The organism is Flammeovirga sp. OC4, from assembly GCF_000812565.1.
Taxonomy (GTDB): Bacteria; Bacteroidota; Bacteroidia; order Cytophagales; family Flammeovirgaceae; genus Flammeovirga.
This window is the reverse complement of record NZ_JTAM01000025.1, coordinates 1-57671: the sequence shown is the minus strand read 5'-3', so window position 1 is coordinate 57671 and position 57671 is coordinate 1. Positions and strand designations below refer to the sequence as shown.

Annotated in this window: 37 protein-coding genes (1 of these 37 running past the window's edge); 21 read left to right on the top strand and 16 right to left on the bottom strand. The window is 33.9% G+C overall.

The features are described 5' to 3' along the window. Positions 1-3857, bottom strand: the 5' portion of a protein-coding gene (locus tag PL77_RS15585; RefSeq protein WP_044207181.1) for a two-component regulator propeller domain-containing protein. The gene continues 334 nt to the left of window position 1, outside the view; only the first 3857 of its 4191 coding nucleotides appear in the window; its start codon is at positions 3855-3857; its stop codon lies beyond the left edge, outside the window. A 757-nt stretch (positions 3858-4614) separates the two neighbouring features. Between PL77_RS15585 and PL77_RS15580 the strand changes: the two genes are divergently transcribed. From PL77_RS15580 to PL77_RS15560, 5 genes are all read left to right on the top strand, one after another. Beyond that, positions 4615-6216: an alpha-L-fucosidase gene (locus PL77_RS15580; protein WP_216595908.1), complete on the top strand. Its 1602-nt coding sequence runs from the start codon at positions 4615-4617 to the stop codon at positions 6214-6216. Positions 6217-6391: 175 nt separating this feature from the next. Continuing rightward, positions 6392-7852 carry an alpha-L-fucosidase gene (locus PL77_RS15575; RefSeq protein WP_044207173.1) on the top strand — a complete coding sequence of 487 codons (1461 nt, stop codon included), beginning with the start codon at positions 6392-6394 and terminating at the stop codon, positions 7850-7852. A 15-nt stretch (positions 7853-7867) separates the two neighbouring features. Continuing rightward, entirely contained in the window at positions 7868-8989 is a 1122-nt protein-coding gene (locus PL77_RS15570) for an aldose epimerase family protein (protein ID WP_044207171.1), read from the top strand. Between the two features lie 198 nt (positions 8990-9187). Then, positions 9188-10330: a hypothetical protein gene (locus PL77_RS15565; RefSeq protein ID WP_044207166.1), complete on the top strand. Its 1143-nt coding sequence runs from the start codon at positions 9188-9190 to the stop codon at positions 10328-10330. After that, positions 10324-12555 carry an immunoglobulin-like domain-containing protein gene (locus PL77_RS15560; RefSeq protein ID WP_044207164.1) on the top strand — a complete coding sequence of 744 codons (2232 nt, stop codon included), beginning with the start codon at positions 10324-10326 and terminating at the stop codon, positions 12553-12555. Before PL77_RS15565 ends, PL77_RS15560 begins: the two co-directional genes overlap by 7 nt. Positions 12556-13153: 598 nt before the next feature. Here the strand turns inward: PL77_RS15560 and PL77_RS15555 are convergent. Continuing rightward, on the bottom strand, positions 13154-15646 hold the full coding sequence (locus PL77_RS15555) for a glycoside hydrolase family 2 TIM barrel-domain containing protein (RefSeq protein ID WP_082026570.1): 2493 nt from the start codon (positions 15644-15646) through the stop codon (positions 13154-13156). 352 nt (positions 15647-15998) lie between these two features. Here PL77_RS15555 and PL77_RS15550 point away from each other — a divergent pair, with 352 nt between their 5' ends. Then, entirely contained in the window at positions 15999-17510 is a 1512-nt protein-coding gene (locus tag PL77_RS15550; RefSeq protein WP_082026569.1) for a sulfatase, read from the top strand. Positions 17511-18416: 906 nt separating this feature from the next. Beyond that, positions 18417-18956, top strand: coding sequence for a molybdopterin adenylyltransferase (gene mog / locus PL77_RS15545; protein ID WP_044207162.1), 540 nt, complete (start codon positions 18417-18419; stop codon positions 18954-18956). A 66-nt stretch (positions 18957-19022) separates the two neighbouring features. On the opposite strand, the gene PL77_RS15540 is transcribed toward mog, so the two are convergent. The 4 genes from PL77_RS15540 to PL77_RS15525 form a co-directional block, all read right to left on the bottom strand. Further along, a complete protein-coding gene (locus PL77_RS15540; RefSeq protein ID WP_044207161.1) occupies positions 19023-20243 on the bottom strand; it encodes a pyridoxal-dependent decarboxylase in 1221 nt (406 codons plus the stop codon). A gap of 144 nt (positions 20244-20387) precedes the next feature. After that, the gene (locus tag PL77_RS15535) at positions 20388-22847 is read right to left on the bottom strand and encodes a GH36-type glycosyl hydrolase domain-containing protein (RefSeq protein WP_044207160.1); all 2460 of its coding nucleotides are present in this window, start codon (positions 22845-22847) and stop codon (positions 20388-20390) included. A gap of 14 nt (positions 22848-22861) precedes the next feature. Further along, positions 22862-24514, bottom strand: coding sequence for an MFS transporter (locus PL77_RS15530; protein ID WP_044207158.1), 1653 nt, complete (start codon positions 24512-24514; stop codon positions 22862-22864). Positions 24515-24528: 14 nt separating this feature from the next. Then, a complete protein-coding gene (locus tag PL77_RS15525; protein ID WP_044207157.1) occupies positions 24529-26835 on the bottom strand; it encodes a glycoside hydrolase family 3 N-terminal domain-containing protein in 2307 nt (768 codons plus the stop codon). A 340-nt stretch (positions 26836-27175) separates the two neighbouring features. On the opposite strand from PL77_RS15525, the gene PL77_RS15520 reads away from it, so the two are divergent. From PL77_RS15520 to gshAB, 7 genes are all read left to right on the top strand, one after another. After that, a complete protein-coding gene (locus PL77_RS15520) occupies positions 27176-27592 on the top strand; it encodes a PH domain-containing protein (RefSeq protein WP_052444468.1) in 417 nt (138 codons plus the stop codon). A 417-nt stretch (positions 27593-28009) separates the two neighbouring features. After that, positions 28010-28693 carry a hypothetical protein gene (locus PL77_RS15515; RefSeq protein ID WP_156152386.1) on the top strand — a complete coding sequence of 228 codons (684 nt, stop codon included), beginning with the start codon at positions 28010-28012 and terminating at the stop codon, positions 28691-28693. Positions 28694-28723: 30 nt separating this feature from the next. Next, the gene (locus PL77_RS15510; protein ID WP_156152385.1) at positions 28724-30331 is read left to right on the top strand and encodes a hypothetical protein; all 1608 of its coding nucleotides are present in this window, start codon (positions 28724-28726) and stop codon (positions 30329-30331) included. 173 nt (positions 30332-30504) lie between these two features. Further along, entirely contained in the window at positions 30505-34176 is a 3672-nt protein-coding gene (locus PL77_RS15505; protein ID WP_044207153.1) for an SbcC/MukB-like Walker B domain-containing protein, read from the top strand. Positions 34177-34282: 106 nt separating this feature from the next. Beyond that, positions 34283-34693 (top strand): hypothetical protein, encoded by a 411-nt coding sequence (locus tag PL77_RS15500; protein ID WP_044207152.1) that lies wholly within the window; start codon positions 34283-34285, stop codon positions 34691-34693. 205 nt (positions 34694-34898) lie between these two features. Next, positions 34899-36227 (top strand): MATE family efflux transporter, encoded by a 1329-nt coding sequence (locus tag PL77_RS15495; RefSeq protein WP_044207151.1) that lies wholly within the window; start codon positions 34899-34901, stop codon positions 36225-36227. An 8-nt stretch (positions 36228-36235) separates the two neighbouring features. Beyond that, positions 36236-38524 (top strand): bifunctional glutamate--cysteine ligase GshA/glutathione synthetase GshB, encoded by a 2289-nt coding sequence (gene gshAB, locus PL77_RS15490; RefSeq protein WP_044207150.1) that lies wholly within the window; start codon positions 36236-36238, stop codon positions 38522-38524. A gap of 208 nt (positions 38525-38732) precedes the next feature. Here the strand turns inward: gshAB and PL77_RS15485 are convergent, their stop codons facing one another. The 3 genes from PL77_RS15485 to PL77_RS15475 form a co-directional block, all read right to left on the bottom strand. After that, the gene (locus PL77_RS15485) at positions 38733-39653 is read right to left on the bottom strand and encodes an Rpn family recombination-promoting nuclease/putative transposase (RefSeq protein WP_044207149.1); all 921 of its coding nucleotides are present in this window, start codon (positions 39651-39653) and stop codon (positions 38733-38735) included. Between the two features lie 346 nt (positions 39654-39999). Further along, the gene (locus PL77_RS15480) at positions 40000-40254 is read right to left on the bottom strand and encodes a DUF2492 family protein (protein ID WP_044207148.1); all 255 of its coding nucleotides are present in this window, start codon (positions 40252-40254) and stop codon (positions 40000-40002) included. Positions 40255-40427: 173 nt separating this feature from the next. Beyond that, positions 40428-43463, bottom strand: a complete 3036-nt coding sequence (locus PL77_RS15475) for a caspase family protein (RefSeq protein ID WP_082026568.1) — start codon at positions 43461-43463, stop codon at positions 40428-40430. Positions 43464-43759: 296 nt separating this feature from the next. Between PL77_RS15475 and PL77_RS15470 the strand changes: the two genes are divergently transcribed. The 6 genes from PL77_RS15470 (at position 43760) to PL77_RS15445 (ending at position 49315) form a co-directional block, all read left to right on the top strand. Continuing rightward, complete coding sequence (locus PL77_RS15470) at positions 43760-44554, top strand: YihY/virulence factor BrkB family protein (protein WP_172665874.1); 795 nt, start codon at positions 43760-43762, stop codon at positions 44552-44554. Beyond that, positions 44547-45005, top strand: coding sequence for an N-acetyltransferase (locus tag PL77_RS15465; protein ID WP_044207145.1), 459 nt, complete (start codon positions 44547-44549; stop codon positions 45003-45005). The genes PL77_RS15470 and PL77_RS15465 overlap by 8 nt, the downstream gene beginning before the upstream one ends. A gap of 122 nt (positions 45006-45127) precedes the next feature. Continuing rightward, positions 45128-47146 (top strand): putative porin, encoded by a 2019-nt coding sequence (locus PL77_RS15460; protein ID WP_044207144.1) that lies wholly within the window; start codon positions 45128-45130, stop codon positions 47144-47146. 16 nt (positions 47147-47162) lie between these two features. After that, positions 47163-47654, top strand: a complete 492-nt coding sequence (locus PL77_RS15455) for a hypothetical protein (protein WP_044207143.1) — start codon at positions 47163-47165, stop codon at positions 47652-47654. Positions 47655-47795: 141 nt separating this feature from the next. After that, positions 47796-48797 carry a hypothetical protein gene (locus PL77_RS15450; RefSeq protein ID WP_156152384.1) on the top strand — a complete coding sequence of 334 codons (1002 nt, stop codon included), beginning with the start codon at positions 47796-47798 and terminating at the stop codon, positions 48795-48797. Then, positions 48797-49315 carry an NUDIX domain-containing protein gene (locus tag PL77_RS15445; protein WP_044207140.1) on the top strand — a complete coding sequence of 173 codons (519 nt, stop codon included), beginning with the start codon at positions 48797-48799 and terminating at the stop codon, positions 49313-49315. The genes PL77_RS15450 and PL77_RS15445 overlap by 1 nt, the downstream gene beginning before the upstream one ends. A gap of 3 nt (positions 49316-49318) precedes the next feature. On the opposite strand, the gene pflA is transcribed toward PL77_RS15445, so the two are convergent. The 7 genes from pflA to PL77_RS15410 form a co-directional block, all read right to left on the bottom strand. Then, positions 49319-50098 carry a pyruvate formate-lyase-activating protein gene (pflA, locus tag PL77_RS15440; protein ID WP_044207138.1) on the bottom strand — a complete coding sequence of 260 codons (780 nt, stop codon included), beginning with the start codon at positions 50096-50098 and terminating at the stop codon, positions 49319-49321. Between the two features lie 42 nt (positions 50099-50140). Then, positions 50141-50941, bottom strand: coding sequence for an ABC transporter substrate-binding protein (locus PL77_RS15435; protein WP_044207136.1), 801 nt, complete (start codon positions 50939-50941; stop codon positions 50141-50143). Positions 50942-50959: 18 nt separating this feature from the next. After that, complete coding sequence (locus PL77_RS15430) at positions 50960-53152, bottom strand: 7TM diverse intracellular signaling domain-containing protein (protein ID WP_044207133.1); 2193 nt, start codon at positions 53150-53152, stop codon at positions 50960-50962. A 140-nt stretch (positions 53153-53292) separates the two neighbouring features. Then, a complete protein-coding gene (locus tag PL77_RS30675; RefSeq protein ID WP_052444467.1) occupies positions 53293-53808 on the bottom strand; it encodes a DUF3347 domain-containing protein in 516 nt (171 codons plus the stop codon). A gap of 14 nt (positions 53809-53822) precedes the next feature. Next, positions 53823-54701: a cysteine synthase CysM gene (gene cysM / locus PL77_RS15420; protein ID WP_044207130.1), complete on the bottom strand. Its 879-nt coding sequence runs from the start codon at positions 54699-54701 to the stop codon at positions 53823-53825. A 298-nt stretch (positions 54702-54999) separates the two neighbouring features. After that, positions 55000-55491: a PleD family two-component system response regulator gene (locus tag PL77_RS15415; RefSeq protein WP_082026565.1), complete on the bottom strand. Its 492-nt coding sequence runs from the start codon at positions 55489-55491 to the stop codon at positions 55000-55002. A gap of 101 nt (positions 55492-55592) precedes the next feature. After that, positions 55593-56036, bottom strand: a complete 444-nt coding sequence (locus tag PL77_RS15410; RefSeq protein WP_172665873.1) for a response regulator — start codon at positions 56034-56036, stop codon at positions 55593-55595. Between the two features lie 175 nt (positions 56037-56211). On the opposite strand from PL77_RS15410, the gene PL77_RS32520 reads away from it, so the two are divergent. Next, positions 56212-57414 carry a sugar transferase gene (locus PL77_RS32520; RefSeq protein WP_156152383.1) on the top strand — a complete coding sequence of 401 codons (1203 nt, stop codon included), beginning with the start codon at positions 56212-56214 and terminating at the stop codon, positions 57412-57414. Positions 57415-57671 lie beyond the last annotated feature (257 nt).

Sequence of the window (57671 nt, the reverse complement as noted above, 5' to 3'; positions counted from 1 at the left end):
ACCAAACGATTTAAGAATCGCTCATCAATAGAAGTAAAGGTCACTTCACTTGGTTGCGTATCAATGTTTGTTCTAAAATTCTTTTGCAAACGTCTTCTATTTTCTACCAACGTATTGATTCGTGCCAATAATACTTCAGTATTAAAAGGTTTAGTGACATAGGCATCCACGCCATATTCATACCCTTTTAGTTTACTATCATTAGAGTTCTTTGCCGTTAATAAAATGATAGGTAAGTGACAAACCTGAGCATCCTCACGAATTTTCTTTGTCAATTCATAACCATCCATCACTGGCATCATGATGTCAGAAAGAATAAGGTTTGGCATCACTTCTTTGGCCAATTGGAATGCTTTTTCTCCATCTTCAGCCTTATAAACTTTAAAAGTATCTTTTAATAATTCATGTAAAAGGTCAAGAATAGCAGGGTTGTCGTCTGCAATCACAATTTTCGGTTTGGTAGTCAAACTTAATTCCTCTTCCTGAGCCGTTAACTCTTCTTCTTCCTCGCTTTCAACCATAATAGTCTCTTCAGGAAGAGCTTCTATCTTCACGTCATTTTCATAAGCCACTTCATTAAGAGGGAATTTAATTTTGAAAGTTGAACCTGTATTTTTCTCACTTTCTACCTCTATTGTTCCATGGTGCAATTCCACTAAACTTTTGGTAAATGATAGCCCAATACCTGTACCTTCACTTTTTCCTTTTGACTTAGAGTTTTCCACTTGATAGAAAGGCTCAAATAAATACTTCAAGTGATCTTCAGAAATACCAAAACCTGTATCTTTTACTTCAATCACTACATCCCCATGCTCTTGCTGAATCGTTAATTTCACCTGTCCAGCATAAGTAAACTTAAAGGCATTGGATAATAAATTGTTCAGTATTTTTTTGAGTTTATCTTGATCAAAATATCCTTGTATAGTTTGCGTCTTGATGTCCAATGTAAAATCAACACGCTCATGATTGGCAAACTCTTTAAAAGAATGATAAATCTGTTCAGTAAAAACTACCCAATCGCCTTCTTTTACTTGGAGGGCAGTATGCCCTTGTTCCATTTTTCTAAAATCTAGCAGTTGGTTTACAAGATTCATCAAGTGATTGACATTTTTATGAATCAACTTATAATACTTTTCTTTTTCCAAAGAAGAATAAGCACTCCCTTTACTAATAAGTTGTTCAATTGGTGTATGGATCAATGTTAAAGGCGTACGCAATTCATGAGAAATATTAGTGAAGAATTGCAACTTCATTTGACTCAAATGCTCTAGTTTTTCTCTTTCAAACTTTTCTAATTCCAATTGATGTCTCTTTTGGACAGTAATCAATGAGAACCTAGAAAAGAGATAAACAAAGAAAATAATAGCTACAGCATAAAGGATTTTGGCCCAAACAGTAGCCCACCAAGGGGAAGTAATTTCTATATCTAAGAATAATGATTTTGGATTCCAGATGTTGTCACCATTAGAGGCTTTCACTTCCAAAGTATAACTTCCTGGAGATAGATTGGTATATTTTGCAATTCTAAAATCAGCATCTGTAGTAATCCAATCTTCATCAAAACCATTCAATTTGTACTTGTATTTGTTTTTATAAGGAGACCCAAAATGCAAACCAGCAAACTGTACTGCAAAGCTATTCTGATCATGGTTCAATTTAATGCTTTGGGTATACTGAATATTTTTGGTTAAAATCTTATTACCATCCAGCGTGTCATTGACATGGATTGTTTTGTTCAATACACTCAATTCAGTAAAGACAAGATCTCCCACTAAATAATCATCTACAATTTCATGAGGAGTGAAGTAATTAATGCCATTTACACCGCCAAACATCAAATCACCATTCTTTAATTTACATGAAGCCATATCACTGAATTCATTATCCTGAAGGCCGTCACTGATATTGTAGTTTTTAATTTCTCTTGAATCTAAATTGATTTTGGTGATACCATGATTACTACTGATCCAAAGGTTTTGATAGTCGTCTTCCAAAATTGATTTGATGATATTACTCGGAAGTCCATCTTTAATTTTGATATGTTCAAAAATAATTTCCTCATCCTTTACATTTTCTGGGTTGAAAATATTTAATCCACCACCCATTGTTCCAATCCAAATTTCACCGTTTGAGGCTTCAAAAACGGGTAAGACGTAATTATATGAAAGGCTGTTATTCTGATCCGGTTGATTTTTATAGAGTTCAAATTCAGGTTTTTCTTTCAACTTTTGATCCTTAGGAATAAAAACCAAACCTTGTGAAGACCCCACCCAAAGATTACCATAGCTATCAATCAAAATACTGCGAATTTGTTTCACCCTCTCATTTTTCAAATCTTTTTGATTCGTAATGTTCGTCCATTCAATTTTATTCCCTTTTCTAATACCTCTGATCAACCCATCACCATAAGAACCCAGCCATATCACATCATCACCATCACTTTTAACCGAAAAGGCAGGGGCATCCTCATTAACGGCTAATAGGTTTTGAGCGGTCAAGCCAGTATTCTGTTCAAGATCCGTATCAATATCAAGTTGATACACTTTGCCTTTTTTTCGAATGCCAAAAATAAGTTGATCATTCCATTCGGTGATATCGAAAATGGTATTCGATTTTATTTTTTCAAACGTGAGGTCTTTATAACCGTGGTCCAATCCTTCATTCGAATTTTCCAGTACATTTAACGCTCCTCCTTGCGTTCCAATCCATAATCTTCCTTTGCTGTCTTCGTATATAGACCTTATTTTGTTGTAAGAAATGCTTGTTTTATCATTGGTTTTATAGATGTCTTTAAAACGTTTGCCATTAGGGTTATATTTGATAATACCACCTCCTTTAGTGCCAATCCAAATTACACCTAACTTATCCTTAAATACTTCAGTGATAATGTTGATTTTTAATGCATCAAAGTTCTCACTATGAATATGCTTTTTCTTAATATAAGTACCACTAATTTCATCATATTCCATAAAAATCAACCCTTTTCGAGTACCACCTAGTAAGTGTTTGTTAGGGTCAATGCAAAGTGTATTAAAACGCCCCGTAGAAACTTTTCGAAGTGTAGACTTTTCTTCATTAAAAAGATGAACCCCGTGTGGACCGCAGAAATAAACACCTTCTTCAGATTCCTTGATATCTTTAACAGGGGGGAGTTTGGTATTGGAGATTTCTTTGAAGGTATAAGAAGGTTGATTATTGGATGGTTTAATTGCGATTTGTAAACCTTTTTTGGTTCCAACCCATAAATTTCCATTTCTATCATTAAAAAGTTTGGTAACTTGATTAGATAAAATGCTTTTGGAATTATGGTGATTGGCGTAATATTTTTTTGCCTTGAATGTATCTTTGGTCAACTCCTCGGTTGGTATACAGTTTAATCCTTTCGTAGTTCCAATCCACAAGTTTCCGTCCTCATCCAATGCCAGTGAAAAAACGTTGTTTGAACTTAAAATTTTTGATCCATTAGTATTTCGAAAAGAAGTCATTTCACCTGTTTCTAAATTCAAACGGCAGATTCCAGAATTCAGCAAACCGATCCATAGATTATGGTATTGATCTTCTTGAAAGCAACTAATAATATTAGAGGTCAATTGATGTGTATCCATGCTATAGTTAGTGAAACTATAACCATCAAATTTACTGATGCCCGCATTTGTACCGAACCACATCAAACCCTTACTGTCTTGATAAATGCTTGTGATATCATTTTGTATTAAGCCGTTTTTAGTAGCATATAATTCTATATCAAAAACGATCTCATTTTCTTGTGCAAATAATGAATGCGCGAAAAATGAAAACAGTAATAGGGTAATTTTAGCGATTATTTTCCTGTTGATTATGGAGTAGTTGTTTTTCATAAATTCATTTCATTAATGTGGATAGTGTATCAAAAAAGTCTTATCAAAAGCACTGTTTATAGCCCTTTCGATGTGTTAGTGAACGAAGCACTCATTCATGTGGTGTAATTATTTACAAGGGTGAAATTAGTATTATTTATCCCTATTTTTCGCCCAATAGGGTACTTTTTCAAAATAACACCCGCTAATCAGCACTAAAATCAAGTGGTTCTATTTTCAAGGTTAGTCGTATTTAGTCTAAAAAATGATTCTTACACAAAAATAAGGTTTATGTATTAATATTATCTATTGATGTAATGAATCGGCAGCTTGTTAAAAGATAATATTTATTAAAAATGACCATCGCGTGGGCTGATATTTTCAAAAAGGTCAATCTCTCATTAAAACCACTTGTTTTTCGATCGATGGATTATTCCCCCTATTGATTTACTAAAATTCTCTAGCCTTCCCATTGTATCAATCTACATTTGTTTCAAGCAAAACGGGAAATACTTTTCTGTTTGCTTTTTGAAATCAAATCTAAGAGTCGTGGACTTAAGTACTAGGACAAAAGTAAAGGGACAAAATATCGTGCACCATGACTGAAGTCATGGGCAGGTGATATTGACTTCACCAATACTGAAGTGTTGCTTACGTTTCCAACTTTCAAGACTTCAGTCTTGATTAGGTGGGACTATCACCTGCCCATAGTTTTAACTATGGTGCACGAAACATTCGTTTGTTTTTGCCTTAGTGCTCCTTTAAAAAATAAGAGAGTATGAAAGTAATGAAAACAATTTCGCTGTCTGTTATGTGCGCATTGGGTGCTTGCCAAATGCAACCAAAACAGCAGGAGCTAAAATCAACAGAAAAATTTACGGAAGATTGGGAGTCCTTAGCCAAGGTGAACAAATCACCAGACTGGTTTAGAGATGCCAAGTTTGGAATATACACCCACTGGGGACCAATTTCTGGTGCATTTGTTAATATGAAGCCAAAGCAAAAATTAGCAGGATGGCACGGTATGATGATGTATGGTAAAAATGGTATTCCTAATTGGAAGACCGGTAAATTGCCCAATCGAAAGGACGGTACAGTCAACGATAGTCCTACAACAAACTATTTACACCATGTGGAGCAATTTGGTGATCCAGCCGAGTTCGGTTACAAGTATCTGATTGAAAATTTCAAACCAACAGGTTTTGATCCACAAAAATGGGCTGAATTATTTGAAAAGTCAGGAGCGAAATATGCAGGTCCAGTAGCAATGCACCATGACAACTTTGCGATGTGGGATAGTAAAGCCACTCGTTGGAACTCTGTCAATTATGGAGGAATAGATGTATCTAAAGAACTAAAATCTGAAGTAGAGAAAAGAGGAATGAAGTTTATCGCTTCTTTCCACCATGCCTTTACTTGGAAATATTTCGCACCAGCCCATGAATACGGTGGTGTAGATCCAGAAGATTATGATTTATACACTGATCCACACGATTTCTATAACAATGAGCCTACAGAAAGATTCTACAAAGAATGGTGGGCCAAGTTAAAAGAATATATCGACAACTATCAACCTGATATCATTTGGTTTGACTGGTGGTTGGAAAACATGAACGAAGAGAGCAGAAAGAAATTCTTGGCGTATTACTACAACAAAGGTGAAGAGTGGAACAAAGAAGTAGCGGTGCTTTTCAAAGAAGAAACTTTCCCTGAAATTTCAGCAATTCGTGATTACGAAAGAGGTAGACCAAATCAACCAAAACAAGATGCTTGGATTACGGATACATCTCCAGGTACGTGGTTCTACAGATCAAATGCAAAATTCGTTTCATCAGATGAACTTGTTGATATTTTGATTGATATCGTAGCCAAAAATGGTAACATGTTATTGAACGTGCCTCCAAACCCTGACGGTACAATACCTGTTGAAATGGAAAACCTTTTAGTAGACATGGGCGAATGGTTAGCGGTAAATGGTGACGCTATCTACGGTACAAGACCTTGGACTATTTTCGGTGAAGGTCCTACAAGACTTCCTGCTGGCGGTCATAAGATCGAAAGAAAGAAAATTAGATATAAAGAAAATGATATCCGTTTCACGAAGAAAAGTAACAGTGAATTCTATGCTTTAGTGATGGATACCCCAAAAGGTGACATCAAGATCAAATCATTAAGTACTGCCATTGGTCTATTGAATAACAAGATCGAAAAGGTGACACTTTTAGGTAGTAATGAAGAATTGAAGTGGGAAAGAACAGACGAAGGACTAGTGATCAAACGACCAAAGTCATTCCCAACAAAATTCGCTCATGCATTCAGAATCTTATGCGAAGGCTACAAAGAAACTGAATTGGGAGGAGAATTCGAGCAAACGTTGTAATTGTCCGTACGTAGGGGTAGACCTATGTGTCTACCCATCACGCTCCACCAACAAATCAAATGTGGGTAGACATATAGGTCTACCCCTACATCATTAAATATGCTATGAAATGAAAATAAAAATGATCAAGGCTCTAGCAGTATGCTTAACATTTTTCGCCATTTATAGTTTTTCGATGATTAGAACCCATTCCGAAAAACCACAACATTATGCCTACGATACCAATTGGGAATCGGTTCAAAGCTATAAAGTACCCCAATGGTTCAAAGATGCAAAGTTAGGAGTTTTTGTAGAATGGGGTATTTTTAATGTACCAAAAATCAAAACTCCTTTTTATGCGAGATGGATGGATTTTGATAGTGTACAATACAATGCTAATGGTAAAGTAATCAATAGAGTGCCACACCCGTTGCATGATTTTCATAAAGCAAATTATGGAACTAGTGTAAGATATGAGGATTTTATACCACAATATACCGCCGAATCTTTTAATGCAGATGAATGGGCCAGTTTATTCAAAGAATCGGGTGCTCAGTATATAATTTCAATTGCAGAACATCATGATGGTTTTGCAATGTACAATTCAAACCACACTACTTTTAACAGTGTCAATCAAGGTCCAAAAAGAGACCTTACAAAAGAATTAATGCAAGCCTCTAAAAAGCAGCACTTAAAAGTGGGCTTGTCTTCGCACTTTGCTTACAATTGGAATTTTTACAGCTCAAAGTCAGACCTTCAAAAGGCCAACAGAATATTGGATTTGGCTTCTCAATTTCCAACACAACCTGTAAGTCAGACTTTCATTGATCATTGGTGGAATAGAACCACTGATATTATAGATCAATATGAGCCTGATTTGATGTGGTTTGATTTCTTTATGAATAAAAATGAATTCAAGCCTTATCATGAAAGGTTAGCTTTGTATTATTATAACAAAGGGATTGATTGGGATAAAGGGGTGGTGTTACAGACTCAAAGTAAATATACAAATGCACTTCCTAAAGGTACTAACGTGATGAATTTTAATCACTCCAAAGTAAGAGAGATTAAAGACGAAACGTGGCAAGCGAACATTCAGTTGGCAAAATATACAAATTATTCTACTGGTGAATTAAAGAACAAGAAAACAAGAAGAGTTATTGAAGACTTTATTGATATCATCAGTAAAAATGGAAATGTACTATTGCACATTTCCCCCAATGCTGATGGTACTATTCCTGAAGCTCAAAAAGAGATATTAAAAGGAATAGGTGCATGGATTGACATTAATGAGGATGCAATTTTTGGTGCAACACCTTGGGTTACATATGGAAAGGGATCATTGACCAGTTATAAAGGTTCTTTTTCAAAGCAATTCAAACTCAATTATTCCACACAAGATAGTTACCGCTTCACCAAAAATAATGGCAAGTTGTATGTCTTTTTGATGAGTAATTCAGAGGATGGTGAATTGGAAATACCTGAATTGTCTAATGTAGATTCTCAGTTTAATATCAGACATATCAGGTTGTTAGGTAGTGAAGAGAAAGTAGAATGGAAGCAAACAGATGGAGGACTTTCCGTTTTTCTATCTAAAGATAGACCTAGTAAATATGCACGTTCTTTTGAAATTGAATTTCAAAACAAATTACTATAAAAACGACTAATCGAAATGAAATTACGCTTTATTACTTTACTTTTTCTGTTCATTACTCAGATTAGTCTTGCTCAGAAAAAACGTTTTTCTCTTTCGCAAAAAGAGTGGGGAAAAGACGGTACAGAAAAGATATTTTTATTGGATATTAAAAATCCAAAAGGCATGCATATTCAGCTTACCAACTATGGTGCTATTTTAGTAAAAGCTGAAGTGCCTGATCGAAATCAAAAAATGGAAGATGTAGTATTGGGTTTTGATAATCTAGCCCAATACCAAAAGCCGAACCCTCTTTTTGGAGCGACTGTCGGTCGTTTTGCCAATCGAATTAGAAATGGTGAATTTGAAATTGAGGGTGTGAAATACCAATTGAATACCAAAGGAGGAAAACACGCTATTCATGGTGGCGGAGAGTTTAGTAGTGCCGTATGGAAAGTGGAGAAGACTTTTAAAGATAAACATCAAGCTGGGGTTATTTTTTCATATTTTTCAAAAGATGGATCCAATGGATTTCCTGGTAATGTACAATCCAAGGTGACCTATACATTGACTGACAAAAATGAAATTAGAATTGATTTTGAAGCTACCACTGACAAAGACACACACATCAGTATGACCAATCATTCTTATTTTAATTTAAATGGAATGAAGAATACAATTCTAGATCAAAAAATTAAAATTGATGCCAATTCAATCACTGCAATAGATCAAGATATTGTACCTACAGGACAATTAGAAGACATCAGAAATACAGAAAAGGATTTGACTGTTCAAAAAGCTATAGGTGAAAATATTTTTAAGCTAAATAATAACGGTTATCATTTCTGTTATGTTTTCAATAAAGAAAATGGAAAATTAAAGAAGGTCATCGAGATTGTAGATCCAGCTTCAGGAAGAACTTTAAATGTGCTCACCACTCAACCTTCAGTACAATTTTATACGGGTAACTCATTAGATGGAAAGTTTGTTGGAAAACAAGGTAAAGCTTATGGAAAACATATCGCTTTCTGTTTGGAAACACAACATCTACCCGATACACCAAATCACCCTAATTTCCCATCTTCATTAGTGAAAGCGGGTGAAACCTACAAGGAAACCGTGATCTATCAGTTCGGCATAGATCAAAAATTGAATAATTAATGATTGAGATGATGGATTCATTTTTTTAATCAGTATTTTAGACTTCCTAACGAAAAGACTTACAGGGTATTTTTACTAAGAATTAGGGGTAAATAACAATTATTGGTTCCTATTCAATGTCTACTAATTACATGATAAAGAAGTGAATAGATAATTTTGATCATTCTCAAACATGAAATGAATGTATACTTATTAAGCATGAAATTTAAAACTACTTTTTTATTAGCAAGCGTACTCATGATTTGCATTTCATCTGTATTTGCAAACATAAATGCTCCACTTTTATCACTTTCTTCTGCTAGCAATTTAGTTCCTAATCACCAATTCAAAGACGGTGATGGAAACCCTTCTTTAGAAGAATGGTCGAATACAGTGGCTTCGGCTCCTAATTCAATTACAGCAGTAGCAGGAACAGGAGACAATCATCAAATTTTAATTTCCAAGACTGATGTTTCTGGGAATTGGAATACCCTTAAAATGGGTATAACTTGGCAAGATATTGATCTTAGTACTCAAGAAGGAAATGTCAATTTCATTTTATCTGGAAAATTAAAAGCATCAAATGATGATGGTGTAAAGTTCAGATTTTACTTCCGTTATAGAACAAAAGACGGAGATGATCAAATTGTCAACAATAACGTTTATTCAGATGTTTTTGAACTTACGAGTTCAGAACAAGAGTTTATTGTTCCTATTGAAGTTCCTAATGACGCTTTCCAATGGAATCTTGATATTCAATTTGGCGGTAGTAAAAGTGGTGCTGTTGGCGATATCTATTTTTACGAGCCTTCATTGACGTTAGATACTGATGAGGAAGATAAGCCACAAGAACCAAGTGATCCGGATAATCTTATTCCAGATGATAAGTTTGCAGATGCTTTAGGAAACCCAACATTGGCAATTTGGTCCAATACATTAGCTACAGCACCTAACACTATTCAAGCTATTGAAGGTACTACCAACTATAACAAAGTGCTTATCAATAAAGTAGATGCTATAACAGGAAACTGGAGTACATTGGTGATGGCCTTGCCTTGGCAAAATATTGCATTACCTCAGGAAAATGAGAACGTAACGTTTGAGCTTTCTGCTAAAGCGACAGCATCCAATGATGAAGGAGTCAAGTTTAGATTTAATTTCAGATATAGAACTCCTGACGGTGAGGGAGGTTTTACAAACCATGATGTCAATTCTAATCAATTCACATTGGCATCAACAGAAAAAACATTTTTAACCTCTTTTGAAATTCCAAAAGATGCCTATCAATGGAATGTGGCTGTTCAATTTGGAGGCGTTGACAGTGTGCTCCAGGAGAAATTACTTTCTCACATCCATTGTTGAAAATTGTAGCAGCAGGCGCACCTACAGATGAGGAATTAGTGGCATCAGCAAAAGAAAGCCTAGCCATCACTTATGCAAGCGGTGAAGATGCTACAACCGTTACTCAAGACATCACACTTCCATCAGTAGGAGAAAGTGATGTGACTGTAAGTTGGTCGTCTTCCAATACAGATGTCATTTCAAATACAGGTGTTGTGACACAACAGGAGGCAGATACTGACGTAGTATTGACAGCTACTTTAACTAAAAATGATGCTTCTGATACAAAAGAATTTACAGTTAAGGTACTAGCGAAAGAACCTACAGATGAAGAATTAGTAACTTTGGCCAAAGAAAATCTAATGATTACTTATGCTACTGGAGAAGATGAGACAATGGTAACTCAAAATTTAACTTTGCCAACTTCAGCAGAAAATGATGTGATTGTCAATTGGTCATCTTCCAATACAAATGTCATTTCTGATGCAGGAGTAGTAACTCAGCAAAAAGAAGATACAGATGTAGTATTGACGGCTACTTTAACTAAAAATGATGCTTCTGATACAAAAGAATTTACAGTTAAAGTGATTGCTAGAGCACCTACAGACGAGGAATTAGTTGCTTTAGCGAAAGAAAACTTGTCTATTATTTATGCAGATGATGAAGGAGCAAATACTGTGACGCAAAATATCACTCTTGAAACAACAGCAGAAAATGAGGTTATAGTAAGCTGGTCTTCTTCAAATGTAGGAGTGGTATCAAATACAGGGGTTGTATCACGTCAAGTTGATGATACAGATGTGGTATTGACAGCCACTTTGTCAAAAAATGCAGCATCGGTTACGAAAGAGTTTACAATTACGGTTTTAGGAGAGGGAACACCTCCACCAACTGATGATGAGCTGGTTGCATTAGCAAAAGATAATTTGGAAATCACTTATGCTACTGGAGAAGATGAGATGACAGTTACTCAAGATATTACTTTACCTACTTCAGGCGAAAATGGTGTGGTTGTAAGTTGGGTATCCTCAAACTCTTCTGTAATTACAGCATCAGGTGAAGTGACTCGTTTAGAAGTCGATACCGATGTGGTGGTGACGGCTACTTTAACTAAAAATGATGCTTCTGATACAAAAGAATTTAATATTAAAGTATTATTGGAAGTGCGTGAACCTACCGAAGAAGAACTTTTACAGGAAGCAGTTGAAGCTTTAGAGATCGTATTTGAAGAAGGGGATGATGCTGATCATGTTTCACAAAATATTACATTACCAGCGGGTGGTTTACATAATTCGGTGATTACATGGGATGCCAGTGCACATACTAATATTTCAGATAACGGAGAAGTTATAATTACTGATGATGCTGTAACAGCGTCTATAGTTGCGACTTTAACTTTAGGAGAATCATCAGCAACAAAAACTTTTACTTTATCGACTGTACCTACTCCAGATGAGGAAATCGTTGAAAAAGTGACAAGCCGTATAGCGATAGAATTTGCTGATGGAGATAATGCAATGGAGGTTACGCAATCCATGATATTACCAACAGAAGATACAGAATATCAAGATGTAGTGATCACTTGGGCCTCTAGTAATGATGCTATAGTTACTTCTACAGGAATAGTTACAGTACCGGTGGAAGTAACAGAGGTTACATTAACGGCAACAATCACTTTAAATGATGCAGTATCAACTAAAGATTTTGTAGTGACGGTTCTGAATGATGAAGAAGCATTGTTGCAAGAAGCTTTTGATGCATTGGAAATTCAATTTGCAGAAGGTGATAATGCTGAAAGTGTGACTGCTGATGTGATTTTAGCAACAAGTGGAATGTATAATACGATAGTGGTATGGGTATCTGATAGAACAACAATAACCAATGAAGGAAAAGTAACAAGATCATTTAGAGATGTGACTACCAACCTTACTGCTACTTTACAACTTGGAGATTTCACACTAGTGAAAGAGTTTGAAGTGGTTGTAAAAGCAGAAGAGCAGGTAACTTCCATTGATAAGGACAAGGCTATTTTATCGCTTTATCCAAACCCAACATTTGGAGCTGTAAATGTTGAATCGTCACAACCAATCCAATTGATCGAAATTTATAACTTGATAGGGATTAATGTTAAAACAGTTGAATTAAGTCAATATACTTTTAAAACAACGCTTGAATTAGACGATCTTCCAAAAGGTCAATATATTTTAAGAGTAAATCATCAACCTATAAAATTTATAAAAAAATAGGGAGTAATTAAAATAGGAGAGACGGTAAACAGCCTGAGTGATTGATTTCATTCAGGCTGTTTTTATTTAAATTATTGGTGTTTAATTGAAACAATCGTATTGTTACTATTAATAGGCATTTCTACAAACATAAAAGTTCTGATTTCCAAACTACCTTCTTCTTCATTTTTTCCATTACTGAAAAAACGAAGCAAAAAAAGCTAGGCTTAGAAGTCAAAAGCTAAATTTCTCTCCTTTCGCCTAATGAAAGTCTAACTCGATCAAAACTTCATCGTTTTGAGATGCTCAAACAACAAAATCATTTTAACCGGCTCATTCCATGAAATTCTTCACGCTTTTTCCTTCAAGGCCGATGTAATTACTGCCAAATTAAAATGGCAGTCAATCTTTGGAGCGAACTCTAAATAATAGTCATATATGATATATAAATTGACTTTTTTAATCCGTAGATTATTAACAGATTAGATTATAGGGTTGATTAAATTCTGAGAATTTTATAAAAAAGAAAAGCCTTAGGAAATTATCCTAAGGCTTTACACACACTATTTAAATTATTTTTAGCTACAGAGTATTTCTATGAACGTTAGTGAAAAAGGTCTTATAAATCTTTTTGATCCGCTTTTGTCTCCACGGTAATAACTGCTTTTTTCAAACCTTTACCAGAAGCTGAAATTGTAATTGTACCACCATCACCTTGGTTGGCTCTTGCAATTACTAAAGCCATTCCATTAAAGAATTTCAATTTCTTGCTGTTTGGTAAAACCAATGAAGAAGGATCTCCGTTTCCAGTGTCTTCAAAAGTACCGTCACCATTTACCGCAAATTGGATTTGACCATTGAAAGTTGCACAAAAATTACCGTCAGCATCCAATGCTCTCGCAGTTACAAAAACAAGGTCTTCACCATCTTCAGATGAAATCACTTTACGGTCTGCTGTTAGCTCGATTGATTTTGCTTTCGAAGTAGTTTTGATGATTTCTTCACCGACTATTTGACCATCGATGTAGGCTACAGCCTTCAATTCTCCTTTTTCATAAGGCACATCCCATCTCAATCGATAAGGTGACGGGAAGTCTGTTGGACCTTCATAATACATGAATTTTACTGGGACAATTCCTTTATCTACGCCTTTGATTTTCTTTCCTAAACTTTTCCCATTTAAGAATAGCTCTACAGCTTCAGCATTGGTATATGCAAACACCGGAATTTCTTGTCCTTCAAAACCTTTCCAATTCCAATGAGGAAGTAGGTGAACCATTGGCGTTTCAGTCCATTGACTTTGATATAAATAGAAACGGTCTTTCTTAAAACCACATAGATCAACTGGACCAAAGAAAGAAGATTTGTTAGGCCAGTCATCATTCCAATAACCGTTTGTGGAATTGTCTCTACCACCATAAGGAGTTGGTTCGCCCAAGTAGTCAAAGCCTGTCCACATAAACTCACCCAAAATGCTTGGATTTTCTTCCAAAAACTTAAATTCCATATCAGGAGGGTAAGACCAAATCGGGCCAATGATGTCATAACCTGTCACCTGATGATCCGTATTTTTTTCATATTTTTCTAAAAACGGAGCATGGTAAACACCTCTAGAACTTGTGATCGATTCTGTCTCCGAACCATATACAATCCAATCCGGATAGTTCTTTTTTATCTCAGCATACTTCGCCGCTTTGTAGTTAAAACCGACAATATCTACATGATGTGCTAGCTTGTTTTTGATTGAATTTTCATATTGATTGAAGCCAGCCGTGTTGGGTCTTGAAGGATCTTCCTCGTGACAAATTTTCCCTAGCTTTTGAGCTACTTTCCAACCGTCTTTTACTTTTTGCTCTCTGATTTCATTTCCAATACTCCACATAATAATGGAAGGGTGGTTTCGGTCTCTACGAATCATATCTCTCAAATCACGCTCGTGCCATTCCTCAAAAACAGTATGGTAACCATTTTCAATTTTTTGGATTCCCCATTCATCAAAAGCCTCATCCAATACCAGAATACCCATTTTATCACAAGCCTCCAACTGTTCTCTACTTGGTGGATTGTGTGAAGTCCTGATTGCATTCACACCCATTTCTTTCATGATTTCCAACTGACGTTCTGTTGCTCTTTTGTTGACCGCAGTACCCAAAGGACCTAAATCATGGTGAAGACAAACCCCTTTCATCTCCGTTCTTTTTCCATTTAAGAAGAAACCATCATTGGGTGTGAATTTGATATCACGAACTCCAAATTTTGTAATATAATGATCCAATACATTTCCATCTACATCTTTCAATTCAGTCACTAACTGATACAAATGAGGCTCTTCTAGTGTCCACAACTGAGGGTGAATCAAATTAAAAGACTGTTCATTGATAATCGTTTTACTACCCTCCGCAATCGTTTTTTGATTTAAAACCTTTACCGTTTCTCCTTGTTCATTTTGAATTTGTTGAGCAATTGAAACAACCTTATCCGTTTCCGCATAGTTTTGAATTTCCAATTTGATATCAACAGTAGCTACTTTAGAGGATACGTTATTGGCTTTTACAAAAGTACCCCAATGAGCGATTCTAACATCTTCATGAACATTCAACCAAACTTTTCTATAAATACCAGCACCAGGATACCATCTCGAAGAAAGATCTTCAGGTTTTGCTTTTACAGCGATAATGTTTTCCCCTTCTTGTTTTAAATATGGCGTCATGTCATACTCAAAACCTAAATAACCAAAAGGCCTTTTCCCTAAGTAATGACCGTTTATCCAGACCTCAGAGTTTTTCATTACACCTTCAAACTCTACTGCAATGTTTTTACCTTTTTGTGTATTCGTTAGTGTAAAACTTTTTCTATACCAACCTTCTCCGTGAAAAGGTAATCCACCACAACGAGCATTATATTCTACCGAAAAAGGACCTTCAATGGCCCAATCATGAGGGATCTGAACCGTTCTCCATTTCGAATCATCGAGTGTAGGAGATTGCCCTTCCTTTACTTCACCTTTATAAAACTTCCAATCTTTATTGAAGTCAGTATGTCCTGTAGACTGCCCGAAAACCGTGGTAGAGCAGAATAGCAAAACAAAGAAATTAATTAAGTAATATTTCATCGTTATTCATTTAATGATAATGTGAACATCGTTTCTATTGATTCATGAGCAATTTAATTAGTTCGGTTATGTGTAATCATGTAGGATTAATTAGAAAAAAATACCCCCCTTTTATCCTTACTATTATTAGGTTTTTTAGAAGTTGAAAACGCTATTTTATTTTTAAATGATAATTCAAATGGACCACGCAATAACCCATTAGATCGTTGTGGACGATAAGGCCATAAATGTCAATTAGTAGTAATTATCCTGCATAATAGGAGGGGATTTTCGGCAATTAGGATTAACGGCCTATGACTACCTAAATATTCTCTTAGCTTTGGAACAAATCGAATTTATAAATGCAGTTGAAATGAAATTATTATATCCATTTTTTTTAAGCTCGATACTATTACTTTTTATATCGTGTAATCAAAAAGAAGAGAAAAAGACATTTGAGAAACCTAATATTATTTGGGTGATGCTGGAAGATATTTCACATGACTTTGAATGTTATGGAATGCCTGCAGTGAAAACACCAACTTTTAATGCATTAGCAGAGGAAGGTACAATTTATTATAACTGTTTTGGAACGGCATCCATTTGTTCTACCAACAGATCAGCTATGATGGTGGGTGCACACCAAAGGTTGACCAACACACATCATCATAGAAGTAACAGAGATGAACCTTTGTCAGCACCATTCAAACCTTTTACTTATCAGTTGAAAAAACAAGGATATACTACAATCCTTGGACACACCAATGTAAGAGGAAAAGGACGTAAGATTGATGTCAACTTCAAACATAATAAAATTGGAGATTGGGATAAGGATTTTGGATTGTTTGATAAATACGATGAGTTCACGGTAGAAGATCAACCGTTTTTTGCTCAGATACAATTGAACGTTACACATAGAGGAGATTGGTGGGATCAAGTAAGAGAAGAATCGGCTCACCCTGTAAATCCAGCAGATGTACAACTACCACCTGAATACGCAGACCACCCGGCCATTCGTTTGGATTGGGCGAAATATTTGGATCAGGTTGAGTATGCAGATGCTGAAATGCAGATGTTGATCGATGAATTAAAAGAGAAAGGCATTTACGATAATACGGTCATTATTGTAATTGGAGATAACGGAAGATGTAATATCAAAGGAAAAGGATATTTGTTTGATTCTGGTTCAAGAATTCCATTGATCATCAAATGGCCAGAAGGATATGAACATGACGAGGAATCACGTCAGATCATTGCGAGTACAGATATTACAGCAACCATCTTGGATATTGCAGGTGTTGAACTACCAGACTATCTCACGGGACAATCATTTATTGATGAGAATTTTGATAGAAAAAATGTGTATTCTTACAGAGGTTTATGGGACGAAATACCTGAGCAATCATGTTCTATTTCAAACGAAGAATTCAGATACATCAGAAATGATAGACCTGATATTCCTTACGACGCTCACCAAGGTTACTTGGAATGGTACCGTCCAGCAGTGCACGTGATGAGAGCATTGAATGAAAAAGGAGAATTGAATGATATTCAGCAGAAATGGTTTTCAGCATCAAAACCAAACGAAGAACTTTACAATATCAAAAATGACCCTTTTGAAGTACACAACTTGGCGAACAATCCAGAATACCGAGATGTGTTAAAGAAAATGAGAAAAGAAGCTTTGGCAGAAGACAAAAGAATGACGCCAGTTTCTAGCTTCTTTGACCCCAAGCCTGTTCCAGGTTTAGCACCTATTGAATTTATAAAAGAGCACCACACCGAAGCTTACAATAAAATGCTTGCAGGTGAGGAAATCGGTCATAGTAAATACATGAAATTATATAAAAAGCACTTAAAAGAACAGAACGAAAAATCGAGATAATAAACAGACTACATTTACACACTTTCACCTATGCTTTTGTCATAATTAAAATAAACAAATATTAGACGATCTAGTGTGACTACTTGACATAGCATATCAACTTACCAAAAGGCCTTAATATTTAAGGTCTTTTTTTATGGCTTTTACATTGTAAATTAAATTATTGTGAATTATTATTCATTCTTTAAAAATGGTAGATGGTTATGTATTATGGTTCGCGAGGTCGTTGCAATGCAACGACCCTACACAACTGCATTTTAGGAGATTATTATTAAACTTTTGTCTTTTGAATTGTAATCAGACAATCATTTAGAAGTATCTCTCCCGGCCTTGAAGGGAAAAGCGTTAAGAATTTCATGGAATGAGCCGTTAAAAATGATTTTGCTGTTTGAGCATCTCAAAACGATGAAGTTTTGATCGAGTTAGACTTTCATTAGGCGAAAGGAATGTAATTTAGCTTTTGCGTTCAAAGCCTAGATTTTTTGCTGCGTTTTTCATCAATGGAAAAATGAAGAAGAAGGTAGCTTGGAAGTAGATCCTATAATTGCTTGTAGAAAGACAAAGGTTTTTTATAATAACCTTCTATATAATAATACATATTGACTGTATTCAAACTAAATCAAAAAAATGAACTAACATGATTACTAGTCATTTTGTTATGATTTGTTTGGTTATATATATGTTTAAAATGAAACATTATGAACTCAAACTAAGTATATATATTCAGAAGTTAGATGAATGCACTTTTAGAAAAGTGATATAAAGAATTGAGAGAGTTAAGTTCATGAAACACCTCGTTGGTATTATCAGCGAGGTGTTTTTTTATGCTTAGAGATCATCTTTTTCTTTACTACTTTTATTCTAGTGCTTAACTTTAGCTACTTTTTGAAATCTCAAGACAAACAAATGGACACTAAGAAATTAAAAATAGGCATTATCAATGTCTCTGATAGAGCAAGTAGGGGAGAATATGAGGACCTACCAGGAAAAGAGGTAAGAAGATTGATGAATCTTTGGCTTTCAACTCCTTGGGAAGAAGTTTATGCTGTTGTTCCTGATGAGCAAGATTTATTAGAGAAAGAAATGAAAAACATGGCAGACGACAAAGGCTGTAGTTTAATTGTAACTACAGGTGGAACTGGCCCTGCTGTTAGAGATGTCACGCCAGAAGCTACTGAAGCGGTTTGTGAAAAAATGCTTCCTGGGTTTGGTGAATTGATGAGACAGATGAGTTTGAAATATGTGCCAACTGCTATTCTTTCACGCCAAACGGCGGGTACACGTGGTAGTGCTCTTATTGTGAATTTACCAGGTAAACCGAAATCAATTAAAGAATGCCTTGAGGTTGTTTTCCCGGCCATTCCTTATTGTATCGATTTAATTGAAGGAGCTTATATAGAAACAAAAGAGGAGGAAATGAAAGTATTTCGACCAAAACAGAAATAATTGAAATTCCTTTTTTAAGAATAGCACAAGTTTCTGAATTACAAAAACTTGTGCTATTTTTTTGATTTATTTTTTCAAATCCTCGACCAATGGAGCTAATTTCTCAATGGTTACGTGTTCCATAATAACTACTTTGTACCAAGAAGGATTATGATGAACATCAGGAACTAATCCGTATTTAGACGCTATTTCAGGAGCAATGCCTTTGGCTTTCATTGTGATAATATTAGAATCTTTACTTCTAAAATACTGAATGCCAATTTCATCTAGTTTATGAGTAAACCAATCACCTCTTTTACTGAGAATATATATTTTTTCACGCATTCCATAAGGCCCATAAGTCAATAGAATCATCCAAATAGCTATTGCATTGGCACCTGATCGACTTCCAATCATTGTAAAATCATCACCTTGCACATAATCGGCTTTTGTGTTGCCATATTTCATCCAATCTTTTCGAACTAAAAACAATCCAGTACCATAAGGGGCTTGAAGCATTTTGTGTGCATCTAGCGTTACTGAGGAAATATCTTCATTTCTGAAGTCTAGAGAATGACTCTTATGAGAAAATGGAAAAAAGAAACCTCCGTAAGCCCCGTCGATATGAAGCTTGAAAGGAAGATTTCGTTCTTTCAAAAAATCAGTATAAACCGATACATCATCAACAGAACCAAACATAGTGGTCATCATATTGGCAATAACGATAAAATACTTCTTGCCTTCAGCTAATGCTTGTTCAATCTTCTGATGTAGTGAATCTTTTTGTAAAGCTCTATCATTTTCAGACACATCAATTCTATAATAAGTGAGTGATAAAATGTTAGAAGCTTTAGCCATAGAGTAATGACTGTCTTGAGAAGCAATGATGGCAATTTCATCATTTTCAGCATTATACTCTTCTTTGAAATAGTTTCTGTAAATCCAAATGGCCTGCATATTGGCTTCTGTTCCGCCAGCAGCCACATAGCCATCAATACTTTGGGGTTGCCCCTTTAATATATCAACCCCGCAGATTTCAATAAGTTCTCTTTCAATATCTTGAGTTCCTTTAAAAAAGCTTTCGCTTTCTCCTTGAGTATGGCACCCAATATGATTAGGATTATGTAAGAGAGAGGTGATGAATGGAGCTTCTTTAAGAAAAGGAGCATCTTCTGGAAATACTTTACTATCAAGGTGAGAACCTGGTACACCCAATGAATTATTACCAAAATAATCTCTATTCTCTTTTAAAGCATCAAACACTCTTTGTCTGATTTCTTCTTTGGTTTTCTTTTCCCAAATATGCATTTCGATGGTTAGTAATTTAGTGGAATGCAAAAATAAGAAAAAAATGCAGCAGTTAAACAGTTAATGAAAGAAGAGTAAGGTGAAATTTTATGCAAAGTAATTAGCAATACGTTTCACCTTCCTCTTCCTCTTTTAAGAATTGTTTTATCCCATTGTCACGATAACTTCGTGCGTGCCTTTTCCTAGAATTGGGATTAAGCTGCCTTCTATTTTATCACCATTCACAAAAATTTCAGTAATACCTTTACTGACATTGTTTAAGTTTTGAATGGTAATATTGTAGGTGCCACCTCTAAACTTACGAGTTACCGTATATCCTTTCCATTCTTTCGGAATACAAGGATTGATTAAAAGACCATTGTATTCAGGTTGAATACCTAAAATATAATGCATCAACGTGTAGAAGTTCCATGCAGCCGTTCCAGAAAGCCAGCTATTTTTCCCTTCTCCAGGAATAAATGCATCTTTTCCGGCTATCATTTGACAATACACATAAGGCTCAACTTTATGTAATTGTTGAATATCTTCTAAATAAGAAGGGCATATTTTCTTGAAGTAATCAAATGCTTGATCACCTCTTCCTAATTTTGTTTCACCGATGATAATCCAAGGGTTATTGTGGCAGAAAATACCCGCATTTTCTTTGTACCCTTTAGGGTAAGTAGAAATTTCACCATATTCGATTTTGTATTCGGTAAATGCAGGGTTATTTAGTACTATGCCATACGGTGTATCTAATCTTTCTTTTACACTATCAAGTGCTTTTTCTACCATACCTTCTTCCAAGCCAATTTCGGCCATAGAACACCACCCTTGAGACTCAATAAAGATTTTTCCTTCTTCATTTTCCTCTGAACCTACTTTATTACCGTAGAAGTCATAGGCACGTAAGAACCATTCTCCATCCCAACCTTTTGTTTTCACTGCTTCTTTCATGGCATTCACAAAAGTAAGGGCTCTTTCCGCTTCTTCTGTTTTTCCTAATTCATGGCATAACTGAATGTATTCCGTTCCATAAACCACAAACAAACCTGCTATCATTACTGATTCCGCTTTGGAACCTTCAGTGTTATTTTCTGTAGTTTGAAATGATTCATTAGGGTCAGATGAAAAACAATTTAAATTGAGGCAATCATTCCAATCAGCTCTACCAATTAGTGGTAATCCATTAGGTCCTAAATTATTGATAACGTGATTAAATGATATGGTAAGGTGGTCAAATAACGTTTGTGCTAAACTAGGATCATTATCAAACGGAACCATTTCGTCTAAAATAGAAAAATCACCCGTTTCTTTGATATAACTTACTGTTCCAAGAATTAACCACATTGGGTCATCATTGAAACCTCCACCAATGGCGTCATTTCCTCTTTTTGTAAGTGGCTGATATTGATGATAGCAGCCTCCATCAGGAAATTGTGTTGATGCAATATCAATAATTCGTTCTCTTGCTCTTTCAGGAACTTGATGCACAAACCCAATCAAATCTTGGTTGGAATCTCTAAAGCCCATGCCTCTTCCAATTCCCACTTCAAAGAATGAAGCAGATCTCGACATATTGAAAGTGACCATGCATTGATATTGATTCCAAATATTGACCATTCTATTGAGGCGGTCATCTTCATGATCCAAAGAAATAATTGAAAGTAAATCAGTCCAGTACTCAGATAAAGCTTTAAGTGCTAAATCAACTTTTTCAACTGTATTAAATTTTTGGATTAAATCTTTTGCTTTCGTTTTATTGATAATTCCTTTCGACTCCCACTTGTCGTTTTCTTCATTCTCAACATACCCTAAAATAAAAATGAGATCTGTACTTTCACCAGCCTCTAAAGTTATTTCTTTATAATGTGATGCGATAGGAGACCATCCATGTGCTTCTGAATTTTTAGGAGATCCATCTACTACTGCTTGAGGATTTGAAAATTCATTATATAAGCCAATAAATGATTCACGGTCTGTATCGTATCCATCTATATCAGCATTTAGATGATAAAAAGCATAGTGATTTCTTCTTTCTTTATATTCTGTTTTATGATATAAAGTTGCCCCATCAATTTCTACTTCTCCGGTAGATAAGTTTCTTTGAAGGTTATTTTGGTCATCCTCAGCATTCCATAAACACCATTCATTATAAGAGAATAACTTGAAAGTTTTTTTAGTATTACTCTTGTTTGTTAAGGTCATTTTTTGGATTTCACACCAATGTCCTAACGGAACGAAGAATGTTACTTCAGCCTCTAATTCATTTTTACTTCCATTGATTTTAGTATAACTCAATCCATGTCGACATTCATACTCGTCAAGAGGTGTTTTAACTGGTTTCCATCCAGGAGACCAAATCGTTTCATCTTCTTTGATATAAAAATAACGCCCCCCATTATCCATTGGTACATTATTGTATCTATATCTATTTAATCGTCTAAATTTAGCATCTTTATAAAATGAATAACCACCGGCGGTATTGGAAACTAAAGAAAAGAAGTCTTCATTACCAAGGTAATTGATCCAAGGAAAAGGTGTTGCTGGGTTAGTAATAACATATTCTTTTTGGGTATCATCAAAATAACCAAACTTATTACTTTTTGCTGTTGTAACTGTCATTTGTATGTCGAAATTTATAATACTTCTTCTAGTACGTCTGTTTGAGAATTATTTTCTTCTAACGAGCGTCTTTTGTTTAACTCAATATTGATTCTTTCCAGGAATTTGTCATTTAGAGGATACAGGTACATCAACCCCGCAGCTATCACTCCAATGAGTGCAGGTACCCAACTCATTAACATCTTAATACCTGGAATTGCTCCTTCTATGGTAGTGTGATCTAAACCATCATAATGATAGGCACTTAGTACAAAACCAATGATGGCGGCTGCGATACCTCCTCCAAATTTTGTGGCAAAAGAACCTGCGGAATAAACAAGTCCTGTAGCTCTTCTTCCGTTGGTATACTCTGAATAATCCGCCACATCGCCAAGCATAGCAAAGAAAAGAGTAGGGAATATAGCAGAGGCAAATTCAGAAATAATTCCAAGTGTAAAAATGGCAACGATATCTGTGGTTCCACAAAAGAACAGTAGTGCGTTAACGATTGCTGAAAATAATAAAGCGTAGATAAATAACTTTTTCTTTCCAAACTTCTTTCCTAGTGAAGCCGTAATCATTGCTCCACCAATAGACGCTATTGTTAGTGCTATCATATATGAAGCCGCCAACAATTGATCATTGAGATAATGTGTGAAGTAAATCACCACAATACCTTGTTTGATTGAATTATAGATATTGAATAATAAACCAATGAATAACAATACAAACCAAGGTCTATTATTTAGTAAATCTTTGAAATCTGTTCCTAAATCTGTCTTTTGTCTTTTAGGAGGAGCAATACGTTCCTTGGTAGTATAAAAAGTAATAAACATGAACAAAGTCAAGAACACACTCATTACGTAAATGGCTGTACTGTATCCCTTTTTCTGATTAATGATCGAGAAACTTTCCTGAGTTAGATTTTCTTCGCCTGTTACCGAAAAAGTGTACTCAAAGTCTGCTTCCATTAAAAAACTCTTACTTGGTGTAATGCTCTGATCTTCAAAATTAGCATCTTCCCATTGAAAAGAGGCAATGCCATTTTTGGTTTTGATGTTAGCATTAGGAACATCATTTGGAGCCGAAACGGTCACAAGATAACTGTCAGCTGTTATTTGTTCTAATTGTATACTTGGATTGACATTGCCAAACGTTGCAACAAGATAAAGCAAAGCACCTTGAACAATCATTCCCCCAGTAAAAGCACCTACCATCCTATAACTGCCTAGTGAAGTTCTTTCCTTATCATTTCCTGTCATCACGGCCATTAAAGCCCCATAAGGAATATTGTTGGCCGTGTAGATTAATGTGAAAAGAATGTACGTAGTATAAGCATAAACAACTTTACCTTCGTTGCCTAAATCTGGAGTGGTAAATAGTAATGATAGAATAGCACCTAACGGTATCGCAGTCCATAATATCCAAGGTCTAAATTTACCATATTTAGACTTGGTTCTATCACCAACGATTCCCATAAAAACATCACTTAATCCATCACTGGATCTAGCAACTAGCATCAATACTCCGACTACCGCTGGGGCAATACCAAATACATCGGTATAAAAAATTAATAAAAATGTTGCGACACCTCTCCATGCAATATTGGCAGCGCCATCACCTAAAGCATAACCAATTTTTTCCTTTATTGACAAAGGTTGATTGGTTGAATTCACATGTGTATTCATTGGTTTTTGTTAGTTTATAGGTTTTTTGAATCTAAGAGATGGAATTTTTTCTGAAGTGAGCCACATGTTATGATAAATTCACCAGCTTCTACAACAGATTGGTTGTCTTCTCCAATAAATGATAGATCATTTTTATTGAGTTTAAACGATACCATTTTAGATTCTCCAGCCTTCAAATTTATCTTCTCAAACCTTCTTAATCTTTTTACCGAAGGAGAAATTGAAGCTACTACATCGGTCGTGTATAGTTGAACGACTTCTTTTCCTTCACGTTGACCCGTATTTGTGACCTTAATACTTACTTCAAGTTCGTCATCAGTAGATATTTCCGATTTTGAAAGCTTTAAGTCTTCATATTTGAAAGTTGTGTAACTTAAACCAAAACCAAATTCATATTGTGCTTTGACCTCATGGTTATTATTGATGTTTCCGTCATTATGAGCGGTAGAGGATGAAAATTTATGATAATAGGGAAGGAGGTCATTTACAAAACGAGGGTAAGTGTAAGGTAATTTACCCGATGGATTGACTTTTCCATAAAGAATATCCGCTAAAGCATTTCCTCCTTCATTACCAGGAAGATACAATTGAATAACAGCCTTTAGTTGGTCTTCTATTGATGAGATTACTCTTGGACGACCTTCATTTAGCACTAAGATAACGGGCTTTTTAGTACTAATCATTGCTTCAGCAAGTTTTAATTGATTCGCTGATAAGGTTAAATCATCTAAATCACCAGGTTTCTCAGTGTAAGAATTTTCACCTAAACACAATAATATGTAATCCACATTTTTAGCCAACTTTACAGCCTTATCAATATTTACAACTTCATCCACTTTATAATCATTATTTCCTTCTGGATATCTCACGCCTTCTTCAAAAAAGATGTTTGTAGATTGAGCTTTTAATGCTTCTACAATCGTATTGTGATCCGCTGCAAACTTATTTGTTTTCTCACCTTGCCAAGTGTAGGTCCAACCACCATTTAACGCTCGCATTGAATTTGCATTGGGGCCAGTTACTAATATTTTAGCATCTTCTTTTAAAGGCAAAATATTATCTTCATTTTTTAATAAAGTAATCACCTCATGAGCAGATTGACGAGCAATTTGATGATGCTTCTCTCCACCATATTCAGGGTAATTTTTATAATCAGTATATGGGTTTTCAAATAAGTTGAGTTCGAATTTCAGTTTTAAAATTCGTCTAACAGATGCATCAATACGTTCTTCTGAAATTTGTCCTTCTTTGACTAGCTCCACTAAATGCTTGCTGAATTCAACATCATAAGGTACCATTGACATATCAATACCGGCAAGAATGGCTTTCTTGACTGCTTCTTTCTTATTTGCAGCAATATGATGTCTTTCTACTAAATTATTAATATCAAACCAGTCCGTTACAATTACACCTTCAAACCCTAATTCTCCTCTCAAGATATCTGTTAAAAGTTTTTTACTTGCATGTACAGGCACACCATTTACTTCACCTGAATTGACCATTACACTTTTTGCACCCGCTTGAACTGCAGCTTCAAAAGGAGGGAGGAAGTATTCTCTTAAGAATGTTTCGGGAATCCATGCAGGTGTTCTATCTTTACCACTTCTTGGTGCTCCATAACCAATATAATGTTTCAGACATGAAGCAACATGATTAGGGTTATCGATTGCGCCACCTTCATAACCTTTGACTGATTCTGTTCCCATAATAGATTGTAAATAAGGGTCTTCGCCATAAGCTTCCCACATTCTAGGCCACCTTGGGTCTATTCCTAAATCTAAGGTAGGGTTGAAAGTCCAAGGAATTCCACATGCTCTGGTTTCGTAGGCAATTATTTCTGATGATTTTTTGACAAGTTCTGGGTTCCATGTTGCAGCCATGCTTATTTCTTGAGGAAACATTGTAGCTTCTGCACTGTACATACCATGAATAGCATCTATACCATAGAGTACAGGGATTTTTAAACGTGTATCATTTATAGCAACATCTTGTATTGTTTTGATGACCTCATACCATTCCTTAGGAGTTCTCACTTCTCCAGCGGTATTTAAAATTGATCCTACATGATAATTGATTAATACATCTTTTAATTTATCATGATCTAATGCCCAAGGCTTGTCCATACGAAAAGGCCCTTCACCCTTCGACACTACTTCTAAAGTAACTTGAGTCATTTGTCCCACTTTTTCCTCCAGGGTCATTTGACGTAGTAACTTTTCTATTTTTTCATTTTCAGGATTGCTACTGTCCCCCTTTACTGAGTAAAGCCCTATACCAATAAGGATAAAAAGAAAGATTGCTGTAATTTTGAGTTTGTGCATGTCTAAAAAGTATAATTATGTTATTCATTTCACCTTTACAATTATACCCTAATAATATATTTATAGCCTATTTCTCTTTCATCTTAATTCTTCAACTCGTAAAAATGACGTAATGAAATTGAGTTAATGTCGTATTATTTTTAAAGACAGAAAAAACAATTGATTTTCACTTAAAAAAATGACTGTTGAAGCATTTATTCTCATTTTAAATGCATTATTGATAATTTTAATTTTCTTTATGTGATTTTCTTTCTTTAAATGATAGATTTAGTTTTTAATGAAATATTTTGAAAAATGAATTGATATTAGCTAATTGAGTTAGAAAACTACATTACTTATTATGAAATACAAATCTAAAATTAACTATCCATTGGCTGCTTTCACAAATCTGTCAGTGATCATCCCATTCCTTCTTTTTCTGGTAAACGAACAGTGGTTAGGTGCTATTTTATTTGCTCCTGTTGTAGCCTTTGTCATACACTTATTTTCTAATACGTATTATATCATCCAAAACGAAGTGCTGATAATTAAAAGTGGGTTTTTAGTCAATATTCGTATACCTATAAGTGAGATTACTAAAATCAGAATGACCAACTCATTGTTAAGTTCGCCAGCTTTGTCTTTTGACCGACTTGATATTAGATATACGAAATACAGCAATGTATTAATATCGCCAGAAGACAAATATGGATTTATTGAAAATTTACTTGATATAAATGCTGAAATTGATGTAGATCCTAAAATTATGGTGAAATAAAACTCCCCAATTTATATTATGAGCAATAAGTGAAATCTTGAAATAGGATGATTCGATGATATATCTGTAGTATTGGAATAATTATAAGTCTTACGTTATATAACTAAAATTAAACATCCAGCGTTAAAATAAGTGAATATGCAAATAGAATTCTAGATAAAGGCATACTCAGAGTGAATTTAAAGTAGCAAATGACTAACAGAATGAAAATTAACTTAACTCAATAAAATTCAATATTATATGCTATTTGTGAAGATATATATACCTAAAAATGGGTATTATCATATAAATTGAATATAATTCCTGTTTAAACAATTGAATTGGCATAAAAATTTCTTACATTTCGAATAGGTTAAAAATTGTTACTTTATCTGGAAAAAAAAGACTCTTATTTCCAAACTAATTAAACTCTGTTTTATGAATACACTTCGATATTCTCTCTTATTTATGGTCTTTACCTTCATAGGCATATCTACAACTTATGCCCAAGAAGATGATGGTCACTTATCTAAAATCGCTATTGGTCTTTCTGCGGGATCACAAGGCGGTGGTCTTGATGTCTCTAAAAATGTACACCCTAACTTTAATATAAAGTTGGGCTTCAACTATTTCAAGCTAGATGATTTTACTCAAACTCTTACATTTAGTGGCGAGTCAATGAACACTAATATCAACGTTGATTTTACAAATGTTGAGTTACTAGTGGAATACATGCCATTTAAATCAAGCAGTTTCAAAATTGTAGGTGGTTTAGCTTATTTAGTAGGGAACAATGTTCAAGCAGTTGGTGAATACGCTGATAACGTTACTTTTGGCGAAGTAACACTTGCACCAGCTGATATTGGAACTCTTGAAATTAAGTCTGAATGGTCACAAGTTGCTCCTTACTTTGGTATTGGAGTGGGTCGTGCAGTTCCAAAAAGACGTGTTGGTTTTGGTTTTGATATTGGTGCATACTATGCAGGAAGTCCAAAAACAACAATTACAGGTACTCGTCTTTTAGAAGAGATGAGAACTCAGCAAGAAACATTAGAAACAAATTTATCGGGCTATAGCTGGTACCCACGTTTAACGTTACGTTTAGCCGTACGTATTAATTAATTTTTTATCCTTAAAAAGATTACTCTTAAAATGAAAAATAAATACACATATCTATTTTCAGCTTTCGCTCTTATGATTTTAGGTGTATTGACACAATGTAAAGACCCACTAGAGGGTTTTGCAATTGCTGTAAATACTTCAGTATTTAATCATGAGGCTAATATTCAACTTTTTGACCCACAGGACCAAACAAGGTTAGAGGGTAATCAAGTTTTGAATATTGAAATCCTTGGAAAAGACGCTAGTAAAGTAGTAAACAATGCTGGTGATAAAAAGTTCGCAGCACAAGATGGTGTAGTGTCTATTGCATTAAAGGATCAGAACCTAACAGAGCCTGCAGAGTTTGTAGTAAAAGTAAGTGGTGAGGACTATTTGACAACAACAATTCCAGTTACAATTGATCCTGAAGATTCACTTGTAGACCTTTCTTCATTCTTGGTAAATATGAGTAACCCTCCAGAAGGTGTACAAACTGTTAGTGAGAAAACTTCTTTAAGCCAAGGTAAATTAACTTCATCTTTTACAGTAGAAACGCCAACAACTGAGCCTTCTTGTACTAATGTTACAATTCCAGCAGAAACTACTTTCATGGATGCCGATGGAAACACATTAACAGGAGGACAACTTGAGGTTCAAGTAGCTAATTTTGATAGCCGTACTTCAGATGCGATTGAGTCATTCCCAGGTGGTTTTGCTCCAACTGAAGTGGTGGATGAAAATGGAGAAACTCAAGATGATATCTCTTTTATTACAGCAGGTTTTGCTTCTATCGATATGTATGTTGGAAACAAAGAAGTAAAAGAATTTTCTGCTCCAGTTGAAATTACAATGCAGGTCAATTCTGATTATGTAAATCCAATTACAGGAGAAGGTCTTAAAGTAGGGGATAAAATTCCGGTATGGTCATATAGTAATGATGATGGTACATGGGAATATCATACAGAAGGTACAGTTTCACAAGGAGAAAATGGTTTGGAAGTAAATTATGAAACTACTCACCTTTCTTGGTACAACTTGGACTTCTATGGTACTCGTTGTAGAACAGGAAGTTCAACTGTTACTGTAAACCTTCCAGGTGTTACTGCAGCAGATGGTTATAGACTTTATTCAGATATTGTTTATGCGGGTACAAACCAACCAATCACAAGCTGGTCAGGTAAAACTACAACATGGTACGATGGTAAAACATTTAACTATTACAATGCTCCAAGTAACGTAAATGTTCAAGTTGTTGTTTATTCTGGTGTTAGCCGTTACAGAAAAGGTGAATTATTATATACTTCGGAACCATTTAACTTATGTAGCGGTGCAGAAGTTTCTATTCCTGCAAGTCAATTCATCAGTCAAATTCCAAAATTAGAAAATGTAACAATTGACTACACAGGTTACTGTGGTGATAATATTGTAGAACCTTCAACATACTTATACATGTATGATCCAAATTATGGTTATTGGAGATATGTAGGATATGTTTACAAAGGTAGTATTACAATCTATGGTGTAGAGCTTAACCGTCCATATAAATTCAGAGTATACTATAACAACCGTGCTTACGAACACGAGTTGACATTAACTAGTACTTATATGGTAGATGATAGTTACGAAATCCCAGATACATTCTGTAACAGATTCTTCTAAGAAGAATTAGAAAATACAATTGGGCTACTTTAAGGTATTTAATCCTTGAAGTAGCCTTTTTTTATTCATGTTAAATTTAATTACCCTTCTTTTTTCTCTATGTTTTTTAATTTCTGTTGTTGCTTTTAGGACTTAAGAGTACTAATTTTAATTTTCCCTTTTAGCAGTAGATCATGAAAATACTAAAGATAGAACTTCAAAATATTAATTCTTTAAAATCTGAAATACCAATTATTATTGATTTCGAGAATAATGCGTTTCTTGATACAAATCTTTTTGCAATAACAGGTAAAACAGGTGCTGGAAAATCAACAATTCTTGATGCTATTACCATTGCTTTATATGGTAAAGTAGCTCGATTAAATAAAACAAGTATTTATGAAGTGGTATCTAAAGGTTCTATAGCCGGTCACACCAGGGTAACTTTCGAAAATGAAGGTAAAATTTATTGTGCCTATCGTTCAATGGCTATATTAACCAAGTCATTTAAAGCGAGAAAAAAGCCGTTGGATGAGTATGAATTAAGTATACAATCTGGAGAACGAAAGGGGGAGATACTTGCATCTTCAAAAACAGAAATGACTGCTGTTGTAAAAGATATTGTTAAACTTTCTTTCGAACAGTTTTGCAAGTCTGTGCTCATTGCTCAAGGAGATTTTGCCTCTTTTTTAAATGCGAATGAAGTAAAGAAAGGGGAATTACTTCAGGAAATTACTGGTGAAGATATTTATAAACAAATAGGGTATGAGGTACAGAATCGAGTGTCTACTGAAAAAATTAAATTAGAAAACTTAAAAGCAAAGGTCAATACAGAACACTTACTGAGTGATGAGGATAAGAAAAAGCTAGAAGAAAGAGTATTACTTATTCCTGAATTAGAAACGGAGCTCAATTCTAAAATTAGTAATACCACAAAGAAACTGTCAGTATTTGAGGAAAATAAGCAATTACAAAATGAAGAAAAGGTATTGCAATCTTCCTTTGAAACATTTAACGTTAAGAGAGATAAAAAGAAATCTTTATTAGATCAACTTTCTGAAGTAGAAAAACTTACACCTATTTTTCAAAAGATCAATGTACTTGAGAGAAGTCAAAAACAACATCTTGAAAAAGAACAGACATCATCAAATCTTTCAGCATCATTTGAATTAGCACAAGAGAATTTAAAGAAATCAGATATACTTTATAAAGAGAATTTTCAAAATTTAGAAGAAGCTAAACTTAAGTTTGAAGAATGGAAGCCTGTTTATAGAACAGTTGAAAAAATTGAAATTGAAATTGAGTCTGAACATCATTCACTAAAAAAGTTAGAGCAAGGTTTTGAAGATAAAAAAGAGCAAATTGGTTTAAAAGAGAGAGACCTTCGTACGTTATCAGAAAATATTACTGCTCTTGAAAAAAGGGTCGAAATAGGTGAGCAATATATTATTGAAAATAAAAAGTACAAAGAATTAAAGCATCACTTTGAGGAATGGAATACAATTACATTAGATTGGAAAAATGCAATTGATCAAAAACAAAAGAATACTAGTAAAGTAAATGAAACCGTTCAATTACTTGACAAAATAAACGTTCAGCTAAAAGAAAAGTCAGGTCTAAATTTTCAATTAAAAAAGAAATATGAATCTGTAGACAATCAAGCTGATAGATACGAAGAAGTTGAAAAAAAATTACTCAAAGAACTCGAGCTTTTAGATGCTGAAAAATCAAAGAAAGCAGCATTAGAAAATGCCTTGAAAATCACTAAAAAGTATCAAAAGTGCAAATTAGATATTCTTGACTTGGAAAAAGTCATCAATGGACTTCATGAACAAAAAGCATTGGTTTCAAAAGAACTTCTAAAAATTAATGAAACAAAAAGGGTAGCCAGGCAAAGTTTTGATGATCAATTGAAGATCCTGTCTTTGCAGAAAGAAATTTTGTCTTTTGAAAAGGAGCGTGAAAAATTAGTAGAAGGAGAAGCTTGTAAGCTCTGTGGATCAACGAAGCATCCTTTTGTGGAGGAGTATAGAGATAAATCATTGATTCACTCTGAAGAAAGTGAACTTGCGAAAAGAGAAAAAGAATTAAGTGAAATTACAGAAGAGGAACAAGTACTAATTCAAGAGGAAACTCGACTTGTTGAGTCCATTAAAAATAAGGAAAGTGACTTGAAAAGGTTAAAAGTGAACCGAGTTGAAATTGAGAATGAATTTGAGCTTTTGAAGCTGAATTTTTCTATTGACTCTTCATCTGAAGTAAATAATCAGTTAGAGATAATTCTTCAATCTATTAATAGTAAAACTCAGATAATTCAAAAATTGAAATATGAAAAAGAAGCTATTTCAAATTTAGTAAAGGAAGCGAAGGCATTGCAAGAAAAGCTGCAATCAAATGAGTTAGAAATTTCAAGATTTTCGGAACAAAAAAATTATCTTTCTCAATCAATTGAAACGCTTCAAAATGAAATAACAAGTTTAAGTCAAACTATTAGGGAATGTAAAACAAAGATTAAAGGTCAGTTAGAAAAGTATAATTATGACCCTATTGAATATGATGAGTGGGTATCAACATTCAATGTATTCAAGACAAATTGTAAAAACTACTTGGACGCATTAGAGAAGTTGAAGAAACTGAAGAGTGAACTTGAAAACAATAAAATTTTAGAAAAAGAAAAACAGTCTGTATTTGCAAGTGATCAAACTGATTATATTAAAATTAAAGAAGAAATAAGTACTTTAAACCTAAAAATTGAAGGTCTAAAAAAGAATAGAAGTGATATTTTACCTTGGGAAGTAAATCTTCAGCAAGAGAATAAAAGACAGGAGGATTTAATTCAATTGAAAACAAATCAAAAGGAAAAGTCAGAAAAAGAGAAGATTACTGTAGAGAAGGAGTTGAAGGGTATTGAATCGAAACAAGAAATTATTCAGAAAGATATTGCTCATCTTTCTGAAGAAATAAACGAAGTGGAACAAACTATCAATGAGTGGTTAAGGACTTCTGATTTTGAAAATATCACTGAAATTAAATCTAAAGCTATTTCTGAGGAGGAATTAAAATCTTTGAGAACAATTAAGGATGAAATCAAAAAAGAAGAAATTCAATTAATAGAAAGACAGAGAGCTTTTGATGAAAAAAGAACTGATATTAAGAGTAAACTCGCAGATATTCAAGAAAAAGAGGATGATCTAGAACATCAACTAGAGGAAGATAAAAAGTGGCTTACGTCCATGTTAGAAGAAAAAGGGGAGGCGAAAGCCACTTTAGACAAAGACCAATTACTTCGAAACGATCAAACGGAATTAGTAGAAAAAATAGGTATACAAGAAGAAGAGTATTTAAGGTGGTCAAGATTGAAGTCTGCCTTAGGAGGAACAAATGACTCGTTCAATAAATTTGCTCAGCATTTGACATTGAAAAACCTTTTGGTACTAGCCAATAGGCACCTTTCAAAAATGAACAATAGATATACGTTGCAACTCAAACCTATTGAGTTTGGAGCGAATACAATCCCTAAGTCATTCCTAACTTTTGAAATGATTGATCATCATTTAGCCGACATGCCTCGATCCGTAGATACAGCGAGTGGTGGTGAAAAATTTATGATCAGTTTATCTTTAGCATTAGGACTTTCGGATCTTTCCAGTAAAAATGTACAAATTGATTCATTATTTATAGATGAAGGTTTCGGCACACTTGATGAAACGACTCTTGAAGATGTTATTTATGCTTTAAATACTCTTCAGACAGATGGTAAAATGATCGGTGTGATTTCTCATGTTAAAACCTTAAATGAAAGGCTGGGAACTCAGATAAATGTTACTAAACATAGTGGAGGTATAAGTACAATAGAGATTCATTGACATTAAAAATGTCTTATACTTAAAATTAATTAATTTTGAAAGGTTAATATAATTGAATTCTGATTTATATATGAACCATTTTTCATATATTTCGTCATAATCAATTATGGGAAAAAGACTTTTATATATTGTTAATCTATCGCTTGCATTTGTAACATGCATGATCACCTTTTTGTTGATGAACGAGGAGGAAAAGGAAAGCTGTTGCAAATTAAAAGATGATACCCATAAGGTTGAAATAACGAAAGAACACAAGATTTTTTCTACCCAAGGCAATCAAACTCAGTGTTGTTTACCTCAAGATCACAAACCGATTGCCAATACAGTTATTTCAATTCACTCTCCCTTTAGTGCCTTGTTTTTAAGTACTTTCGATAATGACACTACAGTTATTACAACTAAAAAGTATGCTCTTAAAGAAAAGAAAGATAAAAAGGCAGTTAAAGATTATAGAGCAAGTTTTCTATCCAAAAGGTTAAGTAGATACATCTTTTGGTTATGCCGTTTATTGCTATAAACCTATTCCTTATTTACATAATCCGACATGATATAACATTGTACTTATCATGTGATTAGTATTCAAAAATTAATACTTTAAATTAAAAATATGGTTGTAAACTCCTATCAAGTTAAATTGATAAGAGTAAATCAGTGTGCTTATTAATTATAAAATAAAGCACTCTTACGATCATGGGAATGGAACTTTTCATACCAAAAAATTAATGAAAAAAGATTTAACGAAGGGTAATGTATTTCAAAATATTATTACTCTAGCGTTGCCTATCATTACATCTTCATTTTTACAATTTGCCTATAATTTTACAGACATGATCTGGGTAGGGAAATTAGGTAGTGATTCGGTAGCGGCAGTAGGAACTTCTGCGTTTTTCCTACAACTATGTTGGGCTATTGCATCTGTATTTATACTTGGAACAGGCATTTCTGTTTCTCAGCAGATTGGAGCCAAGAACTACAAAAGGGCTGAAAAAATTAGTAGGGAATCATTGATGGGATTAGGTGCAGTGGTAACACTAATGCTTGTTCTGATCCAGACCATTCCTGAGTATCTCATTGGATTCTTTAATTTAAATAACAATACTGTTGAAGAACTTTCTGTCTCTTATTTAAAAGTAGCAGGTTTAGGCCTTTTCTTCTCTCAAGCAGTCTTTTTATTTACCTCAATTAGTAATAGTCGTGGAGACAGTAAAGCACCCATGAAAATTACCATGATTGGTGTTGTCATAAATATCATATTAGACCCAATCTTTATCTTCTTACTTGATTTCGGAGTAATAGGAGCCGGAATCGCCACTGTTATTTCACAGATGATTTCTTTTATAATTTTTTATAGAAGATCGTTTACAAATTTCTTTGGAAAGGGTGTGTTTGAAGTGACTTTTGATGAGATCTACAATACAATACGCTTGGGGATACCAACTTCTATTCAAAGGATTGTTTTTACGGTGATTGGAATAATTATGGCTAGAATCGTCGCTCAATGGGGGAGTGATGCGATTGCTGCCCAGAAAATCGGCTTGCAGATTGAATCCATGACCTTTATGATTACTGGTGGATTAATGGGAGCGATGCTTTCTTTCACTGGCCAGAATTATGGAGCCAAAGCCTATGATAGAGTACATGAGGGATATCAAACAGCCATCAAAATTGCAGTCGTATTGGGCTTGTTAATGGGAACACTCTTTTATTGCTTTCCAGAATTCTTTGTTCGTTGGTTTGTAAAAGAAGATACAACGGTTGCCATTGGAGCAAGTTATCTAAGAATTATAGGCTTGTCTCAAGTTTTTATGACAGTGGAAATGGTAACATCAGGAATTATAAATGGACTGGGGAAAACGAAAATTCCAGCTTCTATTAATATCACTATGACAGTGATTAGAGTTCCAATGGCGCTTTATTTATCACAAGAACATCTGTTTGGAATCAATGGCATTTGGATGTCCATAGCAATTAGTACACTTCTAAGGGCCATTAGTCTTAGTGTAGCCTATTATTCCATTCAGAAGAAAATGACCCTTTCAACGATTTTCTAAAAAATATTATGCATACGATACAAAATATATTAAAAGATAATAGAACTGAACGCATCTTTGAGGGTAACTTCGGTTTAGAAAAAGAAAATGTTAGAATTACAAAAGATGGTAAAATGGCGACAACGCCGCATCCAGCTGTCTTTGGAAATAAATTAACACATCCTTATATCACTACTGATTTTTCAGAAAGTCAAGTAGAAATGATTACACCTCCGTTACCTTCAATTCGTGAAGCATTAGGTTTCTTAGAGACAATTCATGATGTAGTGACAGAAAACTTGGGAGAGGAATTATTATGGCCTCAAAGTACACCTCCGGAGCTTCCAGAAAATGAGGATGAAATTAAAATAGCTGATTTTGGCATTGAAGGTAGAGAAAACGAGGAATATAGAAATCATTTAGCACATAAATACGGAAAGAAAAAACAGTTACTTTCTGGTATTCACTATAATTTTTCATTAGAAGACAAGAACATTCAATTCTTATATCAGCAATATGAAGGCAATGTGACGTATGAAGAGTTTAGAGAGGAATTATACCTAAAAATCACTAGAAACTTCCTTCGTTATAGATGGTATCTAATTGCTTTATTGGGAAATAGTCCTGCATTGCATAATACTTATTTGAAGTGTTGTATTGATCAATTACCTAAAGCGACTAAAGATAGTCATCATTTTGATCATGCAGTGTCAATGCGATCAACAGTATGTGGTTATAAAAATATAGATGATTTGGTCTTGGATTATAGTTCGATGAAGAATTATAAGCAAAGTATTAATACAGCTATCGAAGAAGGTGTTTTGAATAGTTATAAAGAGAATTATACTCCAATTCGACTTAAAGAAGTGAATGGTAAATTGAAGTATGTGGAAGTTAGATCGCTGGATTTAGACCCTCATCAAAAAATTGGAATTAGTGAAGATACAGCTAAAATAGTCCACCTTTTCTTGCTTTTTTGTTTATATAAGGATGGAAAAGAAATTACAAAGGAGGAACAAATTCAAGCTACGATGAATCAAGAGATTGTAGCTAGTGAAGGTTTATCAGAAGAGGCAAATATTGTTGTAGAGGAACAGAAAGTCAAATTAAATGATGCTATTCAGAACCTTACTGCTGAGATAATTGACATGTTTGTCGCTTTTGCTCCAAAGGATTATACTTCAGCTTTTAAAAAGCTAATGTTGCTTTCTGAACATAGGAAAGAACGCCCTTCTTGTCATACTCTAAAAGAAATTCAAGGCAAAGAGTACATACAATGGCATTTAGAAAAAGCAATTGAATATAAAGAAGCTTCTAAAGGGGTTCAGTTTAAATTTCATGGTCTAGAAGATATGGAACTTTCAACGCAGTTAGTTTTGAGAGAATCTATTCTAAGAGGAATAAACTTTGACATTATGGATCGTACTGAAAACTTTGTCAAATTAGATCGATGGGGTAAAGAAGAGTATGTAATGCAAGCGACAAGAACTTCATTGGACAATTATGTGAGTGTTTTGATGATGGAAAACAAAGTCATGACTAAAAAGCTAATTGAAAATGTGGGGATTAGAACTCCAAAGGGCGAGCAGTATACTTCTGTTGAGAAGGCGAAAAATGACTTTATTTTTTACAAAGGTCAGTCAATTGTGATCAAACCAAAATCTACTAATTTTGGTTTGGGTATTAGTATTCTAAAAGATAATCAAGATTCAAAGCTTTTTGAAAGAGCTGTCGAAATCGCATTTGAGCATGATAATTCTATCTTGATTGAAGAGTTTGTGACAGGGAAAGAATATAGAATTTTCATTATTAATGATGAAGTCGTTGGTATCCTTCATAGAGTGCCAGCCAATGTAAAAGGTGATGGAGCATCAACTGTTAGAGAATTAGTAATTGAAAAGAACAAAGATCCACTTAGGGGTAAAGGATATAAAACACCTTTAGAAAAAATAGCACTTGGTGAAGCGGAAGAGATGTTTTTAAAGACTCAAGGATATGATTTTGATTTTATCCCATCAAAAGATCAGATTATCTATCTAAGAGAAAATTCAAATATTTCTACTGGTGGTGACAGTATTGATTATACAGACGATATTCCAGACTCTTATAAAAAGATTGCCATTGAAGCTGCTAAAGCATTAGATGTAAAAATCACTGGTTTGGATATGATGATTGACGATATCAATGAAGATGCTACGGATGATAATTATGCTATTATAGAAATGAATTTTAATCCGGCAATTCATATACATTGTTATCCTTACAAAGGAGAAAATCGAAAATTGAATGCTAAAGTTTTAGATGCTTTGGGTTACTAAAGTATCATTTTATGGCCCAATAATATAGAGATATGTTATTGGGCTGATTATTTATATTTTATAATATAAATTATGTTATGTTAAATAGAAAAATTGATTTTGGTGGAGATAAGAATAATAAAATAACTCCCACAAGTTTTTGTCATGCAGTGGTTATATTTTAAAAAAGTTTGAAAGCTGATACTTAGTGAGCTCTGTTACATTACAATCAACCTCTTAAAATTGTATTTGCTATTTCCTTTACTTCGGGAATAGTTAGACCTGTGCCTTGGGCGACTTGCTCAATAGATAAGCCCATTTGAAGGAAGTTTTTAGCATTCTCAATAGCTTGCTCTTTTTTTCCCTCTTTGAGACCTTCTTCTCTACCTTCTTCTCTACCTTCTTCTCTACCCTCTTCTCTACCTTCTCTCCTGCCTTTATCCTCCCTTGCATCCAAAGTATTTACATAATCACGAAAACGCTTTAAATCTTCATCATACAATTCTTGATCGGCTTTTGGGAGGGCTGTATACTCTGCCAATTTCAGCACTTTTCTAAAAATATGCTCCTTTAAAACGGAAGGCATTTGCTCAAAAGTGGTGATATTATTTAAGAGGTAAAGCCACTTATCAAAGTTGGTTTTTAAGTCTTTCTCCTGTTTTCTGAACTTTGGTAATTCTAAATAGACAAACTTCAGTTTTTTATAGAAGACCTTATTTTTTTGATTTTTCAACTGTACGATATGATGGAAATCTTCTTCGGTTTCGTCAAAGATAAAATCCATGATAGAGATCACATAAACAGCTTTTAATTCATAATCCCATCCTTTTCCTCGTTTGGCTTGTTCTTGAATGGGAAAACTTGAATAATAAATAGTGCGATCTTTAAAATGAGTTTGTTCGGCACGTTGCAACTCCACGATAAATTTTTCGCCTTGATCGTTTTCACAATATAAATCATAAATAGCTTTACGATCCGTATCATTGTTGGGTAAATGCTCTGTGGATTTATACGTCAAATCATAGATCTGATCTTCGGCAGGTAATACCGAGTTCAAAAAATCAATGAGAATATCTTTATTGGCTTCTTCTCCAAATATTTTCTTAAATCCGAAATCCGTAAATGGATTGATATAACGTGAAGTGCACATAACTGTTGTTCGTTTATGGAGTAAATATAGTGATTTTTGGTTTAGAGAATAAGCAACCTCCATAAGTGTTTTGTGCTTGCGGGATGTGAGTTTTAAACTTAGACAGTCCTAAGTAATGTCTTGTGCTTTAATACCTAGAATAGTAGAGGCAATTGGCTGGAAATCGTTGTTTATATTAAATAGTGACTTTTTTACGATTTCCTCTTATTCTACTATAAGGTAATTATTTTTTATTTTAAAAATTACAGGAAATACCATTACAAACAATAGAATGATTTGAAGCATAAAAAAAAAGGGATGAAAATCCCTTTTAGTGTAATGTAACCTGATGTCAAATTGATCTACATTATCTTGTATGTGAGTCACACATTTTCATTGTTGGATGAACTTCAACTTTCCCCTGTTCGTTGACAAATACCTTACTTCTTTCTACTAAGAATGATAACGCTTCTTCTTTTGGAAATGGAATACCTGAACAGGCTACAAAATGAACGTCCTCTCCCATTTTTTCTGCAATTGCTTGATTTAATCCTTCTTCAGTATAAACACCGTCATTGTCTTGAACCAAAAATATTACTTCATGTATGTGTGTAGTATTCATCTTAAACTTTGTTTTGTTTTTGTATGCAACAAATATAATAAAAGATAAATTAGTCTTTTATTATATTTACATATATTTAAACTATTATTTTACAAAAAAATAGCAGCCTATTACTAGACTGCTATTTCTATAAAGGTTTGTATTGTGAATTTCTACACAAACTTTAGCTTCTTTTAATTACCTTCACCAATCGTTACACCAATTGTCATCGAACTAATTGTACTTGGTTTTTGCGTGGTTGGGTGTTGCTTTCCTTCTGTTAACTCATCCACTTTCATGGCAATAAACAAATCAAGCTCTCTTAATGAAATAATATTATCTCGTGAATAATCGGCCTTGCCCTCACCTAATCCATCAATTAGAGCGGCAGTAAATGCTCCATGTTGCCATTTTGGAGATTCCAAAGAACTTTCGTTACCTGTTGAACCGGACATAATAACAACACCATTCTCGTCAGAGGATAATTGTCTTATACTTTCCGTATTGTCCGATCTTGTGATATCTTTTCCGAGTTGACCACTGTTACAAGCATCTACATACATCAATACTTGTGAGGGTAAAGATGCCATTACATTGGAGCAGTCCGACCAACTTACGGCTGTATTTTTAACATCATCTAGTTTTACATCATGTGGAATAATGTAAAAGTTGTCTTCATAATTTAAACCATGTGATGCAATGAATACAATAGCTAAATCTTTTGAAGTGGCATTTTCAGAGAGCCATTTAAATCCTTCTACAATGTTAGATTTATTAGCTTCTTCGTTGGTTAATTTTTTTATATTGACTTCATTGAACACACTTCCGTCCCTTTGTTTACTATAGATATCTGCTATTGCTACAGCATCATTATCAGCAAAAGTTAAATCTAATTCGGAGTTTTGATATTTGGAGACACCAATCGCTAATAGATAAATATTTGTTTTATGTGATGCTTTGTTTTCTGCAGTGTTAAACATTGCTTCCAAATCAAAACCCATATCTAATGAACTATCTTTTACAGGGCCACCAGAAACAACTTTTCTAGCATCTGAAGTAATTTTAGTGGTAGTGTTAGCCGCAAAAATTTGAAAGTTCACTTCCTCTTTCTCTACTTTAACTTCCGTGTTTATTGAATAAATATACTTCCCTTCTTCTTGTACAAGATCATCTAAAGGAATAACAGTCGGTCTACCATCAATTAATAATTTCAAAGATTTTAGTTTAGACGAACTCTCCACTTTGGCTTCTATCTTCGCATGACCTCCAATCTCATGAACATTGTTGGTGAAAGTTGGAGAAATCCAATTGATTTTAGGTTGTTGAGCTACAACATTTGATAAAGCTACAGTTGTAAACATCATTTCTTTCTGTGCTGCTTCAAACGAACCTAATTGTATAATCTTTATTAGAATATCTTTCTTATGAAATTCTTTTGAGGCAAAACTTACAGGATAATAAGTCGCAAGATTGCCAACTCCATTGTTCTTAAGCCATCCAATATATTTTTCACCACCTGCTGAAGCATGATAATATCCATGGGGAGACCAACATACCCAATCATTTGAAGTACTCACAAACAACGATGCTAACAACTCTCCAGTTTGTAAATTCCAAATCTTCGTCGTTTGATCTGTACTTGATGATATTAAGTACTTCCCTTCTTTGGAGACATTAGCTGTTGTTACTGAGCCACTGTGACCTTTAAAAGATCTAATTAGATTTCCTGTGTTAGAGTAGAGCTTTAAAGAACCGCCACTTGCAACAACAATATCATCTGAAGGGGTAAAACAATAGGCATTAATCCCTTTATCTCTGTTTTTATCATTTTGAATTTGAGTGGTGCCGCATTGTAAAGCATAAGCATTGAGTTTTTTCAGTAGAAGACCATTTTGTTGGATTTCGGACATTTTGAAATCCGTTTGTGTTGGCTTTTGAAGCCCCATTGTGAGCGTTTCAAAATCAAAGGTCTTGTTGTAGGGCTGTTTGTTTTTTGGTGTAATGGAAAGAGAGAAGTTGAGTTTGTCACTTCTTCCAATTCTTTTATTAGAAATACCTTCACCCTTAAAGTCCCGAATGATCTTTTTCTTCTTTAAATCCCATAATTTTATATTCCCTTCTGAACCAGTAGCAATTACTGCATATTCCGATGATTTATTAGCAAATGCAGCAGCGGTTATTAATCTATCTTTTACATTAAAAGTATCTCTCTTCAACCAAACATCAGTGCTATAAAAATAAACATTTCCCTTGGCATCAGTGACCATTAACTTTTCACCGTCCTCTGAAAAATTTAAGCTACTGATAAAACCTTTTGTATCAGAAAGTGTCGCTACTTCAGTTCCATTTGTATTCCAAACAATGACTTTACCATTGGTTTGTCCTGCTACTACATACTGATTATCATTTGAAATATCTACATTCGTAAATTTGCTATTCGTCTCCCAGACTTTTACAAGGCTCGCATTGCTCATTGCAACAGCCATGGAATAGAGTTTTACACTTCCATCAAAAGAACAAGTAACAAGCTTCGTTTTATCTTCAGAAAAATCGATATTATATACGATATCTGAATGATCATTGATTGTCAATTTCTCATAGGGTTCATCGTTAAAACCCTCTTCACCTAACTCTGGAATATACCATATTTTTGCCGTCTTATCAGCACTTGCTGAAGCTAACCATTGTCCATCAGAAGAGAACTTTAAATCTGTAATCACATTTTCATGTCCTAATAATGATGCGATCTGTTTTCCACTTCTAAGATCTATAATTCTAATTTCATTATTTTCTAAAAATCCCCCTACTGCAACAATACTGCTATTAGGAGCTAAAGCTAAGGCGTTGTATCTTCCTTCTTTTCCTTCTGTATGTTGTCCCCATAATGTTTTAATCAAAGCATTGGACTTTAAATCCCACACTCTAATGGTCTTGTCTTCGGATACTGAAATAATATTTTGATTATTGGAGGTAAAGGCTACTTTTCTTACAAGTGATGAGTGTCCTTTGGCATCGATAACTAAGTAAGTATTTTTCTCTTGAGAATATAAATTCCCAATGCATAGTAAAAAAATAACAAGGGTAGTAAGAATATTATTCATAAGAGTAAATTTTCTCGTTTGAGTCAAAAAAGTAAACATGATTCTATTGACTTGTTTTACAATTCCTTTTTGAGTATTAAAAGTAGACATCCATTTTGAAAAACTTATAAGCTGAAATAGTTCATTCATCACTAAAAAGTTATTTCAAACAAGTGCTGTTATAAAAATACATTAACTTACGTGCTAATTTAATCAAGAATTGTATTTTTACGTTGATTTAAAAACTTTTTATTGTAAAAAAATCATTTTCAGTCAATTCTATTGAAACTAAATTTTTTCACTTTTTTAAATAATAGAGTATCAGAAAATATATAAACATATTACAAAATTACTTCATAGGGAGAAAGGTAAGTGAAATCTTTGAATTAATTAAAGAAGCATGGAACGAATTCAACCTAGATCATGCTTACATTTACGGTTCATCTTTGGCGTATTACACTATCATTTCTTTACCTGCGGGTTTGAACTTATTATTCTCAGGTTTAAGTTTATTTTTCGATGAGAATAAACTCAAAGAAGGTATGATGGAAGAGCTAGAATTAGTGGCTGGTGATGTCGTAGCTCAACATTTAGAGTCAATGATCAATAGTCTTACCGCTTTGAAGATAGATAATACAGTATCTACATTAATAAGTATAGGAACACTATTATTTACTTCTACCCTCTCTTTTCACACCTTAAAAATAGCCTTAAATAAGTTTTGGAAAGTACCACAAAGCCAGACTAAAATTAAAGAGTTAATTATGGACCGCCTAATTGCTTTTTGTATGGTTTTGGGTTTAGGGATGATTTTTCTGATACTTATTGCCATAGATACATCAATCAGTTTTGCATCCTCATATTTAAAAGAATGGTTACCTGTTGCAGCAATTCAGGTTATTACGGTGATAAGGTTCTTATCTACAATGACCATCTCATTTACTCTTTTTTCTGGAATATTTAAATTCATCCCAGATGTGAAGATCAATTGGAAGGATGCCTTTATAGGTGGATTAGTAACCACTATACTTTTTCAATTAGGACAATACGGAATACGATATTATTTAGCACATATGCAAACTGCTTCCAGTTGGGGAGCAGGGTCACCTATTATTATTGTAATGGCTTGGACTTTTTACTCCGTCCAAGTGATGTTTTACGGAGCAGAATTTACCTATGCCTATGCCCACAAATATGGACAAGGCATACTACAACAAAAGAAAATAAAAAAGAATGTCTAATTATACTATAAAGGTTGCTTCAGATAGAAGTTTAATCAATACAATTGCCGAATTTCAAGTAAATATGGCAATGGAAACGGAAGATCTATCTCTCGATTTAGATACAGTAAAAAAAGGAGTTCAACATATATTTGACAACCAATCGCTCGGAAGATATGTCATAGTAGAAGACAATGGTAAATGTATTGCCTCAATGCTCAATCTATATGAATGGTCTGACTGGCGGTGCGGTAATGTGATTTGGATACATTCATTGTTTGTAATTGAAGAATATAGACGTAAAGGAATCTTTAGTGCTATGTATGAATTTGTGAAAAATGAGGTAGAATCATCTGACGAATTAATGGGATTAAGACTGTATGTTGAAAAAAATAACGATAGAGCTCAAAAGACCTATAAGGCAATGGGAATGACAAAAGAGCATTATGATATGTATGAATGGCTGAAATAGTTATTTTTCAGAATGTATTTTATCATTTTTTAATGAAACATTATCTTAAATCCCGAATTAGATTTAACTTTGATGTGCTTAGAAAAGTAACTCGATTATTTTATCTACGATCTAAATCTACCTTGAAAAAACTTTTATTTATAATATTATCTTTTCTTAGTATTTCTAATTACGCTATTGCACAAGAGGAAAAAGAAGAAAACGGCAAAGACGAACCTAATAGAGAGGGTGTTGTATTGGAACAAGATAGTTCTTGGTTAAAAGGCCCTCAAACTACTTGGTACATCAAACAAGACGATTGGTATAAAATACATTTCGAAGAGCACATGATGGACTCTTCTTATATGCACTTACACCGCTATGATATCCATGGAGAAAATGGATATAGGTACCAAACGCTAGGCAATAATGCTTCACCATTGAGAAGTTATTGGGAAAGTCCGGTTTATGATCTAGGACAATCTGTTGGAATCACCGGTTATGATTTATATGCTCAAGATGTATATGATTGGGAATATTACAACTCTTATGTTCCTGTCACGGATTTTAATGGTGTTGTTGGACATGAAAATAGAGGTAAAGTTGGCGGTAAGGTTTCCAACAATATTAGCCCCTATTGGTCTGTCGGCATGTTATTTCAAAGATATAGTGAACCATACATAATCGGTAGAGACAGAGTAAGTAACTCTTATAATGCACAACAGCATACAGGTTTTGGTTTGAATACAAGGTATGAAAGCGAAAATAACAAATACAAGTTGTTGGCAAGCTATTACCAATATATCCATGAAGGACCAGAATCCGCAGGTTTAAATGTTCCTTCTTTAATCAATGATGATACTCAACTAGACGATTTATTTCGTTTGGGTAGAGGACAATTAGCCAATTACTTTTTTGAAGGAGCCTCTTCTTTTAAATGGAATTACAACCATCATCTCTATCATCAATATGCTTTGGTAGATACAGCTAAGCTTCAAGTTTTTCATGAGTTTACTAGAGTAAAATATAGATATCAATACGCCAATAGTCCTGACAAGATTTCAGATAACCGAGCTTATTATGATCAATACAATGATTATACTGTAGAGAATTTAAGATTGTTGCCAGATTCAGTTTTGAATGATCCGAATGCTTCTCTTCCAATTGTAACAGATTACGAATACGGAGATCAGCCATATGTGAGTTTAGAACATCAGTATATTGATAATAAACTTGGGGTAAAAAGCCGATTAGGACCAACCTTTTGGTCTGGTTTCATGCGATTTAGATATCAGAAATTCCAGCAAAGAACAGCCGAAGATTACTTACCTGTTCCTATTGATAATCAGCTTTTTGTTGGAGGTGATGTAGAATTTCTATTACCCAAAAACCTTGGAGCTGTAACTGGTCATGCAGAGTTTGAAATGTTGGAGCGTGATGCTTATAACATTAATGCAAAAGTAGATGCAAAATACCTGAAAGGTGGTTTTACGGTAGAGAGAACTTTAGCTCCTATGATTGCTCAGCATTTCACAACTGTTTTCATGTCATGGAATGAGAAGAAAGAGTCAATCTCTAAGCAGCAGATCTATATTGCACCTCAAGTCCCACTAGGGAAGCGAGGCACTTTTGAGGTATTTGGTGAGCTTAATAATATCAACAATTATATTTATTACGATAAATTCGCTAGACCTCAACAGCACAATGATGCAATTACCTATAGTAGATATGGTACACGATTCAAATTGAAATTAGGTAATATACAACAAGTTGCCGAAGTAATTTATACCCAAAATACACATCAGGATGTGATGCCTACACCTGACGTTTTTGCAACTTATGAAATTTCCTTTTTTAAAGAGTTCCGTGATGGTATGATAAGCTTGTATACAGGTTTTGATACAAGATATATTTCATCCTATTACGGTATGGCTTTTAATCCTGTTTCACAACAGTATCATTTACAAGATGATTACAAGACAGAGGGATATTTTAATGTTGACCTTTTTGTCAATTTCAAGATGAGAAGAGCAATGGTATTTGTTAGAATTGCTGATATATTAAACCTTGTTGATCAAACTAGTGGATATTGGGCTACTCCAGGGTATATGGGACCAGGATTTGGTTTCTCATATGGTGTGAGATGGCTAATGTTCGAATAAACCTAAATGACAAATCATGAAAAAGACAATACTTCTATTTTTCCTATTCCTAACTACAGCACCACTTTTTGCACAGAAGTTTTTAGCTGTTGATAATTATGGAAGAAATCGAAAGAAAATATATGAAGGTGATCGTATCATCTTTAAAATAAAAGGTGAAAAGGCAGTTTATAAAGATGAACTTTATGCTTTAAAAGACTCTTCTTTTGTGTTATATAAATCAGGTACAGAAATACCTTTATCAGAAGTTGAAGTTATCAAATTTCCTAGAGCCTACCCTAGAGTATTGTTTGGTGGCTTTGGGTTAATTGGTACGGGCTTTCTAGTTTCAAGTGCAGTTCACCCAGTAGTAGGTAATGCTCAATATGATCAAAGACAACACTTTTTCCAAGGTGCTGCCTTTTGGGCTTTAGCTTTTGCGATGCGCCCTTTCTTCTGGAAAAACTATAAATTAGGGAAAAACGGTCAGGCACAAGTATTGGATGTAACAATTCGAAAATTACCTTGATCCTTTCTTAAAACATTAGTAAGTTAATGTTGAAATTTTTTAAAATCCCTTATGCAAAAAATCAAACTTACAATCCTACTTTACTTTTTTAGCTTAGTCTTTAACTTTGTTTATGCGGAGAAATCAATCAAAATTGATTTTATGACTGAAGTTCAGGGTTTTAAACTTCTTGAGTTAGCCCAAGATTCAGCAAGCATTAGTAAATTAAAAGAACTAGGAGCTGATATTTACATTGGTTTGACTGATTTTTCCTCCGAAAGAGTGGAAGCAATTAAGCTTTTTCAAAACCATGGTTTAGCTTGTCATGCTTGGCTTTTATTACCTAAGGGAGAACATTATTGGCCCAATGCTCATAATGGGTCTGCAGTATTAAAACGCTATGAGACATTTAGAGAATGGACCATAGATAATCAGCTTTCTTGGAAAACACTTACGCTGAGTTTGGCACCTTACGGAACTGATGTTAGAATTGTTGAAAGTGGACCTTTGTCAATCGGTAAAGTTGTTTTGAAAAGATTGATAAGTGGTTCAGTACAAGAACATGGGGATTTGAATTATGCTCGATTAAGAGCACTGTCAAAAAATGACAATTTAAAATTAGTCAGCATCGTTTCTCCTTATCAAGTTGATAGCCGTGAAGTAAATGTAGAAACGTGGAAACAAATTACTGGAACATTTAATATTCTAAATGATCAGGAAGTGCTGTCTATTTTTAATACATACGAACCTAATTCATCTTTAACATTAGCGCAGCTAAAAGAATATCAGCCTGGCTTTTCTACTATATTACTAGGATCAGCCAATGCTACAAAGCCATTAAGTAATCAAGAAAACACAAGAGTTTTAAATTGGGATGAGACTTGTAAATACATTACGCTTGCAAGACAATACGATAAGAGTATTATTATTTATGGGTTAGAAGGTGCTATCAAAAATGGAATTTTATCACAGCTTTCAAACCATTTGACAGATGTGAAATTGCCCAACCTTCAGGAAGCTGAAAAACAAATTGCAATGGAGCGTGAGAATACACAAATTCTTTTTACTATTTTGGCTAGCCCAGGTTGGGTTGCTTTTGCTTTTTTCTTTTTGGCAATAACTTTTGGAATTGCTATTCTAAGAACTTTAAAACTATTTGTGTAATGCACATAAAAGAGCATTTTAAAAGTTGCCCTAAGTGTAAAAGTGATGCAATTCAATTTGACAAAAAACACTTCGTTTGTTCAAATTGTGGTTTTGACCTTTATATTAATGCATCAGCTGCCGTTGCTGTTTTAATAACAAATCAGCAAGGAGAGTTATTACTGACGGTCAGAAAATTTGATCCTTTCAAAGGTACTTATGATTTACCAGGAGGCTTTGTAGATATCAATGAGACAGTAGAAGATGCAGCAATTCGAGAAATTAAAGAAGAGCTAAACCTTGATATCATATCCTTAGAGTATTTTTGTAGTTTTCCGAATACATATACCTATAAGGAGGTCGATTATTATACTTTAGATATGGTTTTTAAAGCTCAGATCAAAGATTTTTCTCCTCTTCAGGCTAATGATGATGTGAGTAGTATTGAGTTTATTTCACCAAAAAAAATAGATACAACAACCATTGGATTAACATCCATAAAAGCTATTGTATCTAAATATATTGAATCCGTCCGCTAATTTTTAGTTGACATGGACTTCTTTAAAATACTGAGCAAAGATATTCTTTGCTTTTTCTATTTCTTCAGCAGTTGGAGGGTTTACTCCTTCTAGTTCATATTTCAGTCCCATTGCTTCCCATTTATGTACACCTAATTTATGGTAAGGTTGTATCTCAATTTTTTCAATCGTTTTATAGTCTTTGAAAAACTGTCCCAACTCATGTAAATATTCTTCTTGGTCAGACCATCCCGGAACCAATACATAACGGATCCACATAGGTTTACCTTGTTTCTCACGCATTTCGGCCAATTTTAAGGTAGCTGAGTTTGAAACCGTAGTTAACTTATGGTGCCAATCGTCATTAATGTGCTTTACATCAAGCATCAATAAATCAGTATAGTCTAAAAGTTCTTCTACCTCCTTATTTACCAATCGGCCATTAGAATCCAAGCAAGTATGTATTCCGTGCTCTTTTAATCTTTTAAAAAGTGTAATTAGCTTTTTGCGGTGTAATAAAGGTTCTCCTCCTGAAATTGTAATTCCACCTTCATCACCAAAATATGGCCTTTGTCTTAGAACTCTTTTTTCTATTTCGTCTAGTTGAATGTGCTTCCCTCCTTTTACATCAAATGTATCTGGGTTATGACAGTACAAACATCTGAACTGACATCCTTGAACAAAAACAATAAAACGGATTCCTGGACCATCATGGGTCCCGAAAGTTTCAATAGAGTGAATTCTTAATAACTCTGGGTCTTTATCATTTAAGATAGATGGATCTTGCTGTGGGAAAGTGCTCATATATAATTTTCGTTATTTCTTAACAAATTTACTTATTATATATTATTTTCTTTGACTCCAATTCTTAATAATATTCATTATGTAGGGAATTCCTTCCATTATAGTGGCGGGTCCGGGTTGTAACATGAAAATGGGATCTACCTCATGGATTTCATTATTCTTACAAAATGAAAGAGACTGGATATTCGGTCGGTTTAATACGGCTTCTTTATCCATTTTTTTTCCACACCAACAAAACAAGCCAATATCTGGATTTCTCTCCACAACAGGTTCAAAATTGGCTAACACTCTACCTTGAGCATTTTGTTTATCAGCATGTTCAATAAATACGTCTTTACCTCCACAAAGTGTAATGATTTCAGAAACCCACTGAATCCCTGTAATAATGGGATCATCCCATTCTTCAAAGTATATTTTTGGATTTTCTTTCAATGATTGGCTAAACTGTTTTGCTTCTTCAATAGTAGCATTCATTTTATCTAGTAAAACTTTCGCTTTTGCTTCAGCTCCTACCATCCTAGCAATCATCATGAGTGTATTCATGATTTCACTGATTGAACGCTGATTTGTAATCAAGGTCGGAATCCCTTCTTTAATAAGCCTTGAGGCTATATCTGCTTGAAGATCTGAGAAACCTATTACTAAATCAGGTTGCGTTGCCATAATTTTCTTAAAGTTGGCACCTGTAAAACCACAAACCATTGGTTTCTCTTTTTTAGCTTCTTCAGGTCGATCTGCAAAAGCTGATATTCCAACAATTCTATCTTGCTCACCTAATAAGTACAACCATTCTGTTACCTCGTCTGTAAGACAAACTATCCTTTGCGGATATTGATGATCCATAAGTCAAAAAAATTAAAGTTATTCGTGCTCTAATTTAACACCAATAACTAATATATCATCTGTTTGTCTGTGATGATTCTCCTCATCAATACTCACCCAATCATTCAAATATTTGTCTAGAATTTCTTTCTGCAATGTGAGTTCAAAATCACAGTTTTCCTCCAATATTTTACGGAATCGCTTAGAACCAAATTTTCTGTCGTTGGGCCCTCCGAATTGGTCTTGGAAACCATCAGAGTACATGAATAAAGTTGTTGAGGAATCTATTTTGAGTCTATGTTTTGTAAATGAAACTTTCGGATTTGTAGAACCAATTGAATTTCGGTCTCCCTTTATCATCTCAAACTTTCCATTTTGACTGTAAACTAATGGATTACGAGCACCTGAGTACTCTAATTCTTTTGTTGTTTCATCAAAAACAATTAAGCTCATATCCATTCCATCCTTCAATTGATAATTTTCTTGATGTAGACTTTTTAATATTTGGAGATGAAGTGCTTGTAAGATTATTTCAGGCGATGTAATCTTAGTTTTAACGACAATATCTTGTAAAAGGTGGTATCCCACTAAAGACATGAATGCACCCGGAACACCATGTCCAGTACAATCTACGGTAGCTAATATTCTTTTGTCGCCAACTTTAGCGCACCAGTAAAAATCTCCCGATACGATATCTCTTGGCTGAAAAATCAAAAATGAATCAGGAAATAGGCTTTTAAGATGAGACTGAGAAGGAAGCATAGTAGCTTGAATCCTTTTGGCATAATTGATACTCGCTTGTATTTTATCTTTGGATTCAATGAGATGGACTTTTTGTTTTTCGACCATATCTCTCTGAGTCGCTATTTCTTCATTTTGCTGTTCGAGCTCTACATTTTTTGCATTAATTTCCTCAAAAGCTTCTTTTAAAGATTGAGCATTATTCTCCAACTCAATCTGCTTTTCTTGGAGTTCAGCGGTCCTTTCATTTACTTTTACTTCAAGAGTTGCATTTGTTTGTAATTGCTGTTCCAAAAGTTCTTTCTGAGCATTTTCTTTTTCTCTTTTGTAGAGTTTGTATTTATCACTTAAAGCCAACGACAAGAAGAGTACTTCTATAATACCACCATAAGCCAATACATTTTTTGTGAATTCATTCTGTTCAATGAAGTTATATTTCATTAATGCAAAGATAAATGTACCAGCCAAATAAGCTGTCCATGCTAAAATGAAGAAACGAGCAGATTTATTTCCTTTATACCAAATCATTAAACCAGCAACAAACATAACCAAAGAGTTGACCAATGTCAGCTTACTGTTGACCCTTACAGCAAATGCATAGCTACTGATGAAAGGTAATAAAATACCAACAGCTCCCAATATCATGGTTACAATTAGAGCTATATCGGCAAACTTTGAATACTGCTTAGATTGTAAGGAAGATTTAGCGTAAAAAGAGGATGTTAAGATCCATGCTGCTATGGAAATCACTGTAACATTATTTGCTACATTGGGTGAATTAGGAAATAAGTATTGAAAGTGGTGACCACTTAATGAGAGAAAGAATGTTGTATTGGCTAAAATCGGGAAAGCATAATACAGATAATTCAAATCTCTCAATGATAAGAAAATCAGTATATTATATAAAACCATCACTAACATAATACCAATGTATATGCCGTAAGCGGTTTCTGTTTTGAGGTGATTAATAAAAAATTGAGTAGGCGTAGCTATGGTAAGTGGTACTTGTAAAGCCCCATTCGTCTGAATTTTTAAATATAATTCCTTTTCTGTATTGGCTTCAATTTCAAAGGGGTAAAGGTTATTTCTAAATTGAATAGCTCTTTCAAAGAAAGGGATTTGGTCTCCCATTAGTTGAAAGTTAAGGAGTTGACCATCTTTTATTTCATAAACCTCAATCACATCAAGGTTACTATTTCCAATTTCTAATATGAAGTCTTTATTTTCTTCCAAAGAAATATTGACCAAACGTAGTTTTAACCAAAGTGAAGCCTCATTAAAACCAACATTGATAATTTCTTGTGAGTTAGGAGTAAAAGCATCCATTGTTAAAATTTTCTCAAAGGGTATAGCATTACTTGAATCCAAGAAAATCTCAACATGCTCCGATACATTTTCAAGGTGAATGGAAGATTCATCAATTAGAAGTTTATCATTCGAGAAAGCAAGCGAAATGTTGAAAAGTAAAAGAAGAGTAGTTAATAGTCGCATAAATAAATAGACAATTAAAAAGTTGGATGCATAAGTATTATACCTTATCCCTCAAAAACATAACAAGTTAAAATAAAAAAGTCACTTTCCAATAATTTAGAAAGTGACTTTTCGCGAGAATTTATATAGAGTGTTAAGGGTTACTTCCCTTTTATTGTCTCCATCACTCTACCACAGTGTAACATCTCATCTCCAAAGTACGGGTTAACTACCTCATTTGTAGCACTTAGCCAGTTAGCTCCCGTATTGTTAAATGCCATTGGACAGTGTACTAAGTAAATATCCATTCCAGCTTCGCCTTTTTTGGCTACCTCTAAGAAATATGCCGTAACTGTCTCAAAACTTTTTCTTTGAGCAGCTAGGTCATCAGTATTAATGATTGCATCAATAGATGCATTTACTTCTTCTGCGGCTTCAGAAGGCATAGCACTTTTTAACCTCTTGGCATACGTTTGTGCAGCCGTTGGATTACTAGCGATCAAGCACTCTGATAATTTCATGTATGCTTGTGGAGCTTTAGCTTTTTCAGCATTATAGATAACTGCTGTTAATTTTTCTTCTTCTTTCGCTGCTTCATGCTTTTGATGTGATTGTTTCTCTCCACCACAACTCATTAGGAATAATCCCAACACGAATGATAATACAATTGTTCTCATAGGTTTATATATAATTAAAATAGATCGCTTGATAAATATTTGTCACCTCTATCACAAACGATAAAGACAATCACTCCTTTTTCAATTTGCTTTGCAGTTTCAATCGCTGCATAAGCCGAACCACCACTACTCATTCCTGCAAAAATACCTTCTTCTAATGCCAATTTTCTTGTCATTGCAGTTGCGTTTTCTTGGCTAACATCAATTGTCATGTCTACCCTTGAGGCATCAAATATTTTTGGTAAATATTCTTTTGGCCATCTTCTAATACCAGGAATTCGAGCTCCCTCTGCAGGTTGTGTACCGACAATTGTAATAGCTGAGTTTTGTTCTTTCAAGAATTTTGAAGTTCCCATAATTGTTCCTGTTGTACCCATTGCCGAAACAAAATGAGTCACTTCATGCTCTGTATCTCTCCAGATTTCAGGTCCCGTTGTTTTATAGTGGGCCATATAGTTATTTGGATTGTCAAACTGATTCAACATCAAGTGCCCCCCTTCATTTACTTTACTCAAAGCATAATCTCTAGCACCCTCCATAGAAATAGCTGCAGGCGTCAAAGTCACTTTAGCACCATAGGCTTTCATTGATTTCACTCTTTCAATCGTTGCACTATCAGGCATCACTAATTCAATTTCTACACCAAATAAAGACGCCATCATAGCTAAAGCAATACCAGTGTTTCCACTTGTAGCCTCAATTAATTTCATGCCTTTTTTTAGCTCACCGCTTTTAATCGCCTCATTGATCATATTAAAAGCAGCTCTATCTTTCACACTTCCGCCGGGGTTTTGCCCTTCTAACTTAGCATATATAGTGACATTAGGGTTCGGGTTAAGCTTTTCTAGCTTGACTAATGGAGTATTTCCTACTAGCGATAATACTGATGACATAATCTATATTGTTGATAGTTTAGAGATTTAAACAAGAAAACATTAATAAGCGAAGTTATAATGTTCTACTGCTTAGTACAAAGTACTCTTTGAAAAAATTTTGACAAAGATACACTTACTTTAATTACTATAAAGTACTCCTAAATAATAAATTTGTTTTCTTTTATTTAAAAGTGCATAAAAAAAGCCTATGTAAATTACATAAGGCTCTTTTCTGATTTAAATTAATTAGTAATTGGGTTATTGATAAATCTTTAAATCATGTTTCATTAATAATGAGATCAAACATGATTTTATTTTAAGTAAATAATATGTTATAGAAGTTTTTTTTAAAAATGCTTGCTTTTCCGGCTATAGAATTTGGCTTTTGCTCTGGATTGTCAACAACATCTTCTTTATTCAATTTTATACTACTTACTTTTGAATAATGGTCAATCGTGTTATCAATTCTGATTTGTAATTCATTCAAAGACACTGGTTTTTCAATAAAACCAGCGATACCATTGTTCAACAATTCACCTTTTTGAGCCAAATCAAATTTCCCTGAATAAACTAATATTGGTATATCAGAATAATTAGGAGAATTTCTCAGTTTAACAATAAAGTCAAAAGTATTTTCCTGATCTAAATTAAGATCCGTTAGCACTAACTTAACAAACTGGGATTTTAATATTGCTTTCGCTTCATCTAATGTCTGAGCCGAAAGAACTTCATATTTATCTTTAAGCGTGTTGATCGTTAAATCACGCATAAATTGATCGTCTTCTATAACAAGTATTGGATACTTCATGATTATTTTTATTTGGGTGTTATAAGGTTATTTTACCTCTAGAACATTGTCACTTGTTGATAAGTTCAATAATAATTAATATTTATTGACAAAATTCTTCTTTAGGCTGATTTCCTAAACTTCATTAAGCTCAAAAACCAATTCTTAAAGTGAAATTCCCGCCTCTTTTTTTGCATTTTTCGGGGATTACTTTGAAGTAAGAGGTCTTGAACCTTAACTTCAAGCTCATTCATATTGAATGGCTTTTGTACATAGTCAACTATTCCAAGATCAATGAAGTCGTCTTTGATCTTAGGATCTTTGTTACTAGAAAAAATCATGACAGGAATTTCATTTGTCTGTTGTAAATCATCAAAGAGGCATTCGCTAGTTTCTTTTTCTAATTCAATATCCAACAGCACAAGATCTACATGATTATTTTGAAGTATTTTTCGAGCATTTATAACGTCATGAGCCAATAATATATCATTATTTACTCCCAAAACATGTGATGTGATATCTCTAATAAATAGATCATCATCAACAACTAAGATTGATTTTCTCATATCAAAAAAATGTAATACTGAAATATAACAATCTAAATTCATGATAGTTATCTCTTTGCCTTATAAATACAAGACATTTATGAAAAAATACTATTCTTAAAATATTATAAAAAAATACGAATATGATGTCTAAGAAAAATGATGTGTAAATAGAACTAATTTAAGATAGATAGTGTTGAAACAAATAACTGATACAGGACATTTTATTAACCTATCATTACCTAATATGTTTAACGAAATACTACTTTTGGATGATGATAAATTCATGCAAAAGTTTGTCAGAAATCTATTGTCTAAAAAATACATTGTCTATTGTTCAAGTACTATTGATGAAGCATTGTCAATCTTAGAAAAGCATCAGATTGACCTTGTAATTACTGATATTAACCTTAAAAAAGAGTCAGGTATTACCTTTATCAAGGAAATAAAAGACAACCCCCTTAAATCTCATTTACCAATCATTACATTATCTGCTGAGGATTCATCTGCAAAAAAGATAGAAGTACTTGATCTTGGTGTAGATGACTACATTTCAAAACCATTTAATCCTACAGAGCTCGATATAAGAATTAAAAATGTATTAAACCGATACACAAAACACAAAGAAAGAGAAAGGATAGAGAGGGAAGAAAAAAGATCATTTAAAGATATGCTGAGTTATATTTATGAAAATAAAAGTTTAATTGGCAAACGTGGGTTTGATATTGTATTCTCATTATCACTTATGATCTGTCTTTTACCTATCTATCTATTAATCGCTATCGCAATTTATATTGAAAATCCAGGTCCTATTTTTTATGTATCTAACAGAATAGGAAGAGATTATAAAATCATTCCTTTTCTAAAATTTAGATCCATGAAGGTCAACGCAGATCAACTTGTAGAGGGGTTATTACAAAATAATAGTTATTCAGAAACTGAAAATATGGAAGACATCACTCCTTGCGATACCCTGATTACGGGTGATAAAGGCTTTACGATAAGTGAAAAGGTATATAAGGCACAAAAGAACCGTACTACTTTTTTTAAACTAGAAAATGATCCAAGAATTACAAAAGTAGGAGCAATAATAAGAAAAACGAGTTTAGATGAATTACCTCAGTTAGTCAATGTATTACTTGGTCAAATGTCAGTGGTTGGAAATAGGCCTCTTCCCCTTTATGAGGCCGAGCAATTGACAAAAGATAATACTGTAGAAAGATTTAATACTCCCGCAGGAATTACAGGCCTATGGCAAATTCAAAAATCAGTAGATCCATTTATGAATAGTGAAAAGAGAACGAAATTGGATAATAAATATGCTGGTTCTCGAAACACTTTGATGGATTTTAAATTGATTTTCAAAACTTTACCAGCTATGATGCAGAAAGAAGAATAGTATTTTATTCAAATAATAAAGGTTTTATTAGGCCTCATTCTATCATTATAGAATGAGGCCTTACTGTTTAAATACTTGAATCGTAATTAGTGATCAGTTTTTACTATTCAAGTATGATAATGATACTATCGCTAAATATATACGTCATTGAACTTTCTTTTGTAAGCACTTCCTTTGGCTATACAAGGAAAAAAATAAAGAATCAGAATACTTGGAAGTGATAACTGTAAGTACATTGTAAACTAAGTTTTCGTTAA

What these genes read in the sequence shown, in the direction of transcription:
- PL77_RS15445 (WP_044207140.1), top strand. Translation starts at nt 48,797, where the DNA reads ATGCACATAAAAGAGCATTTTAAAAGTTGCCCTAAGTGTAAAAGTGAT.
- PL77_RS15475 (WP_082026568.1), bottom strand. Translation starts at nt 43,463, where the DNA reads ATGAATGAACTATTTCAGCTTATAAGTTTTTCAAAATGGATGTCTACT.
- PL77_RS15555 (WP_082026570.1), bottom strand. Translation starts at nt 15,646, where the DNA reads ATGAAATATTACTTAATTAATTTCTTTGTTTTGCTATTCTGCTCTACC.
- PL77_RS15465 (WP_044207145.1), top strand. Translation starts at nt 44,547, where the DNA reads ATGTCTAATTATACTATAAAGGTTGCTTCAGATAGAAGTTTAATCAAT.
- PL77_RS15505 (WP_044207153.1), top strand. Translation starts at nt 30,505, where the DNA reads ATGAAAATACTAAAGATAGAACTTCAAAATATTAATTCTTTAAAATCT.
- PL77_RS15495 (WP_044207151.1), top strand. Translation starts at nt 34,899, where the DNA reads ATGAAAAAAGATTTAACGAAGGGTAATGTATTTCAAAATATTATTACT.
- PL77_RS15510 (WP_156152385.1), top strand. Translation starts at nt 28,724, where the DNA reads ATGAAAAATAAATACACATATCTATTTTCAGCTTTCGCTCTTATGATT.
- PL77_RS15525 (WP_044207157.1), bottom strand. Translation starts at nt 26,835, where the DNA reads ATGCACAAACTCAAAATTACAGCAATCTTTCTTTTTATCCTTATTGGT.
- PL77_RS15415 (WP_082026565.1), bottom strand. Translation starts at nt 55,491, where the DNA reads ATGAAGTATCCAATACTTGTTATAGAAGACGATCAATTTATGCGTGAT.
- PL77_RS15530 (WP_044207158.1), bottom strand. Translation starts at nt 24,514, where the DNA reads ATGAATACACATGTGAATTCAACCAATCAACCTTTGTCAATAAAGGAA.
- PL77_RS15435 (WP_044207136.1), bottom strand. Translation starts at nt 50,941, where the DNA reads ATGGATCATCAATATCCGCAAAGGATAGTTTGTCTTACAGACGAGGTA.
- PL77_RS15485 (WP_044207149.1), bottom strand. Translation starts at nt 39,653, where the DNA reads ATGTGCACTTCACGTTATATCAATCCATTTACGGATTTCGGATTTAAG.
- PL77_RS15430 (WP_044207133.1), bottom strand. Translation starts at nt 53,152, where the DNA reads ATGCGACTATTAACTACTCTTCTTTTACTTTTCAACATTTCGCTTGCT.
- PL77_RS15540 (WP_044207161.1), bottom strand. Translation starts at nt 20,243, where the DNA reads ATGCATATTTGGGAAAAGAAAACCAAAGAAGAAATCAGACAAAGAGTG.
- PL77_RS15580 (WP_216595908.1), top strand. Translation starts at nt 4,615, where the DNA reads ATGAAAGTAATGAAAACAATTTCGCTGTCTGTTATGTGCGCATTGGGT.
- PL77_RS15410 (WP_172665873.1), bottom strand. Translation starts at nt 56,036, where the DNA reads ATGAGAAAATCAATCTTAGTTGTTGATGATGATCTATTTATTAGAGAT.
- PL77_RS15520 (WP_052444468.1), top strand. Translation starts at nt 27,176, where the DNA reads ATGAAATACAAATCTAAAATTAACTATCCATTGGCTGCTTTCACAAAT.
- PL77_RS15570 (WP_044207171.1), top strand. Translation starts at nt 7,868, where the DNA reads ATGAAATTACGCTTTATTACTTTACTTTTTCTGTTCATTACTCAGATT.
- PL77_RS15550 (WP_082026569.1), top strand. Translation starts at nt 15,999, where the DNA reads ATGAAATTATTATATCCATTTTTTTTAAGCTCGATACTATTACTTTTT.
- pflA (WP_044207138.1), bottom strand. Translation starts at nt 50,098, where the DNA reads ATGAGCACTTTCCCACAGCAAGATCCATCTATCTTAAATGATAAAGAC.
- mog (WP_044207162.1), top strand. Translation starts at nt 18,417, where the DNA reads ATGGACACTAAGAAATTAAAAATAGGCATTATCAATGTCTCTGATAGA.
- PL77_RS15565 (WP_044207166.1), top strand. Translation starts at nt 9,188, where the DNA reads ATGAAATTTAAAACTACTTTTTTATTAGCAAGCGTACTCATGATTTGC.
- PL77_RS15515 (WP_156152386.1), top strand. Translation starts at nt 28,010, where the DNA reads ATGAATACACTTCGATATTCTCTCTTATTTATGGTCTTTACCTTCATA.
- PL77_RS30675 (WP_052444467.1), bottom strand. Translation starts at nt 53,808, where the DNA reads ATGAGAACAATTGTATTATCATTCGTGTTGGGATTATTCCTAATGAGT.
- PL77_RS15450 (WP_156152384.1), top strand. Translation starts at nt 47,796, where the DNA reads ATGACTGAAGTTCAGGGTTTTAAACTTCTTGAGTTAGCCCAAGATTCA.
- cysM (WP_044207130.1), bottom strand. Translation starts at nt 54,701, where the DNA reads ATGTCATCAGTATTATCGCTAGTAGGAAATACTCCATTAGTCAAGCTA.
- PL77_RS15480 (WP_044207148.1), bottom strand. Translation starts at nt 40,254, where the DNA reads ATGAATACTACACACATACATGAAGTAATATTTTTGGTTCAAGACAAT.
- gshAB (WP_044207150.1), top strand. Translation starts at nt 36,236, where the DNA reads ATGCATACGATACAAAATATATTAAAAGATAATAGAACTGAACGCATC.
- PL77_RS15500 (WP_044207152.1), top strand. Translation starts at nt 34,283, where the DNA reads ATGGGAAAAAGACTTTTATATATTGTTAATCTATCGCTTGCATTTGTA.
- PL77_RS15575 (WP_044207173.1), top strand. Translation starts at nt 6,392, where the DNA reads ATGATTAGAACCCATTCCGAAAAACCACAACATTATGCCTACGATACC.
- PL77_RS15455 (WP_044207143.1), top strand. Translation starts at nt 47,163, where the DNA reads ATGAAAAAGACAATACTTCTATTTTTCCTATTCCTAACTACAGCACCA.
- PL77_RS15535 (WP_044207160.1), bottom strand. Translation starts at nt 22,847, where the DNA reads ATGACAGTTACAACAGCAAAAAGTAATAAGTTTGGTTATTTTGATGAT.